The organism is Kitasatospora sp. NPDC032121, assembly GCF_055580145.1.
Genome location: NZ_JBVILX010000016.1, coordinates 129,636 through 182,284, shown reverse-complemented (window position 1 = coordinate 182,284; position 52,649 = coordinate 129,636). Strand labels below are relative to the sequence as shown.

The window sequence follows — 52,649 nt, the reverse complement described above, 5'->3', positions numbered from 1 at the left end:
TGGGGGGGGGGGGGGGGGGGGGGGGGGGGGAGGGGGGGGGGGGGGGGGGGGGGGGGGAGGGGAGAGGGGGGGGGTGGGAGGGGGGCCTCCCTCTCCCCCCCCCCCCCCCCCCCGCCCCGTCACGCGTCCACGACCTCCAGCCCGTAGGCGGTCACGGCCTGGCGCAGCCCGCCCGGGTATCCGGCGAGCGCCGGAGTGAACTCCCAGTCCCCGGAGGGCTCGCGGTCGAACCGGCCGAGCCGCATCGCGGTGTTGGTCTCCGCGCCGTCCGCCAGGTGCACCACGGCCGCGTCCTGCCCGGAGCCGGCCTCCAGGATCAGTGCCGGCCCGGCGAACCCGCCCATGGTGGCCCCGGGGTGGTTCTCGGTGTCGGCGGCGGCGATCACGACCAGCCGGTCGACCTCGGCGGGCAGCGCGTCGAAGTCGACCATCAGGCAGGCGTTCGCGTCGCCGTAGCCGGTCACCAGTCGCACCGAACCGTCCGGCGTCGAGGCGTTGTTGTAGAACACCAGGTGGTCGTCGGAGAGCGCCGCGTTGCCAGTGCAGACCAGGGCGGCGATGTCGTACTCCTCCTCCCCGGTCCAGTGCAGCAGCAGCCGCGAGGGCTCGGCGGCCACCTCGATGGCGGGCAGCCCGTCCAGGGCGTCGGCCTCGGCGGAGTCCCCGTCCTGGACGGCCGCGAACACCTCGTGGAAGCCGTGGTGCTTGAGCAGCCCGACCAGCTCGGCGCCGTTGATCAGACTGACCGGCTTGCCCGCGACGAACTGGTGCGAGCTGGGGCCGAACTTGCTGGTGGTGACCAGGACGGCCTTGGTCGCGTCCCGGTCGTGCCGCAGCGTGCCGTACAGGTCCCGCACCGCGGACGGCGCCACCGTGTCCCGGTACCGCTTCACCTGCACGATGACGTTGCCGCCGCGGAACGGGTCCGGGTCGATGCCGCGGACGTCCACCCCGCCGTCCCGCGACCGGGAGGTGAGCTCGACCTTCATGCCCATCGCCTCCATCAGCCGGGCGATGAGGCCCTCGAACTCGACCGGGTCCATCGCCAGCAGCAGCTGGAGCTCGCGGACGCGCTTGGCCATCCGGCCGCGGTTGGCGTTGGTGTCGTCGCGGAGGTGACGGAACAGCGCGCGCTGGGCGCGGCGTTCGTCGACGTCGGGGTTGCTGAGGCGGTGGAGCTTCCGGCTCCGGGACATGGGCGTGCCCCCTCTTGCATGGTGACGGTTGTTGCAGGCGTCACCGTAGAGGAATCGTGGACGAAGGGATGTCGGACCGTCAGTTCCGCCGCACAATCGAGATCTTGAGGCCGGCCTGCGCGCGGGGGACGCGGCGCACCCCTCGGCGTTCCCCGTCGGTGGCGTCGACGCGGACGAGCCCGCCGTCCCGGACGTGCGGCTCCGTTCCGTCCCGGCGGGCCGGCGGCCCCTCCGGAAGTCCCTGCGGGCGTCCGTCCGCGCGGCTGCGGTGATCCAGGACCGTGACCCGCCGGCTCCCCAAGCGCCGGTCGGTAGCAGGGCGGGTTGAACGGCGGGGGTGCTTCCGGTGGCCGTCCGGACGGCCGACAATTCCCCCAGGAACCGAGGAGGAGGCCGCGGTGGCGTTCGACGTGGAGTTCGAGGTCATGATCGAGATCCCTCAGGGGTCGCGGAACAAGTACGTGATGGACTTCGCGGCGGGCCGGATCCGCCTGGACCGCATGCTCTTCACGGCCACCGCCTACCCCGCCGACTTCGGCTACGTCGAGGGCACCCTCGGCGGCGACGGCGAGCCGCTGGACGCCCTGGTGCTCGGCGGCGAGCCGGCCGTCCCCGGCTGCCTGCGGACCTGCCGGGCGGTGGGCATGTGGGTGATGCGCGACGAGCGCGGCCCGGACGAAAAGGTGCTCTGCGTCCCGGCCCACGACCCGCGCTACGCCGATCTGCGGGACATCGGGGACGTCCGGGAGTTCGACCTGCTGGAGATCACCCACTTCTTCCTGGTGTACAAGGACCTGGAGCGCGGCAAGTCCGTCGAGGGCTCGCACTGGGCGGGGCACGATGCCGCCTACGCCGAGATCGCCGAGTCGCGCGCCCGCGCGGCGGGCACCCGCTTCGCCGGCCCGGCCTGAACGGGCCTCCGGGGCGGGTCGGTTCCCGCCGCCCGCCCCAGAGGCGCCGTCAGAGCCGGGCGGTGCTCAGGACCGCCCGCACCTCGTCGCCGATCGCGGCCTCGTTCCGCTCGAACTCCGGTGCGGTGAGCAGGCTCGGGTCGGCCGGCAGGCCGGTCAGGACCGGGGTGTGCAGATGCCCGCCTGGCAGTCCCGGGGCGAGGAACGTGCGCAGCCGGTTGGAGCGGTAGGCGACCTCGTTGGACAGGTACCCGCCGCCGCCACCGGAGACCGCGCGGGAGCCGGGGGTGGGGCCGTCCGGCCGGAAGACGGGGTCGGTGGCACCCGCCGGGATCTCGGTGACGAAGGTGTCGAGCAGCACCGGGAAGGGTTGCTGGACGGCCCTCATGGCGTCGGTCGGCAGGGTGGTGCGGACGAACTGCGGCCCGGCGGCCAGGCCGGGGGCGTCCACCGGGTGCCGGGTGGTGCCGCCGGAGAGCGCGGCCACGTTGTCGGTGGCCGGATCGGCGGAGCGGGCGCGCCCGGCCCACTCCTCCAGGGTGAACTTGCCCGGGTAGCCCTGGCTGATGCTGGTGATCAGGTCGGCGGACTGTCGGCCCGGCCGCAGGTGCGGGGTGAAGGCGCGCTCGACGATGCCCTCGTCGAAGTCCCGGTAGCGCACGGGGAGCACGACCGCCCGGACCTCGGCGGTGCTGCCGTCGGCGAGGGTGATCCGCTGCCCGTGCAGCTGCAGGACGGCCGAGCCGGAGGGGTTGGCGCGGCGCGGCTCGGCGTCCAGGCCGAACGGGTCGAAGCCGCTGACGAAGATCCGCCGGATGCCGGGGGCGGAGTCGAAACCGTCGTCGAGGCCGCGCGAGGCGTCCTCGAAGCGGGACCGCAGCGCGGCGTGGTCGACGTCGAACCGGGGCTGCCACTGCGCGAGCCGGACGGTCATCGCGAGCCTGGTCCAGTACAGCGAGCGGTCGTCCCTGGCGGGCAGTCCGCCGCTGGGCCGCCGGCCCTGGGCGCGGTCCAGTCCTGCCTGCCAGAGTGTCTGGCCCCAGGTGGTGACCACCCGCTCGGCCTGCCGGGCGTCGCGGGCGGCGCACAGGGCGGAGGGGAAGGCCCCGAGCAGTTCTCCCAGCCCGGAGCGCTCGGTGAAACCGGCCGTACGGGCGTCCTGGAGGCGGGCCTGCTCGGCGTCCAACGGCACCGTGGGCGAGGTGCGGCAGCCGGCCGGTGCGGCCGGTGCGGCCTGGGCGGCGGCCGGGGCCAGCAGGGCGGCGAGCGTTCCGGTGAGCGCGGCGGCCAGTCCCGCGGCGCGGCGTAGACATGTCATGTCCGCTGACAATAGGTCCAGACCTTACGGCCCGCCAGAGTGTCGGCACCGTGCCTCGCGCTGTTTCGGCCTTGACGGAAAACTGACGGTTCGACCGGGAACCGCCGCGAGTTCTACAGCGTTGTCGTGGAAGAACAGCGGTACTCGTACGGTGGTGGAGGAAGTTCCATGAGCGTGGCCCTGACGAAGGGCGGCAACGTCTCCCTGGGCAGGCAGGCCCCCGGGCTGAGGGTGGTCCGGGTGGGTCTCGGCTGGACGGCCGGGGCGGGGTACGACCTGGACGCCAGCGCGCTGCTCTGCGGGGCGGACGGGAAGGTCGCCTCGGACCAGCACTTCGTCTTCTTCAACAACCTTCAGAGCCCGGACGGTTCCGTCCGGCACCAGGGCGGCTCCGGCGGTGGCCCCGACCGCGAGCAGATCGAGGTCCGGCTCGCGGAGGTCTCCGCCGGGGTGGAGAAGATCGTCTTCGCGGTGGCGATCTACGATGCGGCGCAGCGTCGACAGTCCTTCGGGCAGGTCAGCGGCGCCCACATCCGGGTCCTCGACCCGGACGGCGGCGCCGAGGTGGCCCGGTACGACATCGTGTCGGACGGCGGCAGCGAGACGGCGATGGTGTTCGGCGAGCTGTACCGGCACGGCGCGGACTGGAAGTTCCGGGCGGTCGGGCAGGGGTACGCCGCGGGGCTCGCGGGCATCGCCACCGACTTCGGGGTGGACGTCCTGCAGCCGGCGCCCGCCGCCGCGCCGGTCGCGCCGCCCGTGCCGCCCGTGCCGCCCGCGCCGGTGAAGCCGCCCGTCGCGCCGGCCGCGCCGGTCGCGGCCCCGGTGCCGGCCGTGCCCACCGCCGCCGTACCCGCCGTTCCCCCGACCCAGCCAGGGAGCTTTCCCGTGACGTGTTTCTTCGACCCCTCGCACGGCGCCGGCACCACGGCGGTGTACTGGTCGCCGCAGTGGGGCGTGCCGCGCCAGATCGAGGCCTGCGTGGCCTGCGCCCAGCGGGTGCAGACCAACGTCCCGCCGTTCTACACCCCGGCGCAGGCCGGCTACCCCCAGCCGGTCCAGCAGCCGGTCCAGCAGGGCCAGCCGCAGCTGCCCGGCCAGCAGGCCCAGGGCGGGCGGCGCTTCGGCACCGGCGCGCTGATCGGCGCCGGCGCGGCCGGCCTGGTCGGCGGCGCGCTGCTGAACGAGGCCTTCGACGACGACCCCCAGGTGGTCGTCAACAACTACTACGAGGACGACGGCTTCTTCTAAACCATCGGGCCGCCGAACCATCGGGCCGCGGTTCCGCTCGGGCCGCCGGGGATCCTCCCCGGCGGCCCGAGCGCGTGTCCCGGCTGTCGGCGCGGTGGGCTTGAATGGCGGCAGAGCACCGTTCCGACCGGGGGAGACGCACCGATGACCACGCCCGACGCCGAGCTGCCGGCCGCCGCCGGGAATCCCACCGCCGCCTGGCTGGAGTCCTGCTTCGGCCCCGGCACGCTGTGGCGGCCCGAGCCCGGGGCGCTGCCCGAGCGGCTGACGTCGAAGGCCGCCCGGGCGTTCCTGACCGAGGTCGGGGTCCCGGCCGTCGAGCTGGACTTCCTCGGCTTCGACGCCACCGGCCTGCCCGAGCGCGGCATGTGGGAGGCGGACCTGGACGAGCTGTTCGGCGAGCGCACCCCGGACGACGACACTCCGCCGAGCAACTGGGGGTACTGCGTCGGGACGTTCGACGAGCGGCACCTGATGGTGTCGGGCGACACCGGCACCGTACGGATCTACCACCCGGACGGCTGGGACCACGGGGACGGCTACGGCGGCCGGGCGGCCGACTCGCTGCCCAGGCTGGTCGGCGCGCTGGCGCTGCTGGCCCGCCTGGAGGAACGGATCCGCGGCGGGGACGCCAAGGCCGCGCTGGACGAGTTCGCCGCGCTGGTGCGGGAGTTGGGGCAGGGGCCGGACGAGTCGGACCTCTGGTCGGGCCTGCTGGAGAACCTGCGCGACGAGTACGAGGGCTGACCTTCCCCGGCCCCGGTCGGTCTTCCCCGGCCCCGGTCGGTTGCGAGCGGCCGCACGGCGCTTCGGCGCTGTGCGGCCGTTCCTGCCCGACGGGCCCTAATCGCCCTGGCGCCGGTACGCCCCGGCCCGGGCCGCCGCCTCGGCGGCCTGCGCCGCGCGGTCCGCGGCCGCCTCGTCCAGCGGCTCCGCGGTGGTGAGCATCCGGTAGTAGAGCGGCGCCGAGACCGCCCGGACGACCTCGAACACGTCGGTGTCCGGCGGGAGTTCGCCGCGCTCGACGGCTGCGGTGACGCACGGCGCCCACTCCTCGACCCGGCGCCGGTAGAAGTGTCGCAGCGCCTCGGCCGCGTCGGGGTCGCAGGTCGCCGCCACGATGACGGCGCGGAACAGCGCGCCCTGCCGGGAGTCGGCCAGGGTGCGCTGGACGAGCCGGGCGTTGGCCCGGAGGTCCCCAGCGAGGGAGCCGCTGTCGGTGCGCGGCTGCGACTGCTCGGCCATGTCCGCGAGCAGGTCCGCGACCAGCGCCGTGGTGCTGCCCCAGCGGCGGTAGACGGTGGTGCGGCCGACCTCGGCCCGCTGGGCGATGTCGCCGAGGTCCAGGCCGCCGAAGCCGTGCTCGACCAGGGCGTCCTCGGCGGCGCGCAGGACGGCGGCGCGGACCCGGGCGGTCCGGCCGCCGGGGCGGACGGTACCGGGCGTGGAGGCCTCGGGCGAGGAGGGCTCCGGCGAGGAGGGCTTGGGCAGGGTGGGCTCGGGCAGGGAGGGCTCGACAGCCATTAACGGGATTCCTGTTCCATTAGCCGGGCGGAGTCTGCTAACTTCGAGGCATCCTAACGGAACGGGAGTCCCATTAGGGGCTCCGAGGGGAGAATCGCCATGACCATCGCCACCGACATGGAGTACCGCCGGCTCGGCGCGTCCGGGCTCAAGGTGCCCGCGCTCAGCCTCGGTACCGGCACCTTCGGCGGCCGCGGCCCGCTGTTCGGTGCCTGGGGCACCACCGACGTCCGGGAGGCCCGCCGACTGCTCGACATCGCCATCGACGCCGGGGTCACCCTCTTCGACACCGCCGACGTCTACTCCGACGGCGCCTCCGAGGAAGTGCTCGGCCAGGCGGTCCGCGGCCGCCGCGACCAGGTGCTGATCTCCACCAAGGCCGGACTGCCCACCGGCGACGGCCCTCAGGACGCCGGCACCTCCCGCGCGCGGCTGATCCGCTCGGTGGAGGACGCGCTGCGCCGCCTCGACACCGACTACCTCGACCTCTTCCAGCTGCACGCCTACGACGCCGCCACCCCGATCGAGGAGGTGCTGGCCACCCTGGAAGACCTGGTCCGGGCCGGCAAGATCCGCTACACCGGCGTCTCCAACTTCTCCGGCTGGCAGCTGATGAAGTCCCTCGCCCTCGCCGACCGGCGCGGCCGCCCCCGGTACGCCGCCCACCAGGTCTACTACTCGCTCGTCGGCCGCGACTACGAATGGGAGCTGATGCCGCTCGCCGAGGAGGAGGGCGTCGGCGCCCTGGTCTGGAGCCCGCTCGGCTGGGGCCGGCTCACCGGGAGGATCCGCCGCGGGCAGCCGCTCCCGGACGGCAGCCGGCTGCACGACACCGCCGACTACGGCCCGCCGGTGGAGGACGAGCTGCTGTACCGGGTGGTCGACGCACTGGACGAGGTCGCCGCCGAGACCGGCCGCACCGTCCCCCAGGTGGCGATCAACTGGCTGCTGCGCCGTCCGACCGTCTCCTCGGTCATCATCGGCGCCCGCAACGAGGAGCAGCTGCGCCAGAACCTCGGCGCGGTCGGGTGGTCCCTGACGGAGGAGCAGGTGGCCCGGCTGGACGCGGCGAGCGCCCGCACCGCGCCGTACCCGTACTTCCCGTACCGCCGCCAGGAGGCCTTCGCCCGGCTCAACCCGCCGCCGGCGGGCTGAGCCCCGTCGGAGTCAGGAGTGTCCGTCGGGGTCAGGATTGTCCGTCGGGGTCAGGACTGTCCGGCGGTGGCGGTCACGGCCCGGGCGGTCGCCAGCATGGCGTCGTTGCCGGCCTTCGCCGCCGTGAGCTCCGGCAGGCGGAGGCGGATCAGCTCGTTCTCGTAGGCGGTCTCGACGGTGAACCAGACCCCGACCACGTTGGTCCGCTCCTTGCACTGGACGTCCGCGGTGGCCGTGGCGATCTCCTCGGCGGACGGCCTGGTGTTCGCCCCCCACCGGGGGTCCTTCAGGGCGTCCCCGGGGGTGGCGTAGGAGTAGCCCCGTTCCGCCATGCAGCGCGACCAGTCCTGGAAGACGGCCTTGACCCGGGGGTCCGACCTCGAACGCTCGAAGCCCTCGAAGTTGATTCCCACCGCGACGTCGGCGTCCCCGCCGGTGCCGCCGTGCGCGATCAGCTCCTGCTGTGCGGCGCTGATGCACCCGCCGGGCGGCAGTGCCTTCCCCCGGAACGAGGAGGCCGTCCCCGGGGCGGGCTTCCCGTCCGTCCCGAGGCCGCTGCCGAGCACGGTGCTGACGTCAGGACTCAGCGCGGGCCCATCGGCGGACTTCTTCCCGTCGGACGGGTCGGGCGAGTGGTAGCCGTTCACGGAGACGTCGGCGAGCTCGACCGGATCGTACCGGTGGGTGGTCTGGGTCCTGGACGGCGCTCCGCCGCCGGTCGGCCGGGTGTAGTCCAGGCCGAAGCCCCGGACGCAGCGGGTGACCAGAACGGCCTCCGCCGCGTGGTACTGCCGGTAGTCCTCCCTGCTCAGCAGGTAGGACTCGATCGGCAGCGTCCGGTCGGCCACCTGGCTCAGCCGGGGCGTGTCGCCGACCGGCGGCGGGTCCATCGGGGCGAGGGAAGCGGAGGGAGGGACGGGGGCGGCGGCGGGTCGGGAAGGGCCGGAGGCGCAGCCGGCGGCGAGGACCAGGGGGATCAGCAGCAGGGCCGGCAGCGAACGGCTGTGGTGGCGGGACGTCATGGCGGGGCTCCTCGGGGCCGGCTCGCGGGGCGGTCGGTCGATGACGGCCGGACGGGTGCCGGACCCCCGCGGGGCGGGGGCCCGGCACCCGGTCAGGGCTAGATGTGCTCCCAGCTCTGCGAGTGGTTGTTGTTGCGCATGTCGATGTAGACGCCGGACCACCACACGGTGCCCAGGTTCGCCGAGTGGCCGGCCTGGATGTACTGGTTCGGCCCGGTGTCCCGGATGCTGTACTCGCGGTAGTGCACGTAGAGGTTGTAGTTGTTGTCCATGTTCTTCACGGACGCGGCGTTGTTCATCACGGGCTGGCCGTTGCCGGCCCCGCCGCCGCCGAAGTAGCCGTCGTAGTTGCCGGCCTCGCCCTTGCCGAAGAAGGCACCCTGCAGGTTGGGGCTGTAGTACAGGCAGGCGTCGCCCGCGATGCAGCCGCCGCTGCTCGCGAGGGCCGGGGTGGCGGCGCCGAGGAGCACCGTGCCGAGGGTGGCCGCGGCCAGGGCGGCGGCTGCCAGCTTCTTCTTCATCCCACTGCCTTCCGTTGGTGAACCGGAGGGTTTCCGGCTGCCCTTGAGTCTGTGGGGATTCGAAAGCAGGGCCTATCCAGTACCGGCCCGGTCGGGTGTCAAAAGATGGATAGCGTGCCGCTCCCGGGGGCGCTATCGCCGCGCGCGGTGGTGCGCCGCGGGGCGCGGGCGCGCCGCGGGGCCCCGGCCCGGGAGATGTCCGGGCCGGGGCCGGACCGGCTGCCGTGGGACGGCGGTCGGCCCCGCGCCGGTGGCTGAACGGGCGTCAGGCCTGCCGGGCGTGCCAGGCGGCGAGCAGTTCGGCCTCGCGGTCGGGGGTGAGGGTCTCCGGCTGGGGCTCGAACGGCTCGATGTCGCGGGCGGTTTCGGCCACCGGGCGGAGGACGAGCCCGGTGGCGAGGGCGGCAGCCGGGTCGGCGGTGCTGGTGGCGCGGGTGTGCGGGTTGGCGGGCCAGAGCGGGAGCGCGCGCTCCGGGACGTCGGCGGCGCGCAGGAAGTCCTCGTCCACCCAGGTGAGGGTGGTGCCGGGCGGGGCGACCGCCGAGGCGACGGCGTCGAGCAGGTCGCCCATGCCGAACGGCGGGGGAGTGGCGGCGTGGTAGGGGCCGGAGGCGCCCTGTTCGAGGAGGGCGAGCATCCAGGCGGCGAGGTCGCGGGCGTCGACCACCTGCAGCGGCGCGTCCGGCCGGCCCGGGGCGAGCACCTCGCCGCCGCGGGTGAGGCGCTGCACCCAGTAGTCGAAGCGGTGGGTGTAGTCCCGGGGGCCGATCACGTACGTCGGGCGCACCATCAGCGTCTCAGGGCCGAAGGCCTGCCGGGCGGCGCGCTCGCACTGGGCCTTGAGGACGCCGTACGTCGCGGCGGTGACCTCCTCGGCCTCCGGTCCGTTGGAGGGCAGCAGCGGGGAGTCCTCGGCGTAGCCGGGGGCGGCCGGGGCGTCGTAGACCGAGAGGGTCGAGACCAGCAGGTAGCGCCCGGCCGCGCCGGGGTCGACGTTGGCTGCCAACTTCCATACCTGGCGCGGGAAGTAGGCGCAGGTGTCGACGGTGGCGTCCCAGCTGCGGCCGCGTAGCGCGGACAGGTCGTCGTCCCGGTCGGCGATCAGGTGCTCGGCGTCCGGGAGCAGTCCGGCGCCGGAGCGGCCCCGGTGGAGCAGCGTGACCTCGTGCCCGGCGGCAAGGGCCGCCTCGGCGAAGTGGAAACCGATGAAACGGGTGCCGCCGATGACCAGAATGCGCATCCTGACATCGTGCCAGTCCCCGGTGTGGCGGTGCCAATCGGCGCCTGGCCGTTACCCGAGTTGTGGGTGGGGTGCGTGAGTCAGGATCGGTGTGTGTGGTTCCGGTGGGAACTGTGTTCGACGGTCGACGGCCCGTGGCCGCGATCGTTGACGGGGGCCGGGACGCGCCGGACCGGTCGTCGCTGGTAGGTTGCCCGATGGCGGGAGTGGGGGCCGGGGGCCGTGACGGCCTCGAAACGTCTGATGGCTCGTCAAAGTTCCTTGTTTTCCGGCGAACTTGTGTGAAGGCCCTTTAAGCTCCCGTTAACGATGGCGGTTTTTCGCCGCTCACGAACTCCCTCACGAGGTCGGGCGGAAGGCCCAACTTGACGATGAGAGCAGGGATGACGACGACTAGTGAACGAACGGCCGGTGTCGCGCGCGGCCCGGACCGGCGGCAGGGCGGACTCGGTCGCACCGTGGCCGGCGCGGCGGCCCTTGCCGTGGTGATCGGCGCCGGCTCGTTGGCGGCGGCCCCCTCGGCCTTCCCGGCGGCCGGCGACGGCACCGTGAAGGTCCGGGTGATCCGGGCCGTCGACACCGACGGGGTGTGGACCCCCGGGCTGGAATCGACCATGGCGGGCGTGAAGGTGACGCTCACCGACGACGCGGGGGTGGCCGTCGAGGGCACCACGGCGGCCGACGGCACGGTGATGCTGGCGCCGGCCACCAGCAAGCTCACCGGCGGCAAGTACCGCGTCCAGGTGGCGAATCCGAAGCCGGGCGTGCTCTACCCGGCCTTCGCCTCGCGCGAGGGCCTGGACGGCGCCCCCAACAAGCTGAGCTCCAACGAGGAGTTCGTCGACCTCTCCGGCGGCAAGACGGTGGAACTCACCACGGGGCTCTGGAGCCCGGGTGACTACTGCCAGAAGAACGCGCCGCTGGTGTCGACCTGTCAGAACCCGCCCGCGGACGGGGACAACCAGCACACGCTGGTGTCCTTCCCGTACGAGTCCCGCGGAACGGCCGGAACGGGCTTCACCCTGACCGACGTGGCCACGGCCGGGCAGACCGGGAACCTCTACGGCATCGCCTGGAACAGGGTCGACCGCAGGGTGTTCTCCTCGGCCCAGGCCAAGCGGACCACCAGCTACGGCCCCGGCGGCCCCGGCGGGATCTACGTCACCGACTGGGACAAGAAGAAGACCACGCTGTTCGCCACCGTCCCGGACGCGGGCACCACCCCGCACACCCCGGGCAACGACGACGGCTTCCTGGCCGCGGTGGGCAAGGAGAGCCTGGGCGGCATCAAGATCACCGACGACGGCAAGGACCTCTTCGTCGTCAACCTGCACGACCGCAAGCTCTACCGCTACGACGCCACCGCGGCGACGGCGGCCGCGCCCAAGGCCGCCTACGCCATCCCGGACCCGGGCTGTCCGGCGGCGGGGGACTGGCGCCCGTACGGCCTCGGCATCCAGGACGGCGTCGGCTACCTCGGCGGCGTCTGCTCGGGCGAGTCCACCCACAAGGCCTCGGACCTGCGGGCCGTGGTGCTGCCGTTCGACCTGGCGACCGGCGCGTTCAAGTCGGCGGTGCTGAACCAGCCGCTCGACTACCCGCGCGGCACCACGGTCGGCGGGCCGTGCCCGGGCACCGGCTGGTTCCCGTGGCAGGACACCTTCCCGGCCGCCCAGAACGGCCAGGCCTGCGGGGACAGCTACCTGGCCAACCCCGAGCCGGCGGTCGCCGAGATCACCTTCGAGACGGACGGCTCGATGCTGCTCGCCTTCCGGGACCGCTTCGGCGACCAGTCGGCGGCCAGCCCGACGGGCAGCGTGATGGCCAAGGTCCTGCCCGGCGGTGACCTCCTCAAGGCCTGCCTGGCGAACGGCACGTACGTGCTGGACACCAACCTGGGCTGCGGTTCCACGGCCCGGGGCCAGCGGTTCTTCGACAACGCCCGGATCGGCCACAACAACCCCGCCAACGCCGGGATGGCGCTGTCCAAGGTCGAGGACTCCATCGTGACCTCGGGCTACGACAGCGACAGCCAGGCCTACGGCTACGGCAGCGCCTTCCAGAAGCGCAACGGCAAGGCGGACGGCGGCGTTCGGCTCAACACGGCCCCGGGCGCCCCGCCGTTCGGCAAGGGCGCCGCGATGGGCGACCTGGAGGTGCTCTGCGACCAGGCGCCGCTCCAGATCGGCAACCGGGTCTGGTACGACCCCGAGCGAAGCGGCCTCCAGCTGCCGGGCCAGAAGCCGGTGCCGGGTGCCACCGTGCACCTGTACGACGAGGCGGGGAAGCTCGTCGGCACCACCAAGACGACCAAGCGCGGCGAGTACTACTTCGACGACAGCAACGTCGACGGAGGCCTCAAGCCGAGGACCAAGTACACGATCAAGCTGGACAACCCCGCGGACTACGCCAAGGACGGCCCCCTCTTCCAGTGGGTGCCGACCGACCACGACGTCGGTGACAACCACTTCGTCGACTCCAAGGGCATCGTCCCGAAGGACGGCAAGTTCCCGGAGCGGGCGCTGACCACCGGCGGCCCCGGCGAGAACGACCACACCTACGACTTCGGCTTCCGCCTGCAGGAGGGTGCGCTGCGCCTGGTCAAGCACGACCAGGACGGCAAGCCGCTGGCGGGCGCCAAGTTCCAGCTGTGGCACGAGACCAACGGGACCGACGGGCTCCAGCCGACCGGCGACAAGCCCGACACCAAGGTCGGCGAGCCCTGCACCACCGGGGCCGACGGCATCTGCCAGGGCACCGGCGTGCCGGGGACGTACTACTGGCAGGAGCTGAGCCCGCCGGACGGCTACGCCGCGCCGGAGGTCACCGTCTTCGGTCCGCTGAAGCTGACCTCGGCGAACCTGGACGCCGGCGTGGAGGTGACGGCCGTCAACAAGCTGATCCCCAAGCCGACGCCCACCCCGACCCCGACCGAGACGCCGACCTCGGCGCCGACGTCGGCGGCTCCGGTGCCGCCCGCACCGCAGCCCCCCGCACCCGGGCACCTGCCCAACACCGGTGCGGGTGAGGGGATGCCGATCGCGCTGACCAGCGCGGCGGCGCTGATCGCCCTCGGCACCGCCATGGTGCTGGTGGTCCGCAGGCGCAAGGCCGCCCAGCGCGGCTAGCGGTTTCGCAGTGAGCGGGCCCGGTGGGGGGAGACCTCCACCGGGCCCGAATCGGGCGGGTTCGTGGGACCGTTGGGTCCCACGGACCCGCCCGACTGTCGTGTCCGACCGAGGAGAGGGAGCGGGCCGCATGCCCCGCAAGACGAAGGCCCAGGGTCGAGCGCCCCGTCGGGCCCGGGCCGGCTGGCTCAAGGCCGTGATCGCGATCGTGGTGTGCGGCGCCGCGGCGGGCGGCGTGGCCGTCTACCGGTCGGTCTCCGACGAGGCCGTCGAACGCCCGGTGACCACCGACGAGGCGGGCCGGCTCGCCCTGTCGCGCCTGAACCTTTACCAGGCGAGCCCGGTGGCGGTGACGCTCACGGCCGACGAGGGCGGGGGCGTGAGCATCCGGGTCGACGGGGTCGTCGACTACCGCACCCACCGGGGGGTGGGCCGCTACCGGACCACCGGCGCGAGCGGACCGATGGACCACGGTCTGATCGTCTGGGACACCGGCGGCCTCGGGCTGGCGCCCGACCAGGCCGGAACCGGCAGCACCGGCAGTACGGGCAGCGCCGGCAGCCCCGGTTCCGACGCCCCCGCCTGGCAGCAGGCCGAGCACATCCCGCGCCAGGGCTGGTCGCCGCGCACCTACACGGCGGACCCGCTGGACGCCGGACTGAACCTGCTCGTCCAACTCGGCGCGGACCGCCCCGACAACCCGCTGCTGCTCGCCCAGTCCGGCGCCCGCTGGCTGAGCCGGGACCGGATCGACGGCCGGGACTACGACCGCTTCGCCGGTCCGCGCGCCCAGGGCTCCGCGCCCGACGGCGCCCGCTCGCCGCTGACGTACTGGGTGGACGGCGACGGCGGGCTGCGCCGGGTGACGATGCGGATGCCGGGGCTGGGCACCCCGACCACCGTCGAGCTCACCGGACGGCAGGCCGACGCCAAGCTGCCCGAGGCCCCCTGGCTCACCGGCTGACGCGCCGGGCCCGCGACCCCGCGACCCCGCAGGCCCCGCAGTCCCACAACCCCGCAGGCCCGCAAGCCCGCAAGCCATGCGGAACACCTCGGCAGGGGGCGATCAGCCGTACGAAAATCGTTGGTGAGCCAGCAATAGCTTCATCATCTTCCGTTCACCCGGACCCGGCTGCCAGCATCGGCGCACCGTCACCGCCCGAGGGAGTAGCCGATGAACCGCCCCCGTTCCCTGCGCTGTCTGGCCGCACTGTCCCTGGTCGTCCTGGCCGCCACCGCCTGCGGGCGCTCCGACCAGGGCGGCTCCCCGGCCGCCGGCGCGGCGCAGGCCGCGCAGAACTCCGGGAAGAGCGCCGCCGAGCTGCTCCCGGCGAAGAACAAGCAGAGCGGCGTGCTCAGAGTGGCGACCTCCGTCGGCTACCCGCCGATGGAGATGTACAAGCCCGGGACGACCGAGCTGACCGGCGTCGACCCGGACCTCGCCGCCGCCGTCGCCGGGCGGCTCGGCCTGAAGCTGGAGCTCGCCAACTCCTCCTTCGACGGCCTGATCCCCGGACTCCAGGCCGGCCGCTACGACCTGGTGATGTCCTCCATGACGGACAGTGCGCAGCGCCGCCAGGCCGTCGACTTCGTCGACTACTTCCGCACCGGCGGCGTGATCATGACGAAGAAGGGCAACCCCGAGGGCATCAAGTCCATCGAGGACCTCTGCGGCAGGAAGGTGGTCCTCGCCAAGGGCAGCTCCAACCTGGAGATCGGCGAGCAGCAGAACGCCAAGTGCGGCGCCAAGATGGCGATCTCGCAGAGCGAGGACGCCCCGACCGGGCTGCTCCAGCTGGACAGCGAGCGGGCCGTGGCCACCATCGTGGACTACCCGGTGGCGCAGATGTTCGTGCAGAACAGCGGCTCCTACGAGGTGCTTCCGGAGCAGTACGGCACGGCGCCCTGGGGCATCGCGGTGGCGAAGAAGGACTCCGGGCTGCGCGACGCGGTGCAGAAGGCGCTCCAGGAGCTGATCGAGAGCGGCGAGTACCGCAAGGTGCTGGACAGCTACCAGGTCGGCGGCAGCGCGGTGGAGCGCGCCACCGTCAACGCGGCGCAGTGAGAACGGCGGTACCGACGAGATGAGCACCGACATGAGAGACCCCGCGACGTCCGACGGCCCCGCGACGTCCGACGGCCCCGCGACGACCGCCCAGGCCGGCCCCGCGACGACCTCCGGGGGCGCCGCCGACGACGACCTCGCCTTCGAGGTGACCGGCCGGCCCCGCCCGGCCCGCTGGTTCGCCGTCCTGGCGGCCGCCTTCGTCGCCGTCTGGCTCGCCTGGACCGTCATCGTCAACCCCAACCTGCACTGGGACATCGTCGCCAGGTACCAGTTCGACGGCGTGATCCTGGAAGGGCTCTGGGTGACGGTCCAACTCACCCTGATCTCCCAGGTGGTGGGCATCGTCATCGGCGTGGTGGTCGCCGTGATGCAGCTGTCCGACAGCCCGGTGCTGCGGACCACCGCCGGCGCGTACACCTGGTTCTTCCGCGGCACCCCGCTGCTGGTCCAGCTGATCTTCTGGTTCAACCTGGCGCTGCTCTTCCCGGAGATCAGCATCGGCATCCCCTTCGACGGGCCCAAGCTGGTCAGCTGGCAGTCCAACACCCTGATCACCGGCTTCGTGGCGGCGCTGCTCGGCCTGTCGATCAACGAGGGCGCCTACATGTCCGAGATCGTCCGGGCCGGCATCCAGAGCGTCGACCCCGGGCAGCGCGAGGCCGGTGCCTCGCTGGGCATGTCCAACCGGCAGATCCTCACCAGGGTGGTGCTGCCGCAGGCGATGCGGGTGATCATCCCGCCGTTCGGCAACCAGTTCATCTCGATGCTGAAGACCACCTCGCTGGTCTCCGTCATCGCCGGCGCCGACCTGATGACCGTCTCCCAGCACCTCTACCTCGCCAACTTCGAGGTGATCGCGCTGCTGATCGTCGCGTCCATCTGGTACCTGGTGCTCACCACCATCGCGAGCGTCGCCCAGCACGCGGTGGAGCGGCGGTTCAACCCGGCCGGGGCCCCGCCGGCGCTGCACCGCCGGGTGCTGGCCAACCTGCGCCCCGGGCGCGGTGGAGCACGCAAGAGCGTCAAGAAGGGGGAGGGCAAGTGATGATGAGTGCGGACCTGGAGAAGCCGGCCGCCGAGGTGGTCCTGTCGGCCCGGAAGGTGCGCAAGCACTTCGGGGACCTGGAGGTGCTGCGCGGCATCGACCTGGAGGTCAGGTCGGGGGAGGTGCTCTGCGTGATCGGCCCCTCCGGATCCGGCAAGTCCACCCTGCTGCGCTGCTTCAACCACCTGGAGAAGATCGACGCCGGGCGGATCGAGGTGGACGGCGAGCTGGTCGGCTACGAGCCGCACGGCGCCTCCGGCAGCAGGCTGCGCGAGCGCCGCCCGCGCGACATCCGCCACCAGCGCGAGCGGATCGGCATGGTCTTCCAGCGCTTCCACCTCTTCCCGCACCGCACCGCGCTGCAGAACGTGATGGAGGGCCCGGTCGCGGTCAAGGGCCGCCCGCGGGAGGAGGCCGAGCGGCAGGCCCGCGAGCTGCTCGCCCGGGTCGGCCTGGCCGACCGCGCGGAGCACTACCCGGCCCAGCTCTCCGGCGGCCAGCAGCAGCGGGTGGCGATCGCCCGGGCACTGGCCATGGAACCGACCCTGATGCTCTTCGACGAGCCCACCTCCGCGCTCGACCCGGAGCTGGTCGGCGAGGTGCTCGGGGTGATGCGCGACCTCGCCCGCAGCGGTATGACGATGATCGTCGTCACCCACGAGATGGGCTTCGCCCGCGAGGTCGCCGACCGGGTCGTCTTCATGGACCAGGGCGCCGTCGTGGAGGCCGGCAGCCCGGCCGAGGTGTTCACCGCCCCGCGGCACGACCGCACCCGGGCCTTCCTCTCGACGGTGCTCTGATGGGAGCGATGGGACCAGCGATGGCACAGATGGGAGCGGACGTGACCACGACCCCGGTCGACCTGCTGCTGCGCGGCGGCACCCTGGTGGACGGCACCGGGGCGCCCGCCCGTCCGGCCGACCTCGCCGTCGCGGACGGCCGGGTCTCCGTGCTGCCGCCCGGCACCGCGGTGACCGCGGCCGAGACCCTGGACGTCACCGGACGGGTCGTCACCCCCGGCTTCATCGACGTCCACACCCACTCGGACGCGCTCGCCGCCCCCTTCGGCGGCGGCAGCCACACCGACGGCGACGCCCTGGACGAGTTGCGGCTCGCCCCGCTGCTCCAGGGCGTCACCACCGAGATCAGCGGCAACTGCGGGATCAGCCTGTTCCCCGCGCTGCCCGAGCGGCTGCCCGAACTGGCCGGGCACCTGCGGGTCTCCTTCGGCCTCGGGCCGGTGCTGCCCGCCGAGGACTTCGACGCCTTCGCCGCCGGCCAGCGGCCCGAACTGCGCCGCAACCACATCGCCTCGCTGGTCGGCCACGGCACGCTGCGCGCCGGGGTGATGGGCTTCGAGGACCGCCCGCCCACCGCCGAGGAGCTGGCCGCCATGTGCGAGCTGCTCGACCGGGCGCTGGGCCAGGGCGCGGCCGGGCTCTCCACCGGCCTGATCTACCCGCCCGGCGTCTACGCGGACACCGAGGAGATCGTCGCCCTGGCGAAGGTCGCCGCGCGGCACGGCAAGCCGTACGTCACGCACCTGCGCGACGAGATGTCCCAGGTGGAGAAGGCCCTGGAGGAGGCGCTGGAGATCGCGGTGCGCTCCGGTGCCCCGCTCCAGGTCTCCCACCACAAGACCGCGGGGCGGCACGCCTGGGGCGCCACCCTGCGCACCCTGCCGCGCCTGGAGCAGGCCCGCGCCGACGGCGTGGACGTGCTCTGCGACGTCTACCCGTACACCGCCGGCAGCACCGTGCTGCACGCGATGCTGCCGCCCTGGACCAGCGAGGGCGGGCCGGCCGCGCTGCTGGAGCGGCTGCGCAGCAAGGAGGTGCGGGACCGGATCCGGTCGGACATCGCGAACGGCGTCGAGGGCTGGGAGAACACCGTCGGCAACGGCGGCTGGGACCTGATCTCGGTGGCCGCCGCCCCCGCCCGCCGTACGGCCGAGGGCCGCCGGATCGCCGACCTGGCCGCCGAGCGCGGCGCCGACCCGGTGGACTACGTCTGCGACCTGCTGCTGGAGGCACAGGGCGAGGTGACCATCATCAGCCACTCGATGCGCGAGGACGACGTCCGCCGGGTGCTGGCCAGCCCGCTGTCGATGATCGGCTCCGACGGCGTGCCCAAACCCGGCCGCCCGCACCCCCGTTGGGCGGGCAGCTTCGCCCGGGTGCTCGGCCACTACGGGCGCGAGCAGGGGCTGCTGCCGCTGGAGCTCGCGGTGCACAAGATGACCGGCCTGCCCGCCGAGCGCTTCCGGCTGGCCGGGCGCGGGGTGGTCAGGGACGGCGCGATCGCGGACCTGGTGGTGCTGGACCCGGCGGCCGTCCTGGACGGCGCGACCTTCGAGCGGCCGCTGCTGCCGCCGGTGGGAGTGGAGACCGTGGTGGTGGCCGGGCGGGTCGCGGTGCGCGGCGGCCGGGCGACCGCGATCCGGGCCGGAGAGGTGGTGCGGGTCCGATGAGCCTCGCCCAGGTGGCGGCCGCCGCGCGCAGCTCGGCGGCGCTCCCGCTGACCCTCGCGGTGGCGGCCGTGGACGTGGACGCCGTCGGCCCGGCCGACGGCGCCGACGGCGGCGCGGTCGGCGCGGTCGGGGTGGACGACACCGTCGTGCTGCCCGTCGCCAGCGCCTCCAAGCTGCTGCTGCTCGCCGAGGTCGCCCGACGGCTGGACACCGGGGAGCTGACGGCCGGGCGGCCGGTGGCGATCCTCCCCGAGGACGTCACCGGCGGCACCGGCCTGCTCGGCCGGCTGAGCCGGCCCGGCTGGACGGTGGAGGACCTGGCCTGGCTGACCGCCGCGGTCAGCGACAACACCGCCACCAACGCGCTGCTGCGACTGGTCGGGCTGCCGGCCACCGCCCGGCTGGCGCGCGAGCTCGGACTGGAGCGGCTCACCCTGCACGACCGGGTGCGCGACGAGCGCGGGCCGGACGTCCCGCCCGTCTTCGCCACCGGCACCGCCCGCGACCTGGCCCGCCTGGTGGCCCTCGCCGTCCGGGGCACCATGGCCACGCCGGCGGCCTCGGCCCGGCTGCTCGGCTGGATGCGCGCCAACACCGACCACGGCCTGGTGCCCGCGCTGATCGACCACGACCCGTACGCCCCCGGCTTCCCCGAGCCGCTGCCCGGCCGCCTGCTGGTCGCCAACAAGACCGGCACGGACACCGGGGTACGGGCCGACGCGGGCGTCGTCGTGGGTGCCCGCCGGGTGGCCTACGCGGTCGTCGCGCACTGGGACGTGACGCTCGGGCCCAGCACCGAACGGGCCGCCGTGCACGCCATCCGGGACGTCGGCCGCGCCCTCGCGGCCTGGGCCCAGCGGCCGGCCTGAGCCGGCTCCCTGCCGGCCTGATCCCCCGGCCCGGGCCGCCCGGGCCGGGGGATCAGGCCCACCGCATGTCGAGCAGGGACCTGATCTCCCCGGCGGCGGCGCCGAGTTCGGCGAGGAAGTCCCGCAGCACCGGGTTGCGGTTGGTGGCCCGGGTGGCCACCCCGATCCGGCGGTGCAGCTGCGGGTGGTCCAGCCGGCACACGTGCACCCCGGCGCTGTCGGCCAGGCCGAGCGCCGGGATCAGCGCGACGCCCATGCCGGCCCGCGCGAGGTTGATGGTCACCTGGTAGTGGTCGCTGCGGCAGCGCACCCGGGGGCGGAACCCCTCGGCCGCGCAGGCGCGTTCGAGCACCGGCTCGCCGGTGCTGCCGCCGTGGGTGCCGATCCAGCTCTCGCCCTCCAGCTCGGCCAGCCGCACCACCGAGCGCCGTCCGAGCCGGTGCCGCAGCGGCACCACGACCAGCTGCGGTTCCTCGAAGTACATCCGCACGTCCACCGCCGCCTGCCGGCACCACGGGTCCAGCGGGTGCTCGAAGACGACGGCCGCGTCCAGCCGGCCGGCCTCCAGGTCCGGGACCAGCTCGTGCGGCTGGCCCATGATGAGCTCCAGCTCCACCTGGGGGTGCCCGGCGGCGAACGCGGCCAGCGCCCGGGGCAGCAGGTCCAGCCCGGCGGAGGCGAAGAAGCCGATCCGCAGCACGCCGGCCGCGGCCTGGGCGTGCGCCCGCAGGTCGTCCTGGGCGACGGCCATCAGATCGGCGATCGCCTGCGCGTGCTCGGCCAGCCGGACCCCGGCCGGCGTCAGGCGCAGGGACTGCGGAGCCCGTTCCACCAGCGCGACACCCAGCTCCTGCTCCAGGCGGGCGAGCTGGTGCGAGATGGCGGACGGGCTCAGGTGCAGGGCCTGCGCCGCGGCCACGATGGTGCCCCGGCGGGCGATCTCCAGGAGGACGTGCAGTCGGGCGCTGTTCAGCATCGGCCCAGGTTAGAGGGTGTACGCCGGCTGCGCAGCCACCGGTTCGCGGGTGCCGGAGGCGGCGGCCACGTCCAGCCGGAGCAGGTCGTGCTCGGTCTCCCGGCGCACCACCAGGCGGGCCTCGCCGTCGCGGACGAAGACCACGGCGGGCCGCGGCAGCTTGTTGTAGTTGGACGCCATGGCGTACCCGTACGCGCCGGTCACCGGGGTGGCCAGCAGGTCGCCGACCCGCAGGTCGGCGGGGAGCGCGGCGTCGTCGATGATGACGTCGCCGCTCTCGCAGTGCTTGCCGACCAGCCGGGCGCGGGCCGGGCGGGGTGCCTGGGGGCAGCGGGGCAGGAAGGCCTCGTAGCGGGCGCCGTACAGGGCGGGGCGCAGGTTGTCGCTCATCCCGCCGTCCACGCTGACGTAGGTGCGCACGCCCTCGATCCGCTTGACGGTGCCGACCCGGTACAGGGTCAGCCCGGCCCGGGCGGCGATCGAGCGGCCGGGCTCGACGCCGACCTCGCCGCTCCAGCCGGCGCCGCGCACCGCCGCGCGGACCCGCTCGGCCCAGACGGCGAAGGAGGGGGCGCTCTGCCCGCTCAGGTAGGCCACGCCCAGGCCGCCGCCGACGGTCAGCCGGCGCAGGCCGTGCTCCACCGCGAACCGGGCCACCGCGGCGGCGCCGTCGGCCAGTTCGGCCGCGTCGAGCACCTGGGAGCCGACGTGGGCGTGGACGCCCTCCAGCCGTACCGCGGCGGAGGCCTCGGCCCGGCGCACCGCGGCCGCGGCGGCGCCGTCGGCCAGGCCGAAGCCGAACTTGGAGTCGTGGCCGCCGGTCTGGATGGCCTGGTGGGCGCCGGCCGCGACCCCGGGTGCCACCCGCAGCTGGATCCGGGCCGGGGGCAGGCCCTCCTCGTGGTGCAGCCGTTCGATCCGGTCCAGCTCGTCGAAGCTGTCCACCACGATGTGGCGCAGGCCGACGGTCAGCGCGGTGCGCAGCTCGGCCTCGTCCTTGTTGTTGCCGTGCAGCACGATCTGCTCCGGGGCGACCCCGGCGTACAGCGCGGTGCGCAGCTCGCCGCCGGAGGCGACGTCCAGCAGCAGCCCCTCCTCGGCGGCGAGCCGGGCCATCGCGGTGCAGAGGAAGGCCTTGGAGGCGTAGGCGACGTTGCCCCGGCCGAAGGCGGCCACCGCCTCGCGGCAGCGGCGGCGCAGGTGCTCCTCGTCGTAGACGAACAGCGGCGTGCCGTACCGGCGGGCCGCCTCGGCGAGGAGCACGCCGCCGACGGACAGGCCCTCGGGGCGGAACTCGGCGGTGAGCGGCAGCAGGCCCGGATCGACGGGCGGCAGGCCCGGATCGACGGGCGGCAGGCCCGGATCGATGGGCGGCAGGGCCTGGTCGACGGGCGGCAGGGCCGGCGGCACAGGGGACACGGGCGACATGGGGGACAAGGCTTCCTCCCGGCAGGCTGTTGGCCCCGCCCATCCTCGGCCCTGCGGGAGGGACGGAGAAAGCGCATTCTTCGGGCCCTGAGCAGTACCGAAACCGATGCTCGGGCTCCGCCGGAGACCCGCAGGGCTGTTGCATCTAAGCTTGCATCTATGGTGCTACGGTGTGCTCCATGGCCGACACCCCGCCCCCCGCCCGCGTACCGGCCGCGGACCGCGCGTACGAACTGACCAAGGACCTCATCCTCGGCGGCGCCCTGCCCGGCGGCACGCTGATCAGCGAGGGCGAGATCGCCGAGCGCGCCTCGCTCAGCCGCACACCCGTCCGGGAGGCCTTCCTGCGGCTGCAGGCCGAGGGGCTGCTCCAGCTCTTCCCCAAGCGCGGAGCCGTCGTGGTGCCCGTCGGCCCCGGTGAGGCCGAGGACGTGCTGGAACTGCGCGAGGCGCTGGAGAGCACCGCCGTGCGCCGGATCACCCGCCGCCCCGACGGCCTCGACGCGCTGGTCCGGCAGCTGTCCGAACTGATCGACCAGCAGCGCGGACCGGCCCGCCGGGCCGACCTCGGCGCCTTCGCCGACGCCGACGAGGCCTTCCACCGGGGCATCGTGACGGCCTCCGGCAACGAGCTCGCCGAACGGTTCTACGGGACGCTGCGCGACCGCCAGCGCCGGATGGCCGTCCAACTGCTCCAGGTGCGGCCCGAACGGCAGGCGGAACGGCTGGCCACGCTGGTCGAGGAGCACACCGTGCTCGTCGAGCGGATCGCGGCCCGTGACGCCGAGGGCTTCACCGCCGCCCTGCGCGCCCACCTGGACGCCCACCGGGCGGTCACCGACCGCTGACCCCCCTTCACCGCGCGCCGACGACCGTGCGCGCACACCCCCGACGGACCGCCGGGACCGACCATCCGACAAGGAGCAGCACCACCATGAGCACCACCCGGCCGCCGTCCGCCGGTCCCGTCGCACCGTCCGGCCGGGGGCGGCCGTGGCTGCTCGCGGCCCTGGCCATGCTCTGCTGCGGGTGGGGCGGCAACCAGTTCACCCCGCTGCTGCTGATGTACCGCCACCTCGGCGGCTACTCGGAGGTCACCGTGGACGCCTTCCTGGGGGCGTACGTCCTCGGACTGGTCCCCGGGCTGCTGGTCGGTGGTGCGGCCTCGGACCGCTACGGGCGCCGCCCGCTGATGATCGGCGCGGTGGCCGTCTCGCTCGCCGCCAGCGCGGTGCTGTGCGGCGGCTCCGCCGGTGAACTCCCCATCTACGCCGGGCGGTTCCTCACCGGCATAGCCGTCGGCATCGCGATGGCCGTCGGCACCAGCTGGGTCAAGGAGCTCTCCCAGGCCCCGCACGACCCGGCCGCCGACCCGGGCGCCGGCGCCCGCCGCGCCTCCCTCGCCCTGACCCTCGGCTTCGGCCTCGGCGCCGGGGTGGCCGGGGTGCTCGCCCAGTGGGGCCCCTGGCCGATGGTCACCCCGTACCTCGCCCACCTGCTGGTCACCCTGCCCGCGCTGTTCCTGCTCCCGAGGGCCGTCGAGACCCGGGCCCGTTCGGCGGCCGTCCGCAGCCTCTGGGCGGACCTCAAGGTCCCGGCGGCCGGGCACCGGCGCTTCGTCCGGGTCGTGCTGCCGATGGCCCCGTGGGTGTTCGGCTCGGCCGGCGTCGCGTACGCGGTGACCCCGCAGCTGGTCGGCGACCGGCTCGGCGAGTGGTCGCTGGCCTACGCGACCCTGCTGACCGTCCTCACCCTCGGCACCGGAGCCCTCGTCCAGCCCTTCGCCAAGCGCCTGGACTCGCTCTCCTCGGCGCGCGGCGTCATCGTCTCCATGGTGCTGATGGCCTGCGGCATGGCCGTCTGCGCCGGCGACGCGGCGGTCCGCTCCCCGCTGCTCGGCCTGGGCGGCGCGGTCCTGCTCGGCGCCGCGTACGGGATCGGGGTGGTCTCCGGACTGCTGGAGATCCAGCGCATCGTCACCCCGGACGACCTGGCCGGCATCACCGGCGTCTACTACGCGCTCTGCTACTCGGGCTTCCTGCTGCCCGCCGTGCTCGCGGCGCTCTCCTCGATGGCCTCCTACACCGTGATGCTCACCGTGGTGACGGCCCTCGCCCTCGCCAGTCTCGCCGTGATCGTCCTCTCCTCCCGCCGCACGGCCCCCGCCCCGACCCCGGCGGAAGCCTCCCGCTGACGCGCCCCGCTCTACCTCCTCGTCGACCGGCAGAACCGCAGCTGCACCCTGTACAGCGAGCCGACCCGCCTCGGTTACGCCGCCGAGAGCGGCCCGCATCCCTTCGGCGTGCCCGTTCACCTCCCGGCGCCGTTCGACCTGGACATCGACACCACTCGTCTGTAGGTGCCGCCTAGACCGTGGCGCCGTCCGTCGGTCGGGCGTGGGCCGGGAGGCCGTTGGCGAGGTCCTCGACCAGGAGGCGCCAGGCGATGGCGTCGGCGGCGGCGCGCAGGCGGGGGCTGCGGGGGCGGCCGGCGTCGGCGTCGAGGCGGGCGTTGAGCCAGTCGGACCAGGCGTGGGCGAGGGTGCGGACCTCGTGGGTGCCGGCCTCGGTGAGGGAGAGGTGGTCGCCGTCGCGGAGCAGGTAGCCTTCGGCGGCCATCCGGTCGAAGACCGGCTCCAGGACCTCGGGCGGCACCCGCTTGCGGGCGCCGACGAGGTCCAGCGAGGCGTAGCCGACGGCCTTGGTGTGGCCGGCCACCTCCATCAGCGCCCAGGCCCCGGCCAGGTCCACCCGGGTGCCGGCGCCGGAGACGATCGTCCGGACGGTGTCGAGGTCCACTCCTCGTACGAGCGTGGACACCGCGTACTCCAGGTGCGGGTCGGAGTCGGCGGTGGTCGGCTGGCCGAAGGCCTCGCCCATGTCGGTGGAGCCCGCCCGGGCGGTGTCGCGCAGCTGCACCTGTTTGAGGAAGAGCGACACCACGAAGCCGATCACGGCCACCGGGATGGTCCACAGGTACACGGTGTGCAGGGCGTCGGAGTACGCCTGGACGATCGGTGCGGCCTGGTCGGCGGGCAGCTGGTGCAGGCCCTGGGGGCTCTGCGCGGCGTGGGTGAGCGCGGCCGGGTCGGCGCCGGTGAGCCGGGCTGCGGTGGCGATCCCGCCGGCGAGTTCGGTCTTCAGGCTGTTGGCGTAGATGGTGCCGAACACCGCCGTGCCGAAGGAGCTGCCGATGGTGCGGAAGAAGGTCACCCCGGAGGTGGCGGTGCCGAGGTCGGCGTAGTCGACGGTGTTCTGCACGGCGATGGTGAGCACCTGCATGCTCAACCCGATGCCGGCGCCGAGCACGAACATGTAGAGCGAGGCGAGTACGGATCCGGTGCCGGGTTCCAGCCGGGAGAGCAGGTAGAGGCCGAGGGCCATCACCGCCGTGCCGACGATCGGGAACAGCCGGTACTGCCCGGTCTTGCTGACCGCGTTGCCGCTGGCGACCGAGGCGATCAGCAGACCGATCACCATCGGCAGCGTCCGGACGCCGGAGACGGTCGCCGAGTCGCCGTCCACGTACTGGAGGAAGGTCGGCAGGAAGGTCAGCGCGCCGAGCATGGCGAAGCCGACGATGAAGCTGAGCACCGAGCAGACCGTGAACACCGGGTTGCGGAACAGCCGCATCGGCAGCATCGGTTCGACGGCCCGGATCTCCACCCAGCAGAACAGGCCGAGTGCCAGCGCGCCGCCGACGAACAGGCCGATGATCACCCCGGAGCCCCAGGCGTACTGGTTGCCGCCCCAACTGGTCGCCAGGATCAGCGCGCCGGCCCCGGCCGCGACCAGCACGATGCCCAGGTAGTCGACGACCGGGCGGGTCGCCGAGCGGACGGACGGGATGGTCCGGGCGGCGGCGGCGACCACCACGACCGCGAGCGGCACGTTGACGTAGAACGCCCAGCGCCAGGACAGGTGGTCGGTGAACAGCCCGCCCAGCAGCGGCCCGATCACCGTGGCGACGCCGAACACCGCGCCCATCGCGCCCTGGTACTTGCCGCGCTCGCGCAGCGGGATGACGTCCGCGATCAGCGCCATGGAGGTGACCATCAGGCCACCCGCGCCGAAGCCCTGCACGGCGCGCCAGGTGATCAGCAGGGTCATGGAGGTGGCCAGGCCGCACAGGAACGAGCCGGCGACGAAGACGACGGCGGAGATCTGGAACAGCAGCTTGCGCCCGTACAGGTCGCCGAACTTGCCGGCCAGCACGGTGGCCACCGTCTCGGCCAGCAGGTAGGAGGTCACCACCCAGGACATGTGCGCGGCCCCGCCGAGGTCCGCGACGATGGTGGGCAGCGCGGTGCCGACGATGGTCTGGTCGAGGGCGGCCAGCAGCACGCCCAGCACGATGGTGGCGAAGACGACGTTCCGCTGCCGGACGTCCAGCACCGGAGGGGCGGAGGGCGCGGTCTCGGTGGCGACGGTCATGCCGTCAGCCTCCGGGGTGGGGGCGGCGGTCGCGATCCGATTCGGCCGTTCGGGTGACATTGGGTGGAATTCGCCCGGGTGGCGGGCACAGGTGGGCCGGGCGACGATGATCCGAGCCAAGCCGACCGACGATCACCCGTCGACCCAGGACGCCCCATCGCCCAGATGCCCCGTCGACCAGGATGTCGACCAGGAAGCCCCGGCCCCCGGGAGGCTCCCATTGAACGCCGACCCCCCGCGCAACACCACGAACCCCGAGCAGCTCGGATCCACCGCCGTGGGCGCCCGGGCCGCCGCCCGGCGTTGGCGGGCGCTCACCGTCTGCCTCGTCGCCGGCTTCATGACCCTGCTGGACGTCAGCATCGTCAACGTCGCGCTGCCGACCGTACGGGTCGGGCTGCACATGTCCGACAGCGGCCTGCAGTGGGTGCTCAGCGGCTACGCGCTGGCCTTCGGCCTGGTGCTGGTGCCCGCCGGGCGGCTCGGCGACGCGCGTAGCCGGCGGGCCGTCTTCCTCGCCGGGCTCGCCCTGTTCACCGTGGCCAGCGCGCTCGCCGGCGCGGCGCAGAGCCAGGAGTGGCTGGTGCTCGCCCGGCTGTTCCAGGGCGCGGCCGGCGGCGTGCTGGTGCCGCAGGTGTCCGGCTTCATCCAGGTGCTGTTCCAGGGCGCTGAGCGCGGCCGGGCCTTCGGCGCCCTCGGCGCGACCATCGGGCTGTCCACCGCCGTCGGACCGCTGCTCGGCGGGCTGCTGATCCACGCCGTCGGCCCGGAGAACGGCTGGCGCTGGGTGTTCCTGGTCAACCTGCCGATCGGCGTCGCCCTGCTGCCGATCGCCTACCGGCTGCTTCCGGAGCCGCCGCCCGCCGACCAGCGGGCCGGGCACCGGGACTTCGACCCGGTCGGCGTGCTGCTGCTCGGCGCCGGGACGGTCTCGCTGCTGCTGCCGTTCGTCCAGGCCCAGCAGTGGCACGGCTGGGTCCGCTGGCTGCTGCTGCCGCTGGCGGCGGCGCTGCTCGCCGTGTTCGTCGGCTGGGAGCTGCACTACGGGCGGCGGCGGGAACCGCTGGTGAGCATGGCGCTGTTCGCGGTGCGGCCGTACGCGGCGGGAACGCTGCTGTCGCTGGTGTACTTCGCCGGGTTCACCGCGATCTTCTTCATCTTCACGCTCTACCTCCAGGCGGGCCTGCACTACTCGGCGCTGACGGCGGGCCTGGCCGTCACGCCGTTCGCGGTCGGCTCGGGGGTGTCCGCGACGGTGGGCGGGAGGCTGGTGAGCCGGCTCGGGCGGCGGTTGGTGGTGGCCGGACTGCTGCTGGTGCTGGCCGGGCTGCTGGCCTCGGCGCTGGCGGTGCAGCTGTGGTCGGGGCCCCACGTGGGGTGGACGACGGCGCTGCCGCTGCTGGTCGCCGGGGTGGGCAGCGGGCTGGTGATCGCCCCGAACCAGACGCTGACCCTCCAACAGGTGCCGGTGGCCCGGGCGGGCAGCGCGGGCGGGGTGCTGCAGACCGCGCAGCGGGTCGGGTCGGCGGTGGGCATCGCCGTCGTCGGCTCGGTGTTCTTCGCCCATGCGACCGGGCCCCGCCCGGACTGGGCGCTGGCCTTCCAGCTGGGCGTGACGGTCGCGGCCGGCCTGGTGCTGGTGGCGCTGCTGGTGGCGGTCGCCGACATGGCCTCGGGCCGGGGCAGCTTCCGGGCCGCCGGGCCGAGGGTCGGGGACGGGCCGCAGGTGGGGGACGGGCCGCGGGTGGGGGACGGGCCGCGGGTGGGGGACGGGCCGCGCGGCGGAGACGAGCCGTGACGGGCGCCCGGACAGACTTCCTGGCCGCCGCCGCGGCAGCCGAGGAACTGCTGCGCCGCCCGGAGGTGGCCCGGGCCTGGCGGCGGCCGAGCGCGCTGGCGCAGTGGAGCGTCGGCGGGCTGGCCGGGCACCTGGCCTACCAGGTCCTGTGCGTGCCGGAGGTGCTGGCCGCGCCCGTACCGGCGGAGCCTGTGGTCGGGCTGCTGGACCACTACGCCCGGTCGGCCTGGGTCGGCGCCGCGCTCGACGCGGACGTCAACGTGCGGATCCGGCAGGGCAGTGAGGCCTTCGCGGCCGACGGGCCGGCCGTGCTGCACCGCCGGCTCACCGCCGTACTGCCGGAGCTCGCGGACACCCTGGCGGCGGCGGACGCCACCCGGCCTGCCCGGCTGCCGTTCTGGGGCCCGTGGGCACTGACCCTCGACGACCTGCTGGCCAGCCGGACGATGGAACTCGCCGTCCACGGCGACGACCTCGCGGTGAGCGTCGCCGTGGACGGACCCGAACTGCCGCCGGAGACCACCGAGTCGGTGATCGGCCTACTGGCCCGGCTGGCCGTCCGGCGGCACGGCCGGGCGGCCGTGCTGCGGGCGCTCAGCCGGGCCGAGCGGGCACCGGGCAGCATCGCGGCGTTCTGAGCTGCCGTGCTTCGCGCTGTGCCGCCTCTCGTGCCGTGCCGCGTCTCGTGCTGTGTCGCGTTTTGTACCGTGCCGGGTTTCGTACCGTGCCGCGCAGGTGGGACGTCAGTGGTCCCGGCGGTGGATGGCGAGTGCCGCGACGGCCACCGAGGCCAGCGACCACACCGCGAAGGTGGTCCAGGCACCCGTGACGGTGGCCGGGTACTCGGACGGGCGCAGGCCCGCCAGAGTGGTCCGGGCCAGGCGCTGCCAGGCGGGCAGCGGCAGGGCGTGCAGCAGGTCGACGCTCCAGCGGTAGCGCTCGGTGATCAGCGACGGGACGAAGAACAGCACCCCGACGGTGGCCACCACGGCCCCCGCGCCGTGCCGGATCAGGGTGCCGAGGCCGAGGCCGACCAGGGCGCAGACCGGGCCGAACAGCACCGCGGCCGCGACGTACCGCAGCGCGGCCGGATCGGTGACGGACTGCCCGATGCCCGTCCCGGACAGGATCGCCTGGCTCCCGCCGAAGGAGACGCCGACGGTGAGCACCCCGTAGCCGAACAGCACGGCGGCCAGTACGCAGGCCTTGGCGACGAGCACCGCCCGGCGGTCGGGCACGGCCGCCAGGGTGGTGCGGATCAGACCGGTCGCGTACTCGCCCGCGATGGCGAGCGCGCCGAGGCCGCCCGCGACCAGCATCAGGATGTCGGCGGAGGCGACGTTGAACGCGTCGTTGAGCGCCACCTGCGCCATGACCGCGGGGTCACCCTCGCCCGGGGTGTAGTGGTCGCGGGTGTAGAGCGCGGACTTGAGGTCGGCGGCGACGATCGCCACGGCGCTGAGGCCGAGCACCCAGGGGACCGAGCGCAGCGACCAGAACTTGATCCACTCGGCGGCCAGCAGGTCGCCGAAGCGGGCGCGCGGTTCGGTGCGGGGCGAGGCGGGGCCGGTGCGGTGCGGGGCGGGCAGGGTGCTCAACGGGGTTCTCCGGCGGGGTACTCGACGCTGTCGGCGGTCAGGTCCATGAACGCCTCCTCGAGGGAGGCGCCCCGGGGGGTCAGGGCGTGCAGCAACAGGCGCTGCTCCAGGGCGAGTTCGCCGATCCGGGTGGCGTCCAGGCCGCTCACCGCGAGTTCGCCGTCCGGGCCGGGCCGGACGGTGGCGCCGGCCGACGTCAACACGGCGGTGAGCCGCTCGGGTTCGGCGGCGCGGACGGTGACGGCGCGCAGGCCCGCTCTGGCGGCGAACTCGGTGAGGCTCTCGTCGGCGAGCAGCCGGCCGCGCCCGATCACCACCAGGTGGTCGGCGGTGTGCTCCATCTCGGCCATCATGTGGCTGGAGACGAAGACGGTCCGGCCCTCGGCGGCGAGCCGCCGGAACAGCCCGCGCACCCAGAGCACGCCCTCCGGGTCCAGTCCGTTCAGCGGCTCGTCGAACAGCAGCACCGGCGGGTCGCCGAGCAGCGCGCCGGCGATGCCGAGCCGCTGCCGCATGCCGAGCGAGTAGCCGCGGATCCGGCGCCCGGCGGCCTCGGTGAGCCCGACCTCGTGCAGCACTTGCTCGACCCGGGTGGCCGGGATCGCGTTGGCGCGGGCCAGCGCCCGCAGTTGGGCCCGGCCGGTGCGCCCGCCGTGGGCGTCGCCCGCGTCCAGCAGGGCGCCGGCGTGACGCAGGCCGCGCGGCCGGCCGCGGAAGGGGCGGCCGTCCACGGTGACGGTGCCGGAGGTCGGGTCGCCCAGGCCGAGGAGCAGCCGCAGGGTGGTGGACTTGCCCGCGCCGTTGGGGCCGAGGAAGCCGGTGACCCGGCCGGGCCGGACGGTGAAGGAGAGGCGGTCGACGGCGGTGCGGACGCGGTGGCCGCGGCCGTAGCGCTTCGTCAGCTCGGTGACTTCGATCATGCGCCCCACGGTGCCGGGGATCGTGGGGCGGGCACATCGGACCGGTGTCGACACCGCGAGCCACCGGAGGCCACCCGGGGCCGTACAACCACGGTTGGATGACGGCGTCCCGGACCGTCGTTACGATCGTGGACCATGCCCTCACCCCCCTCCCCGCCGCTGCTCCGGCGCGTTCCGCCCGAGGTCTGGGTCGGCCTCGCCTGGTGCGTGGCGGCCGGTTACCCCGCCGTCCGGCTCGGCGGCCAGGCCGCGCAGCACCCCGGCGCCGCCGCCCACGGCGGCTGGGCGTTCACCCTGGCCGACACGGCGGTGGCCTTCGCGGGCGCGGCGCTGGTACGACGGCTGCCGGTGCTCTCCGTCGTCCTGCTGCTGGTCGCCGCGTTCACCGAGACCGACGGCTGGGCCGGCGGCGCGCAGGTGCCGCCCGGCGCCCTGCTCGCGGTGGACACCGCGCTCTGCCTGATCACCGCGACCCGGCCGCGGCGCAGCTCCCGGGCCGCGTTCGCGCTGGTCATGGCCTTCCTGGTGCTGCACATCGGCATGGTGCACGGCAACACGGTGGGCATCTTCACCGGTACCCACATCGGCTCGGCCGACGGCGCCGCGCTGCTCGCGCTGGTCGCCTGGCTGATCGGCCGCTCGGTGCGGCAGAACCGGGAGCACGCCGAGGCGCTCGGCGCCCGGGTGGCCGAGGAGGCCGTCACCGCCGAACGGCTGCGGATCGCCCGGGAGATGCACGACACCGTCGCGCACAGCCTCGGTATCGTCGCCCTCCAGGCCGGCGCCGCCCGCCGGGTGATCGACCGTCGGCCGGAGCGGGCCAAGCAGGCGCTGGGCGAGATCGAGTCCGCCGGACGGGAGACCCTGGCCGCGCTGCGCCGGATGCTGGTCGTGCTGCGCCGGGCCGACGGCGAGGCCTCGGCCACGGTGCCGCAGGGCCTGGCGGACCTCGACCGGCTGGCCGGGGCGACCACCGCCGCGGGGGTACGGGTGGAGGTGCGGCGGCACGGCGAACCGGGGCCGCTGCCGCCGGAGGTCGACCTCGCGGCCTTCCGGATCGTCCAGGAGTCGGTGACCAACGTGGTGCGGCACGCGGACGTCGGCGCCTGCGTGGTCACGGTGGACCACCGGGCGGCGGGGGAGCTGTCGGTCGAGGTCACCGACCGGGGCAGTGGCTCCGGGGAGGGGCCGGGCGGCGGGTTCGGGCTGGCCGGGCTGCGGGAGCGGGTCGCCCTGCTGCGCGGCGAGTTCGAGGCCGGGCCGCTGCCCGGGGGCGGCTTCCGGGTGGCCGCCCGGTTGCCGGTGCCGGTGCCGGTGCCGGTGCCGGTGCCGGTGCCCGCGTCGGTGTCGGATCCTGGCTCGTCGGTCGGGGAGGCGGGCGCGTGATCCGGGTGGTGCTGGCCGACGACCAGCCGCTGGTGCGCGCCGCGTTGGAGATGGTGATCGCGGAGACGGCGGACGTCGAGGTGGTCGGCGAGGCGGGCACCGGGGCGGAGGCCGTCCGGCTGGCCGCCGAACTGCGGCCGGACGTCGTGGTGATGGACATCCGGATGCCGGGCATGGACGGCATCGAGGCCACTCGGCTGGTGACCGCGGACGGCGGGCCGACCAGGGTGGTGGTGCTCACCACCTTCGACGAGGACGAGCACGTGTACGCGGCGCTGGAGGCGGGGGCGTCCGGCTTCCTGGTCAAGGACATGGCGCTGGACGACATCCTCGGCGCGGTGCGGGTGGTCGCCGCCGGGGACGCGCTGATCGCGCCGAGCGTCACCCGGCGGCTGATCGGGGCGTTCGCGGCTGCCGCCGCTCCAGCCCCGGCCGCGGCTTCCGCCATCGCCGCCGACACCGCTGCCGCCGACACCGCTGCCGCCGCCACCACCGCCGAGCGGCGGCTGGCGGCGATCACCGGGCGCGAGCGGGAGATCCTCACCCTGGTCGGCCGGGGCCTGTCCAACTCCGAGATCGCCGCCGAACTGGTGCTCAGCATCGCGACCGTCAAGACGTACATGACCCGGCTGCTGGCCAAGCTCGACGCCCGGGACCGGGTGCAGCTGGTCATCCTGGCGTACGAGGCGGGCCTGGTCTCCGTGTCCGGCTGACCGGGCCCGCCACCGCAGGAACGATGCCGCGGGAACGATGCCGCGATCGGTCGTGGGGCGCCGGTTGCTCAGCGCTTGACGGCCACGCCCGCGTACATCGCGATGTCCTGGTCGCGGACGGGCGCGGCACCGGCGTCCGGCCGCCAGTGGTGCACCAGCGTGACCCCCGGGTCGAGCAGCTCGTAGCCCGCGAAGAAGGCCTCCGCCTCGGCCTTGTCGCGGATCTGGAGCGGGATGCCGCGGGCGTTGTACTCGCGGCCCACGCCGCCGACCCCCACCGGGTCGGTGTCCCCGGTGAAGACGGTCAGGGCGAGGAAGCTGCCCGGCGCCAGGGCGTCCATGAAGCGGCGCACGATGCCCTGCGGGTCGTCCTCGTCCAGTACGAAGTGGACGATCGCGATCAGCGACAGCGCCACCGGCTGCGAGAAGTCGAGCACTTCGCGCAGCCGGGGGTCGCCGATGATCGACTCCGGGTCGCGGAAGTCCGCGTCCACGTAACAGGTGCGGCCCTCGGGCGTGCTGTCCATCAGGGCCCGCGCGTGGGTCAGCACGATCGGGTCGTTGTCGACGTACGCGACCCGGGCCTCGGGGGCGATCGCCTGGGCGATCTCGTGCACGTTCGGCGAGGTCGGGATGCCGGTGCCGATGTCGAGGAACTGCCGCACGCCGTACTGCTCGGCGAGTTGGCGCACCGTGCGCTGCATGAAGTCGCGGGTGGTGCGCATCGAGATGGGCAGTGACGGCCAGGCCTGCACCGAGGCGTGCGCCGCGACCCGGTCCGCCTCGAAGTTGGTCTTGCCGCCGATGAGGTAGTCGTAGACCCGGGCGGAGTGCGGAACGTCCATCCGCAGGTCCACCGACGGGGGATCCTCGTGCGGACCGTGCTCGACTCGGATCTCGTTCGCCATGCTCGCTCTCCCGGTGCTGGGCATTCGTCATGGGCCGCGGTGGCAGCGGCCCATGGTGCGCATGGTAACGGTCTTCCAATGTGATGAGATGACTGGCCCTCAGGCTCGACCCCAGGCGCGACTCTCAGGCTCGACTCGCAGGCGCGGGCCCTCGGACGCGGCTCTCGGACGCGGCCCTCGGACGCGGCTCTCAGGCCTGTGCCTCGGGGTGCCTCTGGTCGGACGCGGCGGCGTCCGACTGCCGGGGGAGCGCGGTGGTCTCGGCGTCGCCCCGGTCGGAGGGGGACCGGCGGCCGTGCGCCGCGAGTTCGAGCGCGGCGCCGATCCAGGCCATGCCGAAGGCCCAGGTCGCCAGCCACTCGCCCAGGTAGAGCGGCCGTACCGGCCAGTCCGAGCCGACGCCCGTCACCCCGGCCAGGACGGAGAGCCCCAGGGCGGCCAGGATCACCACCCCGGCCACCAGGTACGCCGTGCCCACCCGGGCGGGCTGGGCGGAGCGTGGGTTGCGGAAGGAGTAGAGGCAGAACATCGCCAGCATGACGAACAGCAGGCCGGCGAAGACCAGGTGGAGCACCCCGACGGTGCGCTGGACACCGGACCCGCCCCCGGCGGACGTCGGGCACAGCGCGACCCCGAGCGCGAAGAAGCCGGCCGCCGTGCTCCAGCGGTCGTCCCTGCGGTCGAAGCGGTAGCAGATCAGGAACACCCCGAGGGCGCACAGCCCGCCGACGAAGAGGTTCCGGGTGTCGGTGTAGTACGAGGCGCTCATCGAGACCGGCCAGAAGCCGTCCGTGCTGCGCCCCGTCACCACGGCGGACAGCCAGTTGCCGAACGGCAGGGCCGGCGGCAGCAGGATGCCGATCAGGCCGACGCCGAGGCGCAGGATCGCGATGGTCCGAACGTCCTGGATGCTCCGCCGGACGCCGGGGGAGTTCTGCGTGCGCGAGTCGTGAGTCACGGACGCCTCCTTGCCTTTCGCACGGGCCCGCGGGCCCGCTGGTCCTCCGGCCGCGTGGGACGGGGTGGGCGGTGCGGACGGGCGCCGCCACACACCTGAGCGACCGTCAACTGGTGTACCCGCATCAGCGTTCGAAGCACCACCGATTTGAGCGGTTTACGCCCCCGATGACCGTCAGGAGTGCCTCTGGGCACCATCTTTTACGGCTGCGCGCACCCGCTCGGTTCAAGTCACCGCCGAGGGCGTCGAGGAGCGGCCCCCACCAGCGCAACCGGGCCGCCCCGCCGTCCGAACCGCCGAACCTCCGAACCGCCGGTTCAGCCGGCGGGCTGCCGGGTGCGCGCGATCAGCGCGTTGAGCAGGGCCGCCCCGCGCTCGGCGTCGTCGACGCTGACCGCGAAGTCCGTCCCCCGGCGGGTGCGGACCACCAGGCAGGCGCCCCCGCGCAGCATCACGGTGGTGCCGAGCCCGTTGATCCGGTAGCCCCAGCCGCCCGCCTGGGTGGCGGTGCGCCGCTCGACGCGGGCGGACTCCAGCTCGGTGGGGGACCAGCGGCGGGCGGGCCACCCGAAGGGGCCGAAGCCGACGGTCAGGCCGGCGGCGGTCACCCGTACCCGCACCGAGGAGCAGGCGAGCATGGCGAGGGTCGGGAGCGCGAGCATCAGCACCAGCGGCAGGCCCGCGTCGGCCACCCCGCTGGTGGCGGCCACCGCCACGGCCACCGCCGCCAGCCCGAACACCGCCGCGGTCAGCTGCAGCCACGGGTTGGCGGCGTGGGAGAGCCAGACGAGGTGCGCGCCCGGTGGCACCTCCAGCGCCGGCTCCCCGGCCGCCGGGCGCGGCGCGGGTCGGGCGTCGTAGCGGCGGCTCGCCAGCCGGGCGAGCAGCCCGGCGAGGCCGGTGGCCAGCAGGATCAGGACCACCTCGATGCCCATCGGCGCGGCGTCCTGCCAGCGGGCACGGTCCAGGTTGGCGTGCACGATGGAGGCCTGCGCGCCCGTCAGCAGCACCCCGCCGGCCGCCAGCGTGGTCGCCGCGGCGCCGGGCGCCAGGTTGCCCCGGTACCGCCGCAGGGCCACCGCGGTCAGCACCAGGACCGCCCAGAACGCCGCCGGGAAGAGCACGGCGGCCGTCAGCGACATCGAGTCGTCCGGTTCCCGTCCGCCCCAGTGGGTGGCCAGCGGGTCGGGCAGGCGGTCACGCGCCAGCAGCGGCAGCGCGATCAGCAGGGCCAGCACGCCCGCCGACCAGGTCGCCGCCGCCCAGACCGCACCGCGGTGCGTCGGCCGCTGTGCCGCCGCCCTCGTCGAAGTCGTCCCCTGGTCCGTCACGACAACCCCCTGATCATGTCCACGAGATCGTTCCTGCTGTAGCCGGCCCGGGCCGCGTCTTCGACCAACTGCCTTACCCGGTCCACTAGTTCGGAGCGGGTGTCGGCGCCGGTCGCGATCGTGATGCCGCGGCCCCGGCGGAACTCCAGCACCCCTTCGTCGCGCAGCGTGCGCAGCCCGCGCAGGACGGTGTTGGTGTTCACCCCCAGCGCCCGGGAGAGCTCCCGGGCCGGGGGCAGCTTGTCCCCGGGGGCGCACTCGCCCTCGGCGACGGCCCGTCTGATCGCGCCGGCGACCTGTTCGTGCAGCGGTCGGGTGTCCCCGATGTCCAGCTTCAGCAACATGGTGCTACGGACGATAGCACCATTCATGTCACCTGCGGCTGCTCGGTGAGCGGTGAGCGGGCACGGCGAAGGGGGCGGGCCCCGGGGCCCGCCCCCTCCTTCCCTTTCCGTCTTCCGTCTCGGGCGGCTACTTCCGCTCGGCCTCGGGGTGAGGCCCGGGTGGCGGGGGCGCGCGGTGGGCCGGGTGCGCCGCGTATGGAGAGCGTTGGGAAGGACCCCCGGGACGTCAGGAAGGCGTCAAGGAGAGCAGGTCGGCCCCGTCGGCGGCGGTTGGGTGGAGGACGACGGAGAACGCGACCACACGAGGACGGATCATGCACGGCAACGGGCGGCACGAAGGCGGCACGGCACCCAGGGTGGTGGTCGGGGTCAGCGGGTCGTTGGGGAGCCTCGCGGCACTGCACCGCGGCGTCGCCGAGGCCCGCGAGCGCGGCGCCGCCCTGGTGCCGGTGCTCGCCTGGGAGCCGCCCGGCGGCGAGCACGGTTACCGGCGCTCGCCCTGCCCGCCGCTGCTCGCCGCCGTCCGGGAGGCCGCCGAACAGCGCCTGCGGGACGCCCTCGACGCGGCCTTCGGCGGCGCCGACCCCGGGGTGCCGCTGCACCCGGTGGTGATCCGCGGCGAGGCCGGCCCCGCCCTGCTGCAGGTCGCCGACCGGCCCGAGGACCTGCTGGTCCTCGGTCGCAGCGGCGGCCCGCTGCGCCGACGGCTGCGGCGCTCGGTGCCCGGCCACTGCGCCCGGAAGGCCGGCTGCCCGGTGCTGACCGTCCCGGTGCCCGAACTGCTGCGCGACCTGCACCGGCTGGAGTCCGCGCACCGCCGCGCCCGCCGGCACCTGCCGGTCGGCCCCGCGCCCGAAGCCCTCGCGGTGAAGCGGTAGTCCGCGGTGCGGATGTACTCGGCCGGCCCCGGCGCCGACCGCTACCGCCCGGTGCTGGAGCGCCTCTCGGCCCCCACCGCGGGCACGGTGGCGCTGCTGGGCGGCGGCGCGCTGGCACTCGCGCTCGGGGTTCTGCGCGAACTGCACTCCGGCCCGCTGCCGTACCTCGGCTACCTGACGCTGTGCGGACTGGTCGGGCGCCGCTCCCGGCCGGGGGCCGCACCGCTGATCGGCCTGGCGGCCTGGCTCTGCTGCAACGCCTTCGCCGAGCACCGCCACGGCGAACTGGGCTGGGCGGGCCCGTGGCCGGAGGCCGGGCACTATGCGATGTTCACCGCGACCGCCCTGCTGGCGGCCCTGCCCACCGCCCTGCCGCGCCGCACCGTACGGGTGTCGCCACTGCGGTTCGACGGCCCGCGGCTCGACGGCCCACGCTTCGACGGCCCGCGCTGAGGCGCCGCCCAAGGACGGTCCGCCCGTACGGACGGACCTCACCGGGGAACCGGGGCTCCGGCCGGTATCCGGAGCCCCCGGCGAACCGGTGGAGGCGGGCGACCCGGGCGCGCGGAGTGGTCGCCGGTTCCGACAGCGGGCCCGTCCGTACGGACGGGCCCGCCGCGACCACCCCGCGTGCCCCGGTCGAGCCGCGGGCCGGCCTACAGCGCGAGCAGGACGCGGTGGGCCAGGGTGGTGTCCCGCAGCGGTTCGAGGGCCAGGCGGACCAGGGCCAGGGCGTTGTCGTCCCCGGCGATCCGGTTGGCGCTCAACTCACCGCAGGACAGGCACTGGTGGATGATCATCCACTCGCCGTCGGCGCGGACCGACAGGCCCAGCACGGCCATCCGGCCGCCGCAGCCGGCCGCCCGGTCACCGGGCCTCCGGCCGTCGACATGACGGCTGGCCAGGCAGTTCGGGCAGTGGTTGCGGTGCGCGGTGCCAGGGGCGTCCAGGGGGACGTCCAGCCGGCAGTCCACGCAGCGGAAGGCGTTCGCCCGGTGGCCGCCCTGCTCGTGCAGGACGTCCTTGTGCCGCTGCGGGCGGCGGCCCTGCCGGCTCCGGCCGCCGGTGTTCTTGCGTCGTGGCATGCTTCGGTTCCCCTCTTCCGTGCGCGGCTCAGAGGGTGCCGAACGCTTCGAGCGGGAAAGGCGGTTGGGCGAGCGGCCGGACGGCCATCCGCATCAGGATGAGCTGGTTGTCGTCCGTGCAGACCGGGGTGGACGTCAGCTCGTCGCAGCGCACGCACCGGTGGACGACCGTCCAACCGCCGGTGCGCAGCACGGCGATGGCGATCGGCGACATCCGGCCCCGGCAGTCGCTCGGGCCGCCCTCGACCTGGTCGAGGACGTGCCGTGACTGCAGGCAGGACGGGCAGTGGTTGCGCCGCGTGCCGTCGGCGGCGTAGGTGGAGACGGTCAGACCGCACCAGGCGCAGGCGAAGGTGGAGGTCTTCAGAGTGGGGGGAGTGCTGGAGGTGCTGGACACCCGGGGTGCTCCTTGCTGAGGGGTTTCTGCGATGACAGCAAGAGCAGGCCGAGTGGCCTCGACGGTTCGTCAGGCCTGGTTGCAGGCGGTGTGGCGAGGCGCACTCGGCGCGGTCCGGGACATGAAGACACCCTCTCCGGTCGGGCGGTGGCCCGGGTCGATCGGTACGGAACGGCGTCAGCCTAGCCACGCCGATCGCACGGGCGCCAACGGTTATTTCCGCCCGCAGCCACCCTCGCCGCCGGGCCGGAGATAAAGGGCGCGCACGATGTCCGTGTGCAGATGACCAACACGCCGCAGCCGGCGACCCTCGATGACGCGTCGTCAGTCAGTCGATTACTGGCCCTGGCCTTCGCCGACGACCCGATGATGTGCTGGTTCTTCCCCGACCCGGCCATCCGGCAGGCGGGGCTGGGCGGTTACTTCACCACGCTGTTCACCCGGCAGTACGTCCGGCACGGGGTGTGCGAGCGGACGGCGGACGCGGCCGCGTTCTGGGTGCCGCCGCACGCGCAGGACAAGGCGGTACCGGACGAGGAGACGCTCCGGGAGCTGGTCGAGCCGCTCGGCGACCGGGCCGAGTCGTTCCGGCAGTCCGTCGAGGCGGCCGCCGACAACGCGCCGCAGGAGCCGCACTGGTACCTCGCGGTGATCGGCACCGACCCCGTCGCCCAACGCCGGGGGCAGGGTGCCGCGCTGCTGCGCTCGGGGCTGGCCAGGGCCGACGCCCAGGGGCTGCCGGTCTACCTGGAGTCCTCCAAGGAGGAGAACCTCGCGCTCTACGGGCACTTCGGCTTCGAGGTGCTGGAGGAGGTCCGGCTGCCGGAGGGCGGGCCGGCGCTCTGGGTGATGCGGCGTGGGGCCCGCGCGTAGCGGTGCCTTCGGGGCGGCATCGGTGGCGGCACCGGTGGCGGCCCGGCCGAGACGGGCGGTGAGGTCGGTGGGGCCCGTGCGTAGGGGTGGCCCCGGGGCCCGGTCAGTCGTCGGCGGGCAGCTCCGCGGGCACGGCGAGCACGTCGACCAGGGCCTCGCCGCGCAGCACGGTGAGCGGGAGCGGGCGGCCGATCGCGTCGGCCAGCATCAGCCGCTGGAGGGCCTGAGCGCTGCCCATCGGCTCGCCCGCGGCGGTGAGCAGCAGGTCGCCCGCGTGCAGTCCGGCGCGGTCGGCGGGCGCGCCGGGCACCACCTCGACGATCCGCAGGCCGCCGCGCTGCCCGGTGCGGTGGCGCAGGGCGGGCGGCAGGGGCGCGGGCACCCCGGCGAGGCCGAGGTAGGCGCGGCGGATCCGGCCGTCGGCGAGCAGGGCCGCGACGATCCGGCGGCTGGTGGCGTCGATCGGCACGGCCAGGCCGAGCCCGTTGCCGGCCACCGCCGTGGTGATGCCGACCACCTCGCCGTCCGCGGTGGCCAGCGCGCCGCCGGAGTTGCCCGGGTTGAGCGCGGCGTCGGTCTGGACCACGTTGTCGATGACCCGCACCGCGCTGCCGGAGCGGGCCGGGATCGAGCGGCCGAGGGCGCTGACCACGCCCGCCGTGACCGTCCCGGCCAGGCCCAGCGGGTTGCCGACGGCGACGACCAGCTGTCCGACCCGCAGACCGGTCGCCTCGCCGAGCGAGACCGGCGTCGGGGTCGGCCCGTCGGCGCGCAGCACGGCGAGGTCGGAGAGCGGGTCGGCGCCGATGGTGTGGAACGGGGAGGTGGTGCCGTCGGCGAAGGCCAGCGTCCCGGCGTCGGCGTGGCCGACGACGTGGGCGTTGGTGAGCAGGAACCCGTCCTCGGTGAAGACCACCGCCGAGCCGAGGGCGGTGCTGAACCAGCCGCCCCGGCCGCGCCGGGGGACCTGGAGCGCGGCGACCCGCGGGGTCAGCGCCGCGGCGACGGAGGTGACGATCCGGGAGTAGGCGTCCAGCGGCGCCCGCGCATCGGGGGGCGGACCCGGCACGGGGAGCGTGTCGGCCATGGTGCTCACCCCTCTCGCGGACGCGGTTCCCACGATGGCACCAGATGCCAACAACGGCGGGGCGCCCCGTCTTCCGCGCCCCGTCTTCCGCGCCCGTCTTCTGCGCCCGTCTTCTGCGCCCCGCGCCCCGCGCCGGAGGAGTCCTGACGCGTTCTTGGCGTGCGGGAAATTCCCAAGAGAAGGAAAAGCAGGAATATAGTCCGAGTAAAGCCGTCGTGATGGGAGGGGCCGATGGACACGACCATGCTGGAGCCCGAAGGGCGAGAGGGCGCGGTGCCGAGGGGAGGCGGCCTCGACCCGCTGCTGCGCCCCACCCGGGAGGCGATGCTGGCCCGCCGCGCGCACCCGGCACCGCGCTGGAAGCGCGTGCTGCGGCCGGGCTCGTCCGGTCCGGCGGCCTGGATCCGGTCGGAGGCCGACGCCCAGGCCGAGCGCCTCGGGCGCCGGACGCCCGGTACCGAGCACGTCCTGCTCGCCCTGCTGGCCGTACACGAAGTGGCCCGTCACGAGCCGCAGTTGGCACAGGAGGGCGGCGCCGGCGAACTGCTCGCCGGGCTCGGCCTCGACTACGCCCGGGCGCGGGCCGCACTGGACTCCGGCGGGGTGACGCTGCCCGCCGACCCCCGCTCGGTCGAGGCCTACCTCGCCGACGTCGCAGGTCAGGGCACTGATCGACTGCTCCGGGCGTTGCTCGAGGAGGACACCAGGGCCCGGCGCCTGGTCGAAGCACTGCGCGGTTGAGGCGCCGTCGGCGCAGCGTACCGCGGTACCGAGAGGAAGGGGCACCCGATGCACGTCACCCTCGCCGAGGAGCTGATGCTGCTCTCGCTGGACGACGAGTCCGGCGTGGCGAAGGACGCCGCCACCGCCGCCTGGGCTGCCGCGGGCGGCATCCTGGCCGAGCTGGTGCTGGCCGGGCGGGTCGCGATCGAGGACGGCCGGCTCACCGTCGCCGACCGGACCCCGACCGGCGAGCCGCTGCTGGACGGCCGGCTGGCCCGGCTCGACGAGTGGGCCGCGGGGCGCCGCTCCGGCAAGGCCAAGGCGGCCGACTGGCTGACCAAGGACCGTGCCACGGCCGTCGCCGACACCGTCGCGCGGCTGTGCGAGCGGGGCCTGGTGGTCGAGGAGCGGCGCCGCGCGCTCGGCATCTTCCCGGTCCGCCGCTACCCGGAGGCGGACGGCGGCGTGGAGCGCGAACTGCGCGAGCGGCTCGCCGCCACGGTGCTGAACGGCGCGGAGCCGGACCTGCGTACCGCCGCCCTGGTGGCCCTGCTGCACGGCTCCCGGCTGCACCGGCTGGCCTTCCCCGAGCTGCCCCGCAAGCAGGTCGAGCCGCGCTTCGCCGAGATCGCCGCCGGTGACGGGGCCGCAGAGTCGGTCCGCGAGGCGATCCGGAACATGCAGCTCACCATGGCCGCCGTCACCACCGCGGCGACGGTGGCGGCGACCAGCGCCGCCACCGTCTGAGCGGGCGGGCGGGCCGCGTACCGAACCGCGCGGCCCGCCCGGTGCGCCGTCCCGGGGGGCCCGACCGCGTGCGACCCGCCCGATGCGCCGCCTGATCCACCGCCCCGTGCCCGTCCCGGGGGCCCGGTCAGAGCACCGTGGCGCCGAGGGTGATCGAGCCGAGCACCACCAGCACCCCGAGCGCGAGGAACCCGTACTCCAGCCCCGCGCGCTCCCGCCCGTCCACCAGGACCTGTGACGGGTCCGCCGGGTCGTAGCGGACCGGGACGAAGCCGCCGTCCGGCAGGGGGTGGCGGGTGGTGGAGGGGACGGGGGAGAAGACCTCGACCACCCGGCCGTCCTCGGTCTCGAACTGGAGCAGCGGCCGCGGCGGTAGCGCGCGGTCCTCCGGCGCCGCGGCGCGCTCGCGCACCAGTGCCCGTGCGGGGACGCCGACCCGGCGCAGCCGCCGCAGTTCGCGCAGGCCGACCACCCCGGCGAGGTAGGCGACCACGCCGCCCAGCGCACCGAACACCACCACGGCGAACCCGGCCGTGCCGCCCATCGCCGCCTCCCTGTCCGCGGCTCCGTGTCCGCGACTCCGTGTCCGCGGGGACTCCTAAGACCCCCAGGGCTCCAGTATCACGCGGACGAGGCGCTCTTGACGCCCCGGAATGGTCCAGTCCACCCTGGCGGCGGCATGTTCCTGTCATTTGCCGCCCCGACCACCCCGGCCGGCCCCGACCACCGCAAGGAGCACCGTCCGTGACCCAGCGTCCCGCCGTCCCCGTCCTCCTCGCCGCGCTCACCGTCCTCGCCCTCGGCTCGGCCGCCCCCACGGCCGTGGCCGCCGGCTCCGCCGCCCCCACGGCAGTGGTCAAGGCGGCCGTGGTCAAGGTCGGCACCACCAAGCAGCTCCAGAGCGCGCTCGCCGCCGCCGCGCCCGGCCAGACCATCCAGCTCGCCGACGGCACCTACTCCGGCAACTTCAAGGCCACCACCCCCGGCACCGCGGCCGCCCGGATCACCCTCACCGGCTCGGCGAAGGCCGTCCTCACCGCCCCCAGCGGCGGCGGTTACGGACTCCACCTCGACGGCGCGAGCTACTGGACCGTCCAGGGGTTGACCGTCACCGGCGGCCAGAAGGGCATCATGGCCGACTCCGCGAACCACGTGGTCCTGGACGGCGTGACGGTCCACCACACCACCATGGAGGGCGTGCACTTCCGCAACTCCAGCGCCTACGGCACACTGCGCGACTCGCGCGTCCACGACACCGGCCTGAGCGGGGACGGCATGGGCGAGGGCGTCTACGTCGGCACCGCCAACACGCTGACCGACCGCAGCGACCACGTGCAGATCACCGGCAACACCTTCGGCCCGAACATCGGCGGCGAGAACGTCGACCTCAAGGAGGGCACCACCGGCGGCCTGGTCTCCGGCAACACCTTCGACGGCGACGGCCTCACCGGGAGCCACTCGGACGACTCCTGGGTCGACGTGAAGGGCAACGGCTACGTCATCGAGAACAACACCGGCCGGCGCACCACGAACGACGGCTACCAGACCCACAGCCTCCAGCCGGGCTGGGGCTGCGGCACCGTCTTCCGCGGCAACCGCTCCGACCTCACCGGCGCCACCGGGCCGGACCGGTACGCGATCCACGTGACCGCCTACGACGCGGCGAAGTGCAAGGTCACGATCGGCGCGGGCAACACCGTCACCGGGGGCCGGGGCCTGGTGAACCCCGGCATCCCCGTCGGCTGACCGGTCCGGCTGACCGATTCGGCTGACCGATTCGGCTCGCCGACTACAGCGAGTCGAGCGGAACGTTCGGGTCGGCCAGCGCCCCGGCGTCCACCACCCGCCCCGAGCGCACCAGTTCGCGGATCGGGTCGGTGACGTCCCAGACGTTGACGTTCATCCCCGCGAGCACGCGGCCGCCGGAGAGCCAGAACGCGATGAACTCGCGGGTGGCCGGGTCGCCGCGGAACACCACCTGGTCGTAGCCGTCCGGCTCGACGTAGCCGACGTACTCCATGCCGAGGTCGTACTGGTCCGTGAAGAAGTAGGGGACACGGTCGTACACCGCGTCCGGCTGCCCGAGCAGCGCGCGGGCGGCGGTCTGCGGCTGGTTGAGCGCGTTGGCCCAGTGCTCGACCCGCACGTGCCTGCCGAACAGCGGGTGGTAGGCATTGGCGACGTCGCCGGCCGCGTAGACGTCCGGGTCCGAGGTGCGCAGGTGCTGGTCGGTCTTGACGCCGTTGTCGACCTCCAGGCCGGCCGCCTCGGCCAGGCCGGTGGCGGGGGCGATGCCGATGCCGACGACCACCGCGTCGGCCGCCACCGTGGTGCCGTCGGCGAGCTTCACGCCGTTCACCGTGCCGCCGTCGCCGGTCAGTTCGGCCACCTTGACGCCGAAGCGCAGGTCCACGCCGTGCTCCCGGTGGAGGTCGGCGAAGACCTGGGCGACCTCCCGGCCGAGCACCCGCAGCAGCGGCAGTTCGAGCGCCTCCAGCACCGTCACCTCGGCGCCCGCCTCCCGGGCCGCGGCCGCCACCTCCAGCCCGATCCAGCCCGCGCCGATCACCGCGATCCTGGCCCCGGGCCGCAGCGCCTCCTCGATCCGGTCGCTGTCCTCGACCCGGCGCAGGTAGAGCACCCCGTCCTGGTCCGCGCCGGGCACCGGCAGCCGGCGCGGAACCGAGCCGGTGGTCAGCAGCAGCTTGGCGTACTCCACCTGGCCGTCGTCGGCGAGCGTCACGGTGTGCCCGGCCGGGTCGATCGAGGCCACCGCCGTGCCCATCCGCAGCGTGACGTCGTGCTCCGCGTACCACTGCGAGGGGTGGACGTAGATCTTCTCCCGGGGCGTCTTGCCCTGCAGGTAGCCCTTGGACAGCGGCGGCCGCTCGTACGGGCGCTCGTGCTCCTCGCCGATCAGGACGATGCCGCCCCGGTACCCGGCCTCGCGCAGCGCCTCGGCCGCCTTCGCACCGCCCAGGGACGCCCCGACGATGACGACCGGGCGCTCCCGCCCGCCCGCTCCGGTGGTCCCGGTGTCCGTGCCCGCCATGCTCGACTCCTCGTTCTCCGGCCGTGGTCGGGCCCAGCCTGCCGCCGTCCGGGTGGTCTGTCGAGACCGCGCCTGGCGCGCCGCGCCGCGCTCGCCCGTACGGGTGAACGTGGGCCACGGCGGGCCACGGCGGGACACGTGGGCCTCACGCCGTCATCGCGTCCCTGACCAGCGCGGTGTCGGTGAACTGCTCGAAGCGGACGATCCGGCCGCCGCGCACGGTGAAGCGGTGGGCGACCCGGACCGCCAGCGGCTTCCGGGTGGCCTTGTGGACGGCCGTGTACCGGCCCAGCACCACCACCGTCTCCCCGTCGACCACGTAGGTGTCGTCGTGTGCCGTCCAGTCGTCCCACTCGTCGGCCAGCCGCTCCATCACGTTGGCGGTGACGCCCTTCGGCGTGCGGTAGGTGCCGGCCAGCGGGAACCCGGCCATCTCGGTCCACTCCACGTCCTCGGCCAGGGTGGTGCGCAGCGCCGCCAGGTCGCCCCGGGCGGAGGCCAGGTACTGGCGGCGCACCACGTCGGCGGGGGCGGGCGACTCGGCGAAGGAGGCGACGTCCCGGGGAATCTCGATCACCGCCCGCTCACCCCCAGGCCATCTCGCCCATGACGACCTTGGTGCCGATGTCCACCGCGATCCGCAGCCCCAGATTCGGGAACCGCCGCTCCAGCGCCTCCTTGGCGGCGTCCGCGTTCGCGGCCCGGCCGATCTCGGTCTCGAAGGCGCGCAGGTAGGCGCGGGTGTGGTCGACGGCGTTCAGGTCGGTGGGCGCGCCGGCGATCCGGTGGCCGGCCGCGACCCAGGTCGGATGGAGTGCCTCGATGCCGTCCAACAGGTCGATCCAGGCGGCCCGTTGGGCGGAGGTCGGGGTGTCGGCGGTCCACACGTGCAGGCCCTGGAAGAGCAGCACCCCGCCCAGCACGGCGCGGTGGTGGTGCTGCCAGAGGTAGTGCCGGTCCGGCAGGTGGAAGTCGGCGCCGCGCAGCTCGAAACGGTGGCCCTCGAAGACCAGCTCGTCCCCGTGCAGCGCATCGGGCCGCACCAGCCGGGTGGGCAGCTCGGGGCCCAGGTGCGCCCAGGCGCGCAGCTTGGCCTCGTACGTCTCCTGGATGCGCTCGACGGTCGAGGCGGTGGCCACGAAGCGGGCCTGCGGGAAGGCGTCCTGGACCTCCTGGGCGCCGAAGTAGAAGTCCGGGTCGCCGTGGCTGACGAAGACGGTGGTCAGCCGCTTGCCGCTCGCCCTGACCCGCTCCACCAGCCGGCGCCCGTCGGAGCGGGTGAACCCGGCGTCCACCAGCAGGGCGTCGTGGGGGCCGGTGACCAGGACGGAGGTCTTGTTGAGCGAGCTGTCGGGGCTGTCGATGATCTCGAAGTCGAGAGCACTCACGTTGTGGCTTCCTTCCTCGGGCCGCGCACGCCTCGCCGCCAGCATCGGCGCTCGGCGCGCCGTTCGCATCCGGAAGCCGGACGGGCCCGGGAAGGAGCGGCGGGACGGGTCCTAGCCGCGGGTCCAGAGCGTGAGGTCGCTGCTGGTGGCCACCGCGAGGGTCCGGCCGGTCGGGGAGAAGCCGGCCGCCCGCAAGGTGGACCGGTCGGCGTCCAGGACCAGCCACCAGCTCTCGCCGTGCTCGCCCTCCGACGGCCCCCGCCCGTTGGCGAGCAGCACCCGGTGGTGCGGCCACTCCGGGGCGGCCACGCTGACGTGCCAGCCGCCCTCGGCGGCGGTGTGCAGCCCGCCGCCCCACAGCCCCGCCACCGGGACGCGCACGTCCGTGACCTGGCCGAGTCCGGGGCAGGCGAGGTCCGGGCCGTCCGGGTCCTCGGCGGGCTCGTGGTCGCGGGCCAGCTTGAGGCCGGTCACCGCGTCGAACAGGCCGTGGCCGCCGTGCGAGACCGTCAGCACCAGGTCGTGGCCGCTTTCCGGGTGGACGGCGAAGCCGATGCCGAGCAGCCCGCCGACCGCGAGCACCCCACGGCCCACCGGCCGCCACGGCTCCGGCGGGGCGGTCACCTCGGCAGCCATGATCCGGTCACGGAGGTGCCGCTGGTGCGGGGTCAGGGCCATGCCGCAGATCATCCCACCGGGACGGGACGGCCGCGTCCGATCGACCGGCCCCGCCGCCGGTCGCCGGGCCGCGCCGGGCTCGGCAGCGCGGGCGCGACCGGTGCGGTGGCCGCGCCCGGGCGGCACACCCGCAGCGCCGACGGGAACAGCCCGCGCACCCGGCGCGTTCGTTCGGTCATGACCGACGACGCCACTCCCGAGATCCTCCGCTACGCCGCCTTCGCGACCCGCCCCGAGGGCGGCAACCCGGCGGGCGTGGTGCTCGACGCCACCGGGCTGACCGACGAGCGGATGCTCGCCATCGCCGCCGAGGTCGGGTACTCCGAGACCGCCTTCCTGACCGCCGGCCCGGCCGAAGGGTCCTACCGCGTGCGGTACTTCAGCCCGCTCGCCGAGGTGCCGTTCTGCGGCCACGCGACGGTCGGCTCCGCCGTCGCCGTCGCCGAGCGCACCGGCCCCGGGCAGTACGTCTTCGAGACCGCGGCCGGGGAGGTCCCGGTCGAGGTCGAGCGCGGAGCCGACGGGCTGCTGCGCGCCGCCCTGACCAGCGTCGAGCCCAAGGTCGAGGAGGTGCCGGCGGCCGACGTGGCGCAGGCGCTCGCCCTGCTCGGCTGGTCCGCCGCCGACCTCGACCCGGCCCTGCCGCCCCGCGTCGCCTACGCGGGCGCCCGGCACCTCGTCCTGCCGGTCGCCACCCGCGAGCGGCTGGCCCGGCTCGACTACGACTTCGACGGCCTCGCCGACTTCATGCGCGCCCGCGACCTGACCACCCTGCAGCTCGCCTGGCGGGAGGGCCCCGAGGTCTTCCACGTCCGCGACCCGTTCCCGGTCGGCGGCGTGGTCGAGGACCCGGCCACCGGCGCCGCCGCGGCCGCCTTCGGCGCGTACCTGCGGGAGCTCGGCGCGGTGCAGGCCCCGGCGGTGCTGACGCTCCACCAGGGCGCCGACCTGGGCCGCCCGGGCCTGCTGCGGGTCGAACTGCGCGCCGAGGACACCCGGGTGCGGGTCTCGGGCACCGCGGTGGCCATCGGCTAGCACGCCGCGCCGGCCTCAGGGCGGGGGCTGCGGCAGGACCAGCTCGCCCTCGCCCCGGGGCTCCTCGAAGGTGCTGAAGTAGTGGTCGAACAGCTCCGCGCTCACGGTGACGGAGTTGGCGCCCCGTCGCTCGTTGCGGACCGCCAAGCGGCGCTCCAGCGTCGCCCGGTCGGCCTTGAGGTGGACCAGCTCCCAGCGGCAGCCGTGGCTCTCCACCAGCACCTTGTAGTTGTCCCGGGCGGCTCGGTTCCGGAAGGTGTAGTCCACCACCACATCGCGCCCGGCCCGCATCAACTCGACCAGCTCCACCAGTTGTTCACGGCGGATCGCGTCCTTGAGCCGATCGAACTCCGCCTGCGGCAGGACCAGCCCGGCATCGCACCGCCCGAGCCGCTGCCAGACCACCTCGTCGATGGACAGCCGCGCGTAGCCCCGCCGGACGAGGCCCATCGCGTACGTGGTCTTGCCCGCGCCGGGCAGGCCGCACATCAGCACCACCGTGCTCGATCGCCGTGTCACCGGCACAGGCTAGCCCCGGGTGCACCGGATCCGACCCGGTCGGCGCGGCCGGAAAACCGGTGGCGTCGGCCCACCCCGTCGGCGAAGCTGCTCCGATGCAGCGAGCGAGCAACCGGACCGTGACGGTCGATCTCACCTACGGCGACGAGTACTTCGGGCAGTTGGGCCCCTTCGAGGTGGAGCTCGGCTGGTGGTCCTCCGTGGACGAGGTGGTCGCGCGGGCGACGGAGGTGGCCGGCGTGCCGGTGCTGGTGGCGCGGCTGGTCGACGGGCGGAGCGAGGAGCCGGGCCACGGCGGGCGGGTGCGCTACCACGCCGAGGCGCTGGAGCGGCCGAAGGCGCTCGACTCCCGCCCCCCGGAAGCCGGGACGGCCGCGCTGCTCGGGCCCGCCGAACGCCGCGCCGCCTGGGCCACGCCCGCGGGCCTGCGGGAGGCACTGGCCTGGGCGCAGACGGAGCTGGCCGCCGTCGGCCGCGCGCCGGCCGCGCCCGCGCGGCAGATCCGGACCTGGAACCTCTCCGGTCTGTTCCGCCTCCCCACCGCCGGCGGCGTCGACGCCTGGCTGAAGACCACGACGCCCGCCTTCAACGCCGACGAGGCCGCGGTCATCGCGCTGCTCGGCGGCGTCGACCGCGCGCTCGTCCCGACCGTCCTCGCCGCCCACCCCCGCGGCGGGCGGCTGCTGCTCGACCACGTCCCCGGCGAGGACTGCTGGAGCCCGTCCGCCGGGACGGTCGCCGACGTCGTCCCCCGGCTGGTCGCCGCCCAGGCCGCGCTCGCCGACCGTCCGGCCGACCTGACCGGCCTGCGCGACCGCACCCCCCGCGCCCTGGCCGCCCAGCTGACGGCCCTGCTGGGCCGGCTCGCCGAGGAGACCGACCTGACGCCCGAGGAGCTGGACGGGCTGGCCGGCTTCGCCGCCGGCATCCCCGGCCTGCTGGACCGGCTCGCCGACTGCGGTCTGCCCGAGACCCTGCTGCACGGCGACTTCCACCCCGGCAACTGGCGCTCCGACGGCACCGGCACGGTGGTCGTCGACTACGCCGACTCCTGCCTCGGCCACCCCGCCCTGGACGGGCTGCGCCCCCGCGCCTACCTCGGCGAGGAGGCCTGGCGGCACCACGCCCGGGTCTGGACGGAGGCCTGGCGGCGCCACGCCCCCGGCTCCGACCCGCGACGCGCCCTCGAACTCGCCGAGCCGCTCTACCACCTGTCCTACGCCCTGCGCTACCAGGAGTTCCTGGATCACATCGAGCCGAGCGAACGCCCGTACCACGAGGGCGATCCGGCCGCCGAGCTGCGCGCCGTACTGGCCTGCGGAGCGGCCGGGTAGCCGGACGTAGACTGCCGAGGTGGAACGACCGCCCTCAGCCCTCGCAGCCTCCGCCGTCCTGCCCGAGCTGCCGCTGCAGGAGCTGGAGTGCTTCTCCGTCCTCGTCCACCAGCTGCACTTCGGGCGGACGGCGGAGCTCCTCGGCGTCTCGCAGGGCCGGGTCTCCCAGCTGATCAAGCGCCTGGAGAGCCGGATCGGTGCCCCGGTGTTCCGACGGACCAGCCGCCGGGTCGAGTTGACCGAGCTGGGGCGGGCGCTGGCCGAGCAGGTGGTGCCCGCCTTCGAACGGCTCCGGGACGGCTACGACGCCGCGCGGGCCGGGGCCGCGACGGCGAGGCCGCTGCGGCTGGGCTTCCAGTGCGCGGTGTACGAGCCGGTCGTCCGGGTGGTCGCGAGCCTGCCGGAGGGCGCCGCGCACCTGGTCGAACTGCCGTGGGCGGACCCGTTCTCGCACCTCGCCCGCGGCGAGGTCGACCTGGCGATCGTGCTCGCCCCGTGCCGGGAGCCGGGGCTCGAGGTGCTGATGGAGTTCTCCCGGCAGCCGGTGTACGTGGCGGTCTCCGCCGCGCGGAACCCCGGCGGGGCGGACGGTGTGAGCGCCGCCGAGCTGGCCGCCATGCCGCTGATCGAGCCGCGCGGCCCGGCGCCCGAGTACTGGCGGCAGGCGAACGCGCCCCGGCGGACGCCGGACGGGTGGGAGTTGGCCTACTCGGCGGGTGCGGCCACCCTCCAGGCGGGCCTGTCGATGGTGGCCGGGACCCGCCAGGGCCTGCTGCTCTGCGAGCGCAGCACGACGTACGTCCGGCGGCCGGACATCCGCTTCCTGCCGGTGCCCGAGCTGGAGCCGACCGCGCTGCAGGTGGTCCAGCACGAGCGGCGCCCGCACCGGCTGGCGGCCGGGTTCGTCGAGCTGCTGGCCGGGCACGTCGACTGAGCCGCGGGGCTACCGCCCGCTTCGCCCGCTCGGCCCGCCGTCGTGCGGCCGGGAGAGCAGGGTGAGCAGCAGCCCGGCGGCCGCCAGTGCGGCCGCGGTGAGCAGTACGGCGTGGGTCCCGGCCCGGTCGACGACGAGGCCGCCGGCGAAGGAGCCGAGCGCGATGCTCGCGTTGAACACGCCCGCCCAGACCGCGGCGGAGGCCTCGATCCGGGCCGGATCGGCGATGCGGACCCAGGTCTGGGTGGAGACCGACACCCCGCCGTACGAGGCGCCCCAGACGACCAGGACGAGCAGCACGGCGACGACGCCGGTGGCGTGCGTGAGCAGGGCGGCGGCCAGGGTGACGCCGGTGAGTGCGAGGGTGACGGCGGTCTTCGGGCGGCGCCCGGACAGCGGGCCGAGGGTGAAGTTCCCGGCGACGCCCGCGAGTCCGTACACCAGCAGGCAGGCGGCGATCGCGCCGCTGCTCAGGCCGGCGTCGGCTTCGAGGACCGGGCGGACGTAGGTGTAGCCGGCGAAGTGGCCGAGCACGACGAAGGCGGTGATCGCGGTCCCGGCGGCGACGCCCCGGTGGCGCAGGGCGCCGGCCAGTCCGTCGAGCCGTCCGCGCTCGGGTACGGGCAGCGGGGGCAGGGTGGCGGCGAGCACGGCGGCGGAGGCGGCACCGAGCAGGGCGAGCGCCCAGAACGCGGCGCGCCAGTCGAGGAGAGCGGCAAGGTAGGTGCCCAGCGGGACGCCGAGGACCGAGGCGATGGAGACGCCGGAGAAGATCAGCGTCATGGCGAGCGCGATGCGCGGCCCGTCGGTGAGGCGGGGGCCGAGGCTCGCGGCGAGGCCCCAGACGATGCCCATGGCGGCGCCGAGCAGGACGCGGCCCGCGGCCAGCACCGCGAAGTTCGGTGCCATCGCCGTCACCGCGTCGGCCAGGCCGAGCAGCAGCATGAAGGCGACCAGGACGGTGCGGCGGTCGCGCAGCCCGACGAGCAGTGGCGCGAAGGGGGAGAGGACGGCGGCGATCAGGCCGGTGACGGTGAGGGAGAGGCCGGTGACGCCGTCGGTGACCCCGAGGCTGTGGGACATCGGGGTGAGCAGGCCGACCGGCATCATCTCGGAGGACACCACGGTGAAGGTGGCGAGCGAGACGGCGAGGACCGGGGACCAGCGGTGCGGCGCGGTCGGTGAACCGGCCGGTGGGGCCAGGGTTTCGGCGTTTGTCATGCGGCCAGCTCACCAGCCGGCGGAAGGGCCGAACAAGATCGATGAGCTCATCGACCGATGAGCAGGGCTCATCGATCGCCCGGCCGGCCGAGGCGTCCCCGGTGGTGGGGGGGGGGGGGGGTGGGGGGGGGGGGCAACAAAGAGGGACACCCCCCCGAGGGAGGAACGAGAGCAAGCCAAGGGCCGA

52 protein-coding genes and 1 pseudogene are annotated in these 52,649 nt (G+C 74.6%); 27 read left to right on the top strand and 26 right to left on the bottom strand.

Annotation, left to right across the window (positions count from 1 at the left end; translation table 11 throughout):
* Window positions 1–119: 119 nt before the first annotated feature.
* Window positions 120–1,196 (bottom strand): restriction endonuclease, encoded by a 1,077-nt coding sequence (locus tag ACZ5OX_RS30930; protein ID WP_465634558.1) that lies wholly within the window; start codon window positions 1,194–1,196, stop codon window positions 120–122.
* Between the two features lie 410 nt (window positions 1,197–1,606).
* On the opposite strand from ACZ5OX_RS30930, the gene ACZ5OX_RS30925 reads away from it, so the two are divergent.
* Window positions 1,607–2,107, top strand: a complete 501-nt coding sequence (locus ACZ5OX_RS30925; protein ID WP_465634580.1) for an inorganic diphosphatase — start codon at window positions 1,607–1,609, stop codon at window positions 2,105–2,107.
* Window positions 2,108–2,156: 49 nt separating this feature from the next.
* Here the strand turns inward: ACZ5OX_RS30925 and ACZ5OX_RS30920 are convergent, their stop codons facing one another.
* Window positions 2,157–3,425 (bottom strand): pyroglutamyl-peptidase I, encoded by a 1,269-nt coding sequence (locus ACZ5OX_RS30920; RefSeq protein ID WP_465634556.1) that lies wholly within the window; start codon window positions 3,423–3,425, stop codon window positions 2,157–2,159.
* A gap of 168 nt (window positions 3,426–3,593) precedes the next feature.
* On the opposite strand from ACZ5OX_RS30920, the gene ACZ5OX_RS30915 reads away from it, so the two are divergent.
* Entirely contained in the window at window positions 3,594–4,676 is a 1,083-nt protein-coding gene (locus ACZ5OX_RS30915; RefSeq protein WP_465634555.1) for a TerD family protein, read from the top strand.
* 144 nt (window positions 4,677–4,820) lie between these two features.
* Window positions 4,821–5,423 (top strand): SUKH-4 family immunity protein, encoded by a 603-nt coding sequence (locus ACZ5OX_RS30910; protein WP_465634553.1) that lies wholly within the window; start codon window positions 4,821–4,823, stop codon window positions 5,421–5,423.
* Window positions 5,424–5,519: 96 nt separating this feature from the next.
* On the opposite strand, the gene ACZ5OX_RS30905 is transcribed toward ACZ5OX_RS30910, so the two are convergent.
* The gene (locus ACZ5OX_RS30905; protein WP_465634551.1) at window positions 5,520–6,200 is read right to left on the bottom strand and encodes a TetR/AcrR family transcriptional regulator; all 681 of its coding nucleotides are present in this window, start codon (window positions 6,198–6,200) and stop codon (window positions 5,520–5,522) included.
* A 117-nt stretch (window positions 6,201–6,317) separates the two neighbouring features.
* Here ACZ5OX_RS30905 and ACZ5OX_RS30900 point away from each other — a divergent pair, with 117 nt between their 5' ends.
* Window positions 6,318–7,355, top strand: a complete 1,038-nt coding sequence (locus tag ACZ5OX_RS30900; RefSeq protein WP_465634579.1) for an aldo/keto reductase — start codon at window positions 6,318–6,320, stop codon at window positions 7,353–7,355.
* A 50-nt stretch (window positions 7,356–7,405) separates the two neighbouring features.
* On the opposite strand, the gene ACZ5OX_RS30895 is transcribed toward ACZ5OX_RS30900, so the two are convergent.
* From ACZ5OX_RS30895 to ACZ5OX_RS30885, 3 genes are all read right to left on the bottom strand, one after another.
* On the bottom strand, window positions 7,406–8,377 hold the full coding sequence (locus tag ACZ5OX_RS30895; RefSeq protein ID WP_465634550.1) for a hypothetical protein: 972 nt from the start codon (window positions 8,375–8,377) through the stop codon (window positions 7,406–7,408).
* Window positions 8,378–8,475: 98 nt separating this feature from the next.
* Window positions 8,476–8,898, bottom strand: coding sequence for a hypothetical protein (locus ACZ5OX_RS30890; protein WP_449790631.1), 423 nt, complete (start codon window positions 8,896–8,898; stop codon window positions 8,476–8,478).
* 265 nt (window positions 8,899–9,163) lie between these two features.
* Window positions 9,164–10,138 carry an NAD-dependent epimerase/dehydratase family protein gene (locus ACZ5OX_RS30885; protein ID WP_465634549.1) on the bottom strand — a complete coding sequence of 325 codons (975 nt, stop codon included), beginning with the start codon at window positions 10,136–10,138 and terminating at the stop codon, window positions 9,164–9,166.
* Between the two features lie 383 nt (window positions 10,139–10,521).
* On the opposite strand from ACZ5OX_RS30885, the gene ACZ5OX_RS30880 reads away from it, so the two are divergent.
* The 7 genes from ACZ5OX_RS30880 to ACZ5OX_RS30850 all read left to right on the top strand — a co-directional run bounded on the left by ACZ5OX_RS30880 (window position 10,522) and on the right by ACZ5OX_RS30850 (window position 19,718).
* On the top strand, window positions 10,522–13,266 hold the full coding sequence (locus ACZ5OX_RS30880) for an SdrD B-like domain-containing protein (RefSeq protein WP_465634547.1): 2,745 nt from the start codon (window positions 10,522–10,524) through the stop codon (window positions 13,264–13,266).
* Between the two features lie 130 nt (window positions 13,267–13,396).
* Window positions 13,397–14,230, top strand: coding sequence for a hypothetical protein (locus tag ACZ5OX_RS30875; protein WP_465634546.1), 834 nt, complete (start codon window positions 13,397–13,399; stop codon window positions 14,228–14,230).
* Between the two features lie 210 nt (window positions 14,231–14,440).
* Complete coding sequence (locus tag ACZ5OX_RS30870; protein ID WP_465634545.1) at window positions 14,441–15,331, top strand: ABC transporter substrate-binding protein; 891 nt, start codon at window positions 14,441–14,443, stop codon at window positions 15,329–15,331.
* A 31-nt stretch (window positions 15,332–15,362) separates the two neighbouring features.
* Window positions 15,363–16,379, top strand: coding sequence for an amino acid ABC transporter permease (locus tag ACZ5OX_RS30865; RefSeq protein WP_465634544.1), 1,017 nt, complete (start codon window positions 15,363–15,365; stop codon window positions 16,377–16,379).
* The gene (locus ACZ5OX_RS30860) at window positions 16,379–17,179 is read left to right on the top strand and encodes an amino acid ABC transporter ATP-binding protein (protein ID WP_465634542.1); all 801 of its coding nucleotides are present in this window, start codon (window positions 16,379–16,381) and stop codon (window positions 17,177–17,179) included. The genes ACZ5OX_RS30865 and ACZ5OX_RS30860 overlap by 1 nt, the downstream gene beginning before the upstream one ends.
* Before the next feature lie 41 nt (window positions 17,180–17,220).
* Window positions 17,221–18,849 (top strand): N-acyl-D-amino-acid deacylase family protein, encoded by a 1,629-nt coding sequence (locus tag ACZ5OX_RS30855; protein ID WP_465634541.1) that lies wholly within the window; start codon window positions 17,221–17,223, stop codon window positions 18,847–18,849.
* Entirely contained in the window at window positions 18,846–19,718 is an 873-nt protein-coding gene (locus ACZ5OX_RS30850) for a serine hydrolase (RefSeq protein ID WP_465634540.1), read from the top strand. The genes ACZ5OX_RS30855 and ACZ5OX_RS30850 overlap by 4 nt, the downstream gene beginning before the upstream one ends.
* A 52-nt stretch (window positions 19,719–19,770) precedes the next feature.
* Here ACZ5OX_RS30850 and ACZ5OX_RS30845 read toward each other — a convergent pair whose 3' ends face one another.
* Together ACZ5OX_RS30845 and lysA are read right to left on the bottom strand one after the other, a co-directional pair.
* Entirely contained in the window at window positions 19,771–20,694 is a 924-nt protein-coding gene (locus ACZ5OX_RS30845) for a LysR family transcriptional regulator (RefSeq protein WP_392878076.1), read from the bottom strand.
* Window positions 20,695–20,703: 9 nt separating this feature from the next.
* Window positions 20,704–22,113 carry a diaminopimelate decarboxylase gene (gene lysA / locus ACZ5OX_RS30840; RefSeq protein WP_465634538.1) on the bottom strand — a complete coding sequence of 470 codons (1,410 nt, stop codon included), beginning with the start codon at window positions 22,111–22,113 and terminating at the stop codon, window positions 20,704–20,706.
* A gap of 188 nt (window positions 22,114–22,301) precedes the next feature.
* On the opposite strand from lysA, the gene ACZ5OX_RS30835 reads away from it, so the two are divergent.
* The 3 genes and pseudogenes from ACZ5OX_RS30835 to ACZ5OX_RS30825 all read left to right on the top strand — a co-directional run.
* On the top strand, window positions 22,302–22,970 hold the full coding sequence (locus tag ACZ5OX_RS30835; RefSeq protein ID WP_449790641.1) for a GntR family transcriptional regulator: 669 nt from the start codon (window positions 22,302–22,304) through the stop codon (window positions 22,968–22,970).
* A gap of 86 nt (window positions 22,971–23,056) precedes the next feature.
* Window positions 23,057–24,316: an MFS transporter gene (locus tag ACZ5OX_RS30830; protein WP_465634537.1), complete on the top strand. Its 1,260-nt coding sequence runs from the start codon at window positions 23,057–23,059 to the stop codon at window positions 24,314–24,316.
* Window positions 24,317–24,319: 3 nt separating this feature from the next.
* A pseudogene (locus ACZ5OX_RS30825) lies at window positions 24,320–24,481 on the top strand (Uma2 family endonuclease); the annotation flags it as partial.
* A gap of 7 nt (window positions 24,482–24,488) precedes the next feature.
* On the opposite strand, the gene ACZ5OX_RS30820 reads toward ACZ5OX_RS30825, so the two are convergent.
* The gene (locus ACZ5OX_RS30820) at window positions 24,489–26,555 is read right to left on the bottom strand and encodes an MDR family MFS transporter (protein WP_465634536.1); all 2,067 of its coding nucleotides are present in this window, start codon (window positions 26,553–26,555) and stop codon (window positions 24,489–24,491) included.
* A 340-nt stretch (window positions 26,556–26,895) separates the two neighbouring features.
* Between ACZ5OX_RS30820 and ACZ5OX_RS30815 the strand changes: the two genes are divergently transcribed.
* Together ACZ5OX_RS30815 and ACZ5OX_RS30810 are read left to right on the top strand one after the other, a co-directional pair.
* On the top strand, window positions 26,896–28,353 hold the full coding sequence (locus ACZ5OX_RS30815) for an MFS transporter (RefSeq protein ID WP_465634578.1): 1,458 nt from the start codon (window positions 26,896–26,898) through the stop codon (window positions 28,351–28,353).
* Complete coding sequence (locus ACZ5OX_RS30810; protein ID WP_465634534.1) at window positions 28,350–28,991, top strand: maleylpyruvate isomerase N-terminal domain-containing protein; 642 nt, start codon at window positions 28,350–28,352, stop codon at window positions 28,989–28,991. Before ACZ5OX_RS30815 ends, ACZ5OX_RS30810 begins: the two co-directional genes overlap by 4 nt.
* 105 nt (window positions 28,992–29,096) lie before the next feature.
* Here ACZ5OX_RS30810 and ACZ5OX_RS30805 read toward each other — a convergent pair whose 3' ends face one another.
* Both ACZ5OX_RS30805 and ACZ5OX_RS30800 read right to left on the bottom strand, forming a co-directional pair.
* Window positions 29,097–29,951 (bottom strand): ABC transporter permease, encoded by an 855-nt coding sequence (locus ACZ5OX_RS30805; RefSeq protein WP_465634533.1) that lies wholly within the window; start codon window positions 29,949–29,951, stop codon window positions 29,097–29,099.
* Window positions 29,948–30,871, bottom strand: a complete 924-nt coding sequence (locus tag ACZ5OX_RS30800; protein ID WP_465634531.1) for an ATP-binding cassette domain-containing protein — start codon at window positions 30,869–30,871, stop codon at window positions 29,948–29,950. The genes ACZ5OX_RS30805 and ACZ5OX_RS30800 overlap by 4 nt, the downstream gene beginning before the upstream one ends.
* Before the next feature lie 135 nt (window positions 30,872–31,006).
* Here ACZ5OX_RS30800 and ACZ5OX_RS30795 point away from each other — a divergent pair, with 135 nt between their 5' ends.
* Both ACZ5OX_RS30795 and ACZ5OX_RS30790 read left to right on the top strand, forming a co-directional pair.
* Window positions 31,007–32,257 carry a sensor histidine kinase gene (locus ACZ5OX_RS30795; protein WP_465634530.1) on the top strand — a complete coding sequence of 417 codons (1,251 nt, stop codon included), beginning with the start codon at window positions 31,007–31,009 and terminating at the stop codon, window positions 32,255–32,257.
* 50 nt (window positions 32,258–32,307) lie between these two features.
* On the top strand, window positions 32,308–32,970 hold the full coding sequence (locus ACZ5OX_RS30790; protein WP_465634576.1) for a response regulator: 663 nt from the start codon (window positions 32,308–32,310) through the stop codon (window positions 32,968–32,970).
* Window positions 32,971–33,038: 68 nt separating this feature from the next.
* On the opposite strand, the gene ACZ5OX_RS30785 is transcribed toward ACZ5OX_RS30790, so the two are convergent.
* The 4 genes from ACZ5OX_RS30785 to ACZ5OX_RS30770 all read right to left on the bottom strand — a co-directional run bounded on the left by ACZ5OX_RS30785 (window position 33,039) and on the right by ACZ5OX_RS30770 (window position 36,511).
* Complete coding sequence (locus ACZ5OX_RS30785; RefSeq protein ID WP_465634529.1) at window positions 33,039–33,878, bottom strand: SAM-dependent methyltransferase; 840 nt, start codon at window positions 33,876–33,878, stop codon at window positions 33,039–33,041.
* Between the two features lie 190 nt (window positions 33,879–34,068).
* Complete coding sequence (locus ACZ5OX_RS30780) at window positions 34,069–34,836, bottom strand: hypothetical protein (protein WP_465634527.1); 768 nt, start codon at window positions 34,834–34,836, stop codon at window positions 34,069–34,071.
* A gap of 317 nt (window positions 34,837–35,153) precedes the next feature.
* The gene (locus tag ACZ5OX_RS30775) at window positions 35,154–36,167 is read right to left on the bottom strand and encodes a DUF1648 domain-containing protein (RefSeq protein WP_465634526.1); all 1,014 of its coding nucleotides are present in this window, start codon (window positions 36,165–36,167) and stop codon (window positions 35,154–35,156) included.
* Complete coding sequence (locus ACZ5OX_RS30770; protein ID WP_392878052.1) at window positions 36,164–36,511, bottom strand: GntR family transcriptional regulator; 348 nt, start codon at window positions 36,509–36,511, stop codon at window positions 36,164–36,166. The genes ACZ5OX_RS30775 and ACZ5OX_RS30770 overlap by 4 nt, the downstream gene beginning before the upstream one ends.
* Window positions 36,512–36,825: 314 nt before the next feature.
* On the opposite strand from ACZ5OX_RS30770, the gene ACZ5OX_RS30765 reads away from it, so the two are divergent.
* Both ACZ5OX_RS30765 and ACZ5OX_RS30760 read left to right on the top strand, forming a co-directional pair.
* Window positions 36,826–37,389, top strand: a complete 564-nt coding sequence (locus tag ACZ5OX_RS30765) for a universal stress protein (RefSeq protein ID WP_465634525.1) — start codon at window positions 36,826–36,828, stop codon at window positions 37,387–37,389.
* 6 nt (window positions 37,390–37,395) lie between these two features.
* Window positions 37,396–37,842: a hypothetical protein gene (locus tag ACZ5OX_RS30760; protein WP_465634523.1), complete on the top strand. Its 447-nt coding sequence runs from the start codon at window positions 37,396–37,398 to the stop codon at window positions 37,840–37,842.
* A 203-nt stretch (window positions 37,843–38,045) separates the two neighbouring features.
* Here the strand turns inward: ACZ5OX_RS30760 and ACZ5OX_RS30755 are convergent, their stop codons facing one another.
* Together ACZ5OX_RS30755 and ACZ5OX_RS30750 are read right to left on the bottom strand one after the other, a co-directional pair.
* A complete protein-coding gene (locus ACZ5OX_RS30755; protein WP_449809419.1) occupies window positions 38,046–38,474 on the bottom strand; it encodes an RNHCP domain-containing protein in 429 nt (142 codons plus the stop codon).
* 28 nt (window positions 38,475–38,502) lie between these two features.
* Complete coding sequence (locus tag ACZ5OX_RS30750) at window positions 38,503–38,871, bottom strand: RNHCP domain-containing protein (protein WP_449790657.1); 369 nt, start codon at window positions 38,869–38,871, stop codon at window positions 38,503–38,505.
* Between the two features lie 276 nt (window positions 38,872–39,147).
* Here ACZ5OX_RS30750 and ACZ5OX_RS30745 point away from each other — a divergent pair, with 276 nt between their 5' ends.
* Window positions 39,148–39,744 (top strand): GNAT family N-acetyltransferase, encoded by a 597-nt coding sequence (locus ACZ5OX_RS30745; protein WP_465634522.1) that lies wholly within the window; start codon window positions 39,148–39,150, stop codon window positions 39,742–39,744.
* A 103-nt stretch (window positions 39,745–39,847) separates the two neighbouring features.
* On the opposite strand, the gene ACZ5OX_RS30740 is transcribed toward ACZ5OX_RS30745, so the two are convergent.
* On the bottom strand, window positions 39,848–40,831 hold the full coding sequence (locus tag ACZ5OX_RS30740; RefSeq protein WP_465634520.1) for a S1C family serine protease: 984 nt from the start codon (window positions 40,829–40,831) through the stop codon (window positions 39,848–39,850).
* A gap of 231 nt (window positions 40,832–41,062) precedes the next feature.
* Here ACZ5OX_RS30740 and ACZ5OX_RS30735 point away from each other — a divergent pair, with 231 nt between their 5' ends.
* Together ACZ5OX_RS30735 and ACZ5OX_RS30730 are read left to right on the top strand one after the other, a co-directional pair.
* Window positions 41,063–41,572, top strand: a complete 510-nt coding sequence (locus tag ACZ5OX_RS30735) for a hypothetical protein (protein WP_465634519.1) — start codon at window positions 41,063–41,065, stop codon at window positions 41,570–41,572.
* Window positions 41,573–41,620: 48 nt separating this feature from the next.
* On the top strand, window positions 41,621–42,301 hold the full coding sequence (locus ACZ5OX_RS30730; RefSeq protein ID WP_465634518.1) for a GOLPH3/VPS74 family protein: 681 nt from the start codon (window positions 41,621–41,623) through the stop codon (window positions 42,299–42,301).
* 127 nt (window positions 42,302–42,428) lie between these two features.
* On the opposite strand, the gene ACZ5OX_RS30725 is transcribed toward ACZ5OX_RS30730, so the two are convergent.
* Window positions 42,429–42,845, bottom strand: a complete 417-nt coding sequence (locus ACZ5OX_RS30725; protein ID WP_465634516.1) for a DUF3592 domain-containing protein — start codon at window positions 42,843–42,845, stop codon at window positions 42,429–42,431.
* Window positions 42,846–43,045: 200 nt separating this feature from the next.
* On the opposite strand from ACZ5OX_RS30725, the gene ACZ5OX_RS30720 reads away from it, so the two are divergent.
* Window positions 43,046–44,047, top strand: a complete 1,002-nt coding sequence (locus tag ACZ5OX_RS30720) for a right-handed parallel beta-helix repeat-containing protein (protein WP_465634515.1) — start codon at window positions 43,046–43,048, stop codon at window positions 44,045–44,047.
* A gap of 43 nt (window positions 44,048–44,090) precedes the next feature.
* Here ACZ5OX_RS30720 and ACZ5OX_RS30715 read toward each other — a convergent pair whose 3' ends face one another.
* The 5 genes from ACZ5OX_RS30715 to ACZ5OX_RS30695 form a co-directional block, all read right to left on the bottom strand.
* The gene (locus ACZ5OX_RS30715) at window positions 44,091–45,353 is read right to left on the bottom strand and encodes an NAD(P)/FAD-dependent oxidoreductase (RefSeq protein WP_465634514.1); all 1,263 of its coding nucleotides are present in this window, start codon (window positions 45,351–45,353) and stop codon (window positions 44,091–44,093) included.
* A 145-nt stretch (window positions 45,354–45,498) separates the two neighbouring features.
* Window positions 45,499–45,930 (bottom strand): nuclear transport factor 2 family protein, encoded by a 432-nt coding sequence (locus ACZ5OX_RS30710; protein WP_465634513.1) that lies wholly within the window; start codon window positions 45,928–45,930, stop codon window positions 45,499–45,501.
* A 7-nt stretch (window positions 45,931–45,937) separates the two neighbouring features.
* Window positions 45,938–46,741 (bottom strand): MBL fold metallo-hydrolase, encoded by an 804-nt coding sequence (locus ACZ5OX_RS30705; protein ID WP_465634511.1) that lies wholly within the window; start codon window positions 46,739–46,741, stop codon window positions 45,938–45,940.
* Window positions 46,742–46,852: 111 nt separating this feature from the next.
* Window positions 46,853–47,419 (bottom strand): hypothetical protein, encoded by a 567-nt coding sequence (locus ACZ5OX_RS30700; RefSeq protein WP_465634510.1) that lies wholly within the window; start codon window positions 47,417–47,419, stop codon window positions 46,853–46,855.
* An 8-nt stretch (window positions 47,420–47,427) separates the two neighbouring features.
* Window positions 47,428–47,598, bottom strand: a complete 171-nt coding sequence (locus tag ACZ5OX_RS30695; RefSeq protein WP_465634509.1) for a hypothetical protein — start codon at window positions 47,596–47,598, stop codon at window positions 47,428–47,430.
* Here ACZ5OX_RS30695 and ACZ5OX_RS30690 point away from each other — a divergent pair.
* Window positions 47,597–48,454: a PhzF family phenazine biosynthesis protein gene (locus ACZ5OX_RS30690; protein ID WP_465634507.1), complete on the top strand. Its 858-nt coding sequence runs from the start codon at window positions 47,597–47,599 to the stop codon at window positions 48,452–48,454. The genes ACZ5OX_RS30695 and ACZ5OX_RS30690 overlap by 2 nt on opposite strands.
* 15 nt (window positions 48,455–48,469) lie before the next feature.
* Here ACZ5OX_RS30690 and ACZ5OX_RS30685 read toward each other — a convergent pair whose 3' ends face one another.
* Window positions 48,470–48,973 carry a P-loop nucleotide/nucleoside kinase family protein gene (locus tag ACZ5OX_RS30685; RefSeq protein WP_465634506.1) on the bottom strand — a complete coding sequence of 168 codons (504 nt, stop codon included), beginning with the start codon at window positions 48,971–48,973 and terminating at the stop codon, window positions 48,470–48,472.
* Window positions 48,974–49,068: 95 nt separating this feature from the next.
* Between ACZ5OX_RS30685 and ACZ5OX_RS30680 the strand changes: the two genes are divergently transcribed.
* A complete protein-coding gene (locus ACZ5OX_RS30680; protein ID WP_465634504.1) occupies window positions 49,069–50,307 on the top strand; it encodes a phosphotransferase in 1,239 nt (412 codons plus the stop codon).
* 19 nt (window positions 50,308–50,326) lie between these two features.
* The gene (locus ACZ5OX_RS30675; RefSeq protein ID WP_465634503.1) at window positions 50,327–51,241 is read left to right on the top strand and encodes a LysR family transcriptional regulator; all 915 of its coding nucleotides are present in this window, start codon (window positions 50,327–50,329) and stop codon (window positions 51,239–51,241) included.
* 9 nt (window positions 51,242–51,250) lie between these two features.
* On the opposite strand, the gene ACZ5OX_RS30670 is transcribed toward ACZ5OX_RS30675, so the two are convergent.
* On the bottom strand, window positions 51,251–52,462 hold the full coding sequence (locus tag ACZ5OX_RS30670) for an MFS transporter (RefSeq protein WP_465634501.1): 1,212 nt from the start codon (window positions 52,460–52,462) through the stop codon (window positions 51,251–51,253).
* Window positions 52,463–52,649: the final 187 nt, after the last annotated feature.

Excerpts from the sequence above, each read along its gene's own strand:
- ACZ5OX_RS30910 (WP_465634553.1), top strand. The coding sequence starts at position 4,821 with ATGACCACGCCCGACGCCGAGCTGCCGGCCGCCGCCGGGAATCCCACC.
- ACZ5OX_RS30730 (WP_465634518.1), top strand. The coding sequence starts at position 41,621 with ATGCACGTCACCCTCGCCGAGGAGCTGATGCTGCTCTCGCTGGACGAC.
- ACZ5OX_RS30790 (WP_465634576.1), top strand. The coding sequence starts at position 32,308 with ATGGTGATCGCGGAGACGGCGGACGTCGAGGTGGTCGGCGAGGCGGGC.
- ACZ5OX_RS30920 (WP_465634556.1), bottom strand. The coding sequence starts at position 3,425 with ATGACATGTCTACGCCGCGCCGCGGGACTGGCCGCCGCGCTCACCGGA.
- ACZ5OX_RS30820 (WP_465634536.1), bottom strand. The coding sequence starts at position 26,555 with ATGACCGTCGCCACCGAGACCGCGCCCTCCGCCCCTCCGGTGCTGGAC.
- ACZ5OX_RS30895 (WP_465634550.1), bottom strand. The coding sequence starts at position 8,377 with ATGACGTCCCGCCACCACAGCCGTTCGCTGCCGGCCCTGCTGCTGATC.
- ACZ5OX_RS30725 (WP_465634516.1), bottom strand. The coding sequence starts at position 42,845 with ATGGGCGGCACGGCCGGGTTCGCCGTGGTGGTGTTCGGTGCGCTGGGC.
- ACZ5OX_RS30800 (WP_465634531.1), bottom strand. The coding sequence starts at position 30,871 with ATGATCGAAGTCACCGAGCTGACGAAGCGCTACGGCCGCGGCCACCGC.
- ACZ5OX_RS30795 (WP_465634530.1), top strand. The coding sequence starts at position 31,007 with ATGCCCTCACCCCCCTCCCCGCCGCTGCTCCGGCGCGTTCCGCCCGAG.
- ACZ5OX_RS30735 (WP_465634519.1), top strand. The coding sequence starts at position 41,063 with ATGGACACGACCATGCTGGAGCCCGAAGGGCGAGAGGGCGCGGTGCCG.
- ACZ5OX_RS30930 (WP_465634558.1), bottom strand. The coding sequence starts at position 1,196 with ATGTCCCGGAGCCGGAAGCTCCACCGCCTCAGCAACCCCGACGTCGAC.
- ACZ5OX_RS30885 (WP_465634549.1), bottom strand. The coding sequence starts at position 10,138 with ATGCGCATTCTGGTCATCGGCGGCACCCGTTTCATCGGTTTCCACTTC.
- ACZ5OX_RS30770 (WP_392878052.1), bottom strand. The coding sequence starts at position 36,511 with ATGTTGCTGAAGCTGGACATCGGGGACACCCGACCGCTGCACGAACAG.
- ACZ5OX_RS30850 (WP_465634540.1), top strand. The coding sequence starts at position 18,846 with ATGAGCCTCGCCCAGGTGGCGGCCGCCGCGCGCAGCTCGGCGGCGCTC.
- ACZ5OX_RS30835 (WP_449790641.1), top strand. The coding sequence starts at position 22,302 with ATGGCCGACACCCCGCCCCCCGCCCGCGTACCGGCCGCGGACCGCGCG.
- ACZ5OX_RS30755 (WP_449809419.1), bottom strand. The coding sequence starts at position 38,474 with ATGCCACGACGCAAGAACACCGGCGGCCGGAGCCGGCAGGGCCGCCGC.
- ACZ5OX_RS30905 (WP_465634551.1), bottom strand. The coding sequence starts at position 6,200 with ATGGCTGTCGAGCCCTCCCTGCCCGAGCCCACCCTGCCCAAGCCCTCC.
- ACZ5OX_RS30860 (WP_465634542.1), top strand. The coding sequence starts at position 16,379 with ATGATGAGTGCGGACCTGGAGAAGCCGGCCGCCGAGGTGGTCCTGTCG.
- ACZ5OX_RS30670 (WP_465634501.1), bottom strand. The coding sequence starts at position 52,462 with ATGACAAACGCCGAAACCCTGGCCCCACCGGCCGGTTCACCGACCGCG.
- ACZ5OX_RS30890 (WP_449790631.1), bottom strand. The coding sequence starts at position 8,898 with ATGAAGAAGAAGCTGGCAGCCGCCGCCCTGGCCGCGGCCACCCTCGGC.
- ACZ5OX_RS30875 (WP_465634546.1), top strand. The coding sequence starts at position 13,397 with ATGCCCCGCAAGACGAAGGCCCAGGGTCGAGCGCCCCGTCGGGCCCGG.
- ACZ5OX_RS30865 (WP_465634544.1), top strand. The coding sequence starts at position 15,363 with ATGAGAGACCCCGCGACGTCCGACGGCCCCGCGACGTCCGACGGCCCC.
- ACZ5OX_RS30845 (WP_392878076.1), bottom strand. The coding sequence starts at position 20,694 with ATGCTGAACAGCGCCCGACTGCACGTCCTCCTGGAGATCGCCCGCCGG.
- ACZ5OX_RS30870 (WP_465634545.1), top strand. The coding sequence starts at position 14,441 with ATGAACCGCCCCCGTTCCCTGCGCTGTCTGGCCGCACTGTCCCTGGTC.
- ACZ5OX_RS30690 (WP_465634507.1), top strand. The coding sequence starts at position 47,597 with ATGACCGACGACGCCACTCCCGAGATCCTCCGCTACGCCGCCTTCGCG.
- ACZ5OX_RS30880 (WP_465634547.1), top strand. The coding sequence starts at position 10,522 with ATGACGACGACTAGTGAACGAACGGCCGGTGTCGCGCGCGGCCCGGAC.
- ACZ5OX_RS30815 (WP_465634578.1), top strand. The coding sequence starts at position 26,896 with ATGACCCTGCTGGACGTCAGCATCGTCAACGTCGCGCTGCCGACCGTA.
- ACZ5OX_RS30700 (WP_465634510.1), bottom strand. The coding sequence starts at position 47,419 with ATGGCCCTGACCCCGCACCAGCGGCACCTCCGTGACCGGATCATGGCT.
- ACZ5OX_RS30830 (WP_465634537.1), top strand. The coding sequence starts at position 23,057 with ATGAGCACCACCCGGCCGCCGTCCGCCGGTCCCGTCGCACCGTCCGGC.
- ACZ5OX_RS30915 (WP_465634555.1), top strand. The coding sequence starts at position 3,594 with ATGAGCGTGGCCCTGACGAAGGGCGGCAACGTCTCCCTGGGCAGGCAG.
- ACZ5OX_RS30765 (WP_465634525.1), top strand. The coding sequence starts at position 36,826 with ATGCACGGCAACGGGCGGCACGAAGGCGGCACGGCACCCAGGGTGGTG.
- ACZ5OX_RS30900 (WP_465634579.1), top strand. The coding sequence starts at position 6,318 with ATGGAGTACCGCCGGCTCGGCGCGTCCGGGCTCAAGGTGCCCGCGCTC.
- ACZ5OX_RS30695 (WP_465634509.1), bottom strand. The coding sequence starts at position 47,598 with ATGACCGAACGAACGCGCCGGGTGCGCGGGCTGTTCCCGTCGGCGCTG.
- ACZ5OX_RS30715 (WP_465634514.1), bottom strand. The coding sequence starts at position 45,353 with ATGGCGGGCACGGACACCGGGACCACCGGAGCGGGCGGGCGGGAGCGC.
- ACZ5OX_RS30680 (WP_465634504.1), top strand. The coding sequence starts at position 49,069 with ATGCAGCGAGCGAGCAACCGGACCGTGACGGTCGATCTCACCTACGGC.
- ACZ5OX_RS30785 (WP_465634529.1), bottom strand. The coding sequence starts at position 33,878 with ATGGCGAACGAGATCCGAGTCGAGCACGGTCCGCACGAGGATCCCCCG.
- ACZ5OX_RS30740 (WP_465634520.1), bottom strand. The coding sequence starts at position 40,831 with ATGGCCGACACGCTCCCCGTGCCGGGTCCGCCCCCCGATGCGCGGGCG.